This window comes from Streptomyces sp. NPDC057743, from assembly GCF_042798755.1.
Lineage (GTDB): Bacteria > Actinomycetota > Actinomycetes > Streptomycetales > Streptomycetaceae > Streptomyces.
Genome location: NZ_JBHVJX010000004.1, coordinates 57672 through 115342 on the forward strand (window position 1 = coordinate 57672; position 57671 = coordinate 115342).

At 72.6% G+C, this 57671-nt stretch carries 47 protein-coding genes (1 of these 47 only partly in view); 30 read left to right on the plus strand and 17 right to left on the minus strand.

Annotation, left to right across the window (positions count from 1 at the left end):
- From treS to glgB, 3 genes are all read left to right on the plus strand, one after another.
- Positions 1–871, plus strand: partial view of a maltose alpha-D-glucosyltransferase gene (gene treS, locus ACFVFQ_RS05535; RefSeq protein WP_383409132.1) — the 3' portion only. 857 nt of this gene lie to the left of the window's left edge; only the last 871 of its 1728 coding nucleotides appear in the window; the start codon falls outside the window, past its left edge; its stop codon occupies positions 869–871.
- A gap of 336 nt (positions 872–1207) precedes the next feature.
- Entirely contained in the window at positions 1208–2662 is a 1455-nt protein-coding gene (locus ACFVFQ_RS05540) for a phosphotransferase (protein ID WP_383409135.1), read from the plus strand.
- Positions 2663–2738: 76 nt separating this feature from the next.
- Positions 2739–5063 carry a 1,4-alpha-glucan branching enzyme gene (gene glgB, locus ACFVFQ_RS05545; protein WP_383409138.1) on the plus strand — a complete coding sequence of 775 codons (2325 nt, stop codon included), beginning with the start codon at positions 2739–2741 and terminating at the stop codon, positions 5061–5063.
- A gap of 120 nt (positions 5064–5183) precedes the next feature.
- Here the strand turns inward: glgB and ACFVFQ_RS05550 are convergent, their stop codons facing one another.
- Positions 5184–6584 carry a cation:dicarboxylate symporter family transporter gene (locus tag ACFVFQ_RS05550; RefSeq protein WP_383409141.1) on the minus strand — a complete coding sequence of 467 codons (1401 nt, stop codon included), beginning with the start codon at positions 6582–6584 and terminating at the stop codon, positions 5184–5186.
- Positions 6585–6737: 153 nt separating this feature from the next.
- Here ACFVFQ_RS05550 and ACFVFQ_RS05555 point away from each other — a divergent pair, with 153 nt between their 5' ends.
- The 8 genes from ACFVFQ_RS05555 (at position 6738) to ACFVFQ_RS05590 (ending at position 16965) form a co-directional block, all read left to right on the plus strand.
- The gene (locus tag ACFVFQ_RS05555; protein ID WP_383409143.1) at positions 6738–8405 is read left to right on the plus strand and encodes an ATP-binding protein; all 1668 of its coding nucleotides are present in this window, start codon (positions 6738–6740) and stop codon (positions 8403–8405) included.
- Entirely contained in the window at positions 8402–9106 is a 705-nt protein-coding gene (locus ACFVFQ_RS05560) for a response regulator (RefSeq protein ID WP_383409146.1), read from the plus strand. Before ACFVFQ_RS05555 ends, ACFVFQ_RS05560 begins: the two co-directional genes overlap by 4 nt.
- 106 nt (positions 9107–9212) lie before the next feature.
- Positions 9213–10586: an extracellular solute-binding protein gene (locus tag ACFVFQ_RS05565; protein ID WP_383409147.1), complete on the plus strand. Its 1374-nt coding sequence runs from the start codon at positions 9213–9215 to the stop codon at positions 10584–10586.
- Positions 10583–11440, plus strand: coding sequence for a carbohydrate ABC transporter permease (locus ACFVFQ_RS05570; RefSeq protein WP_383409150.1), 858 nt, complete (start codon positions 10583–10585; stop codon positions 11438–11440). The genes ACFVFQ_RS05565 and ACFVFQ_RS05570 overlap by 4 nt, the downstream gene beginning before the upstream one ends.
- Complete coding sequence (locus ACFVFQ_RS05575; protein ID WP_383409153.1) at positions 11440–12294, plus strand: carbohydrate ABC transporter permease; 855 nt, start codon at positions 11440–11442, stop codon at positions 12292–12294. The genes ACFVFQ_RS05570 and ACFVFQ_RS05575 overlap by 1 nt, the downstream gene beginning before the upstream one ends.
- A 150-nt stretch (positions 12295–12444) precedes the next feature.
- Complete coding sequence (locus ACFVFQ_RS05580) at positions 12445–13206, plus strand: helix-turn-helix domain-containing protein (protein WP_383409156.1); 762 nt, start codon at positions 12445–12447, stop codon at positions 13204–13206.
- 194 nt (positions 13207–13400) lie between these two features.
- Positions 13401–14192 (plus strand): ABC transporter ATP-binding protein, encoded by a 792-nt coding sequence (locus ACFVFQ_RS05585; RefSeq protein WP_383409159.1) that lies wholly within the window; start codon positions 13401–13403, stop codon positions 14190–14192.
- 199 nt (positions 14193–14391) lie between these two features.
- Positions 14392–16965, plus strand: coding sequence for an ABC transporter permease (locus ACFVFQ_RS05590; protein ID WP_383409161.1), 2574 nt, complete (start codon positions 14392–14394; stop codon positions 16963–16965).
- Between the two features lie 89 nt (positions 16966–17054).
- On the opposite strand, the gene ACFVFQ_RS05595 is transcribed toward ACFVFQ_RS05590, so the two are convergent.
- On the minus strand, positions 17055–18080 hold the full coding sequence (locus tag ACFVFQ_RS05595) for an ATP-dependent 6-phosphofructokinase (RefSeq protein WP_383409164.1): 1026 nt from the start codon (positions 18078–18080) through the stop codon (positions 17055–17057).
- A 264-nt stretch (positions 18081–18344) separates the two neighbouring features.
- Between ACFVFQ_RS05595 and pta the strand changes: the two genes are divergently transcribed.
- The 3 genes from pta to pyk all read left to right on the plus strand — a co-directional run bounded on the left by pta (position 18345) and on the right by pyk (position 23220).
- Positions 18345–20438: a phosphate acetyltransferase gene (pta, locus tag ACFVFQ_RS05600; RefSeq protein ID WP_383409167.1), complete on the plus strand. Its 2094-nt coding sequence runs from the start codon at positions 18345–18347 to the stop codon at positions 20436–20438.
- A gap of 25 nt (positions 20439–20463) precedes the next feature.
- On the plus strand, positions 20464–21675 hold the full coding sequence (locus ACFVFQ_RS05605) for an acetate kinase (protein ID WP_383409170.1): 1212 nt from the start codon (positions 20464–20466) through the stop codon (positions 21673–21675).
- Positions 21676–21792: 117 nt separating this feature from the next.
- Entirely contained in the window at positions 21793–23220 is a 1428-nt protein-coding gene (pyk, locus tag ACFVFQ_RS05610) for a pyruvate kinase (protein ID WP_383409173.1), read from the plus strand.
- A 134-nt stretch (positions 23221–23354) separates the two neighbouring features.
- On the opposite strand, the gene ACFVFQ_RS05615 is transcribed toward pyk, so the two are convergent.
- The 4 genes from ACFVFQ_RS05615 to ACFVFQ_RS05630 all read right to left on the minus strand — a co-directional run bounded on the left by ACFVFQ_RS05615 (position 23355) and on the right by ACFVFQ_RS05630 (position 27755).
- Complete coding sequence (locus ACFVFQ_RS05615) at positions 23355–24575, minus strand: hypothetical protein (RefSeq protein WP_383409176.1); 1221 nt, start codon at positions 24573–24575, stop codon at positions 23355–23357.
- 124 nt (positions 24576–24699) lie between these two features.
- Entirely contained in the window at positions 24700–25263 is a 564-nt protein-coding gene (locus tag ACFVFQ_RS05620; RefSeq protein ID WP_383409179.1) for a DUF6114 domain-containing protein, read from the minus strand.
- Between the two features lie 257 nt (positions 25264–25520).
- Complete coding sequence (locus ACFVFQ_RS05625; protein ID WP_383409182.1) at positions 25521–26141, minus strand: DUF6230 family protein; 621 nt, start codon at positions 26139–26141, stop codon at positions 25521–25523.
- A gap of 639 nt (positions 26142–26780) precedes the next feature.
- Positions 26781–27755 (minus strand): tetratricopeptide repeat protein, encoded by a 975-nt coding sequence (locus ACFVFQ_RS05630; RefSeq protein WP_383409185.1) that lies wholly within the window; start codon positions 27753–27755, stop codon positions 26781–26783.
- Between the two features lie 307 nt (positions 27756–28062).
- On the opposite strand from ACFVFQ_RS05630, the gene ACFVFQ_RS05635 reads away from it, so the two are divergent.
- A complete protein-coding gene (locus tag ACFVFQ_RS05635) occupies positions 28063–28701 on the plus strand; it encodes a TetR/AcrR family transcriptional regulator (RefSeq protein ID WP_383409187.1) in 639 nt (212 codons plus the stop codon).
- Positions 28702–28734: 33 nt separating this feature from the next.
- Here ACFVFQ_RS05635 and ACFVFQ_RS05640 read toward each other — a convergent pair whose 3' ends face one another.
- Complete coding sequence (locus ACFVFQ_RS05640) at positions 28735–29748, minus strand: GDP-mannose 4,6-dehydratase (protein WP_383409190.1); 1014 nt, start codon at positions 29746–29748, stop codon at positions 28735–28737.
- On the minus strand, positions 29745–30905 hold the full coding sequence (locus ACFVFQ_RS05645; RefSeq protein ID WP_383409193.1) for a glycosyltransferase: 1161 nt from the start codon (positions 30903–30905) through the stop codon (positions 29745–29747). The genes ACFVFQ_RS05640 and ACFVFQ_RS05645 overlap by 4 nt, the downstream gene beginning before the upstream one ends.
- A gap of 62 nt (positions 30906–30967) precedes the next feature.
- Here ACFVFQ_RS05645 and ACFVFQ_RS05650 point away from each other — a divergent pair, with 62 nt between their 5' ends.
- The gene (locus ACFVFQ_RS05650) at positions 30968–31708 is read left to right on the plus strand and encodes a response regulator transcription factor (protein ID WP_383409196.1); all 741 of its coding nucleotides are present in this window, start codon (positions 30968–30970) and stop codon (positions 31706–31708) included.
- 55 nt (positions 31709–31763) lie between these two features.
- Entirely contained in the window at positions 31764–33185 is a 1422-nt protein-coding gene (locus ACFVFQ_RS05655; RefSeq protein ID WP_383409199.1) for a sensor histidine kinase, read from the plus strand.
- Between the two features lie 366 nt (positions 33186–33551).
- Here ACFVFQ_RS05655 and ACFVFQ_RS05660 read toward each other — a convergent pair whose 3' ends face one another.
- The 4 genes from ACFVFQ_RS05660 to ACFVFQ_RS05675 all read right to left on the minus strand — a co-directional run bounded on the left by ACFVFQ_RS05660 (position 33552) and on the right by ACFVFQ_RS05675 (position 38123).
- On the minus strand, positions 33552–35291 hold the full coding sequence (locus ACFVFQ_RS05660) for a methylmalonyl-CoA mutase (RefSeq protein WP_383409202.1): 1740 nt from the start codon (positions 35289–35291) through the stop codon (positions 33552–33554).
- 373 nt (positions 35292–35664) lie between these two features.
- Entirely contained in the window at positions 35665–35997 is a 333-nt protein-coding gene (locus ACFVFQ_RS05665; RefSeq protein WP_383409205.1) for a DUF3817 domain-containing protein, read from the minus strand.
- A gap of 151 nt (positions 35998–36148) precedes the next feature.
- Positions 36149–36661: a MarR family winged helix-turn-helix transcriptional regulator gene (locus ACFVFQ_RS05670; RefSeq protein ID WP_383409208.1), complete on the minus strand. Its 513-nt coding sequence runs from the start codon at positions 36659–36661 to the stop codon at positions 36149–36151.
- A 121-nt stretch (positions 36662–36782) separates the two neighbouring features.
- Positions 36783–38123: an MFS transporter gene (locus ACFVFQ_RS05675; RefSeq protein WP_383409210.1), complete on the minus strand. Its 1341-nt coding sequence runs from the start codon at positions 38121–38123 to the stop codon at positions 36783–36785.
- A gap of 78 nt (positions 38124–38201) precedes the next feature.
- Between ACFVFQ_RS05675 and ACFVFQ_RS05680 the strand changes: the two genes are divergently transcribed.
- Positions 38202–39191, plus strand: a complete 990-nt coding sequence (locus ACFVFQ_RS05680; protein WP_383409212.1) for a DUF5937 family protein — start codon at positions 38202–38204, stop codon at positions 39189–39191.
- Between the two features lie 12 nt (positions 39192–39203).
- Here the strand turns inward: ACFVFQ_RS05680 and ACFVFQ_RS05685 are convergent, their stop codons facing one another.
- Both ACFVFQ_RS05685 and ACFVFQ_RS05690 read right to left on the minus strand, forming a co-directional pair.
- The gene (locus ACFVFQ_RS05685; RefSeq protein ID WP_383409215.1) at positions 39204–39512 is read right to left on the minus strand and encodes an MTH1187 family thiamine-binding protein; all 309 of its coding nucleotides are present in this window, start codon (positions 39510–39512) and stop codon (positions 39204–39206) included.
- Positions 39509–39859 (minus strand): DUF3817 domain-containing protein, encoded by a 351-nt coding sequence (locus ACFVFQ_RS05690; protein WP_274913225.1) that lies wholly within the window; start codon positions 39857–39859, stop codon positions 39509–39511. Before ACFVFQ_RS05690 ends, ACFVFQ_RS05685 begins: the two co-directional genes overlap by 4 nt.
- A 218-nt stretch (positions 39860–40077) precedes the next feature.
- Here ACFVFQ_RS05690 and ACFVFQ_RS05695 point away from each other — a divergent pair, with 218 nt between their 5' ends.
- From ACFVFQ_RS05695 to ACFVFQ_RS05710, 4 genes are all read left to right on the plus strand, one after another.
- Complete coding sequence (locus ACFVFQ_RS05695; RefSeq protein ID WP_383409218.1) at positions 40078–40716, plus strand: AIM24 family protein; 639 nt, start codon at positions 40078–40080, stop codon at positions 40714–40716.
- Positions 40716–41366, plus strand: a complete 651-nt coding sequence (locus ACFVFQ_RS05700; protein WP_383409221.1) for an AIM24 family protein — start codon at positions 40716–40718, stop codon at positions 41364–41366. Before ACFVFQ_RS05695 ends, ACFVFQ_RS05700 begins: the two co-directional genes overlap by 1 nt.
- Positions 41363–42136 carry an AIM24 family protein gene (locus tag ACFVFQ_RS05705; RefSeq protein ID WP_383409224.1) on the plus strand — a complete coding sequence of 258 codons (774 nt, stop codon included), beginning with the start codon at positions 41363–41365 and terminating at the stop codon, positions 42134–42136. Before ACFVFQ_RS05700 ends, ACFVFQ_RS05705 begins: the two co-directional genes overlap by 4 nt.
- Before the next feature lie 122 nt (positions 42137–42258).
- A complete protein-coding gene (locus ACFVFQ_RS05710; RefSeq protein WP_383409227.1) occupies positions 42259–42735 on the plus strand; it encodes a MarR family winged helix-turn-helix transcriptional regulator in 477 nt (158 codons plus the stop codon).
- A 336-nt stretch (positions 42736–43071) separates the two neighbouring features.
- Here the strand turns inward: ACFVFQ_RS05710 and meaB are convergent, their stop codons facing one another.
- Both meaB and ACFVFQ_RS05720 read right to left on the minus strand, forming a co-directional pair.
- Positions 43072–44031 (minus strand): methylmalonyl Co-A mutase-associated GTPase MeaB, encoded by a 960-nt coding sequence (gene meaB / locus ACFVFQ_RS05715; protein WP_383409229.1) that lies wholly within the window; start codon positions 44029–44031, stop codon positions 43072–43074.
- Between the two features lie 132 nt (positions 44032–44163).
- Positions 44164–45339, minus strand: coding sequence for an acetyl-CoA C-acetyltransferase (locus ACFVFQ_RS05720; protein WP_383409852.1), 1176 nt, complete (start codon positions 45337–45339; stop codon positions 44164–44166).
- A gap of 164 nt (positions 45340–45503) precedes the next feature.
- Between ACFVFQ_RS05720 and mce the strand changes: the two genes are divergently transcribed.
- The 7 genes from mce to ACFVFQ_RS05755 all read left to right on the plus strand — a co-directional run bounded on the left by mce (position 45504) and on the right by ACFVFQ_RS05755 (position 56018).
- Positions 45504–45944, plus strand: a complete 441-nt coding sequence (mce, locus tag ACFVFQ_RS05725; protein ID WP_383409232.1) for a methylmalonyl-CoA epimerase — start codon at positions 45504–45506, stop codon at positions 45942–45944.
- Positions 45945–46154: 210 nt separating this feature from the next.
- On the plus strand, positions 46155–50450 hold the full coding sequence (gene scy / locus ACFVFQ_RS05730; protein WP_383409237.1) for a polarized growth protein Scy: 4296 nt from the start codon (positions 46155–46157) through the stop codon (positions 50448–50450).
- A 114-nt stretch (positions 50451–50564) separates the two neighbouring features.
- Entirely contained in the window at positions 50565–51503 is a 939-nt protein-coding gene (locus ACFVFQ_RS05735) for a cellulose-binding protein (RefSeq protein ID WP_383409240.1), read from the plus strand.
- 154 nt (positions 51504–51657) lie between these two features.
- Entirely contained in the window at positions 51658–52689 is a 1032-nt protein-coding gene (locus tag ACFVFQ_RS05740; protein ID WP_383409242.1) for an ABC transporter ATP-binding protein, read from the plus strand.
- A gap of 3 nt (positions 52690–52692) precedes the next feature.
- A complete protein-coding gene (locus ACFVFQ_RS05745) occupies positions 52693–53466 on the plus strand; it encodes an ABC transporter permease (protein WP_383409244.1) in 774 nt (257 codons plus the stop codon).
- A gap of 123 nt (positions 53467–53589) precedes the next feature.
- Complete coding sequence (locus ACFVFQ_RS05750) at positions 53590–54798, plus strand: ABC transporter ATP-binding protein (protein WP_383409247.1); 1209 nt, start codon at positions 53590–53592, stop codon at positions 54796–54798.
- Positions 54795–56018 (plus strand): ABC transporter permease subunit, encoded by a 1224-nt coding sequence (locus ACFVFQ_RS05755; RefSeq protein ID WP_383409249.1) that lies wholly within the window; start codon positions 54795–54797, stop codon positions 56016–56018. Before ACFVFQ_RS05750 ends, ACFVFQ_RS05755 begins: the two co-directional genes overlap by 4 nt.
- Before the next feature lie 24 nt (positions 56019–56042).
- Here the strand turns inward: ACFVFQ_RS05755 and ACFVFQ_RS05760 are convergent, their stop codons facing one another.
- A complete protein-coding gene (locus ACFVFQ_RS05760; protein ID WP_383409251.1) occupies positions 56043–56366 on the minus strand; it encodes an ATP/GTP-binding protein in 324 nt (107 codons plus the stop codon).
- Between the two features lie 225 nt (positions 56367–56591).
- On the opposite strand from ACFVFQ_RS05760, the gene ACFVFQ_RS05765 reads away from it, so the two are divergent.
- Positions 56592–57641 (plus strand): LLM class flavin-dependent oxidoreductase, encoded by a 1050-nt coding sequence (locus ACFVFQ_RS05765; protein WP_383409257.1) that lies wholly within the window; start codon positions 56592–56594, stop codon positions 57639–57641.
- Positions 57642–57671 lie beyond the last annotated feature (30 nt).

Genomic DNA, 57671 nt, shown 5'->3' on the forward strand with positions numbered 1-57671 from the left:
CCACTTCCCGGTCATGCCGCGGATCTTCATGGCGGTGCGCCGAGAGTCCCGCTACCCGGTCTCGGAGATCCTCGCCAAGACCCCGGCGATCCCGTCCGGCTGCCAGTGGGGCATCTTCCTGCGCAACCACGACGAGCTGACGCTCGAAATGGTCACCGACGAAGAGCGCGACTACATGTACGCGGAGTACGCCAAGGACCCGCGGATGCGCGCCAACATCGGCATCCGCCGCCGGCTGGCCCCGCTGCTGGACAACGACCGCAACCAGATCGAGCTGTTCACCGCCCTGCTGCTGTCGCTGCCCGGTTCGCCGATCCTCTACTACGGCGACGAGATCGGCATGGGTGACAACATCTGGCTCGGCGACCGGGACGCGGTGCGCACCCCGATGCAGTGGACCCCGGACCGCAACGCCGGCTTCTCCTCCTGCGACCCGGGCCGGCTGTTCCTGCCGACCATCATGGACCCGGTCTACGGCTACCAGGTCACCAACGTCGAGGCCGCCATGAGCTCGCCCTCGTCGCTGCTGCACTGGACCCGCCGGATGATCGAGATCCGCAAGCAGAACCCGGCCTTCGGCCTCGGCAGTTACACCGAACTGCCGTCGTCCAACCCCGCGGTGCTGGCCTACCTCCGGGAGTCCCCGGGCAAGGACGGCACCGACGACGACCTGGTGCTGTGCGTGAACAACTTCTCCCGCTTCGCCCAACCCACGGAGCTGGACCTCCAGGCGTTCAGCGGTCGCCACCCGGTGGAACTCATCGGCGGCGTCCGCTTCCCGGCGATCGGCAAGCTGCCGTACCTGCTGACGCTGGCGGGCCACGGCTTCTACTGGTTCCGGCTCCGCAAGAGCGGGCACCACGCCGGCTAGTCACCCGTGCCCCCACCGGGCACGGGCCCCGTGAAGACCGGCGCCCGTACGCGAGCGAGCAGCGCGTACGGGCGTTTTTCGACCCTTCGCCCGGGCGCCCTCCCGGCACCGTATGGGCCGGGTGGGCCTAGGTCGGCCCCTCGGCCCGCACTGCGGGGCCGCTGCTCGTCGGAGCTCGGGGACGCCATCGGGCGGCGAAGCGAACGCCGAGAGACGCCGGGACCGCGCGCGTAAGGACGATCTCGCCCGACACGTCCCACACCACCGCACCGTAAAGGCCGCATTCCGGGACACTTTGCCCTGTCTGTCGTGTGCCCGGGGAAAGGACGCGACGCCATGTCGGACACCGCCTCGACCCGCGCCACCCGCCACGCCCCCGACCGCTCGCCGGTCGCCGCACCCGATCTGCTCTCCTCACTGGCGCCGCTGCTGGCCGAATGGGTGCCGCGACAGCGGTGGTTCGCCGGCAAGGGCCGGCTGCTCACCGGCTTCGCCCTGGTCTCGGCGACCGAACTGCTGCCGGGCACCGGCGAGGGCGGCGCGCCCGGCCTGCTCCACCTGCTGGTCCGCGCCCAGCAGAGCGCCCCGCCCAGCCGCACCCCGGCCGGCGGCGACTGCTACCAACTGCTGCTGGGCACCCACCCCGCGCCGCCACCACACCTGGCGCCCGCGGTACTCGGCCGCCCGGCCGGCGGCCCGCTACGCGGCCGCACTGTCTACGACGCGCTGCTGGACAACCGGCTGTGCGGGCTGCTGCTGGAGCGACTGCGGGTGCCCGGCCGGATCGGGGCACTGCGCTTCTGCCGCGAACCGGACGTGGACATCCCCTCCGGACTGACCGCCCGACCGATCGCCGTGGAGCAGTCCAACTCCTCGCTCGTCTATGGCGATACGTTCATCCTGAAGGTCTTCCGGCGGATCGAGCCGGGGATCAACCCGGATCTGGAGCTGCCGCGGGCGCTGGCGGCTGCCCGGTGCGCCCGGGTGCCGGCGCCCGCCGCGTGGTTCGAGTCGGTGCCCGCCGAGGGCGGCGAGGCGACCACCCTGGGTGTGCTCCAGCCGTTCCTCGCCGGCTCCACCGACGGCTGGCAACTGGCCCTCAACGCGCTCGCGGTGCGGGCCGACTTCACGCGCTCGGCGCGGGCGCTCGGCCACGCCACCGCCGAGGTGCACACCGCGCTCGCCCAGGCCCTGCCGACCACCGAGCTGCGCCGCCCGCAGTTGGACGCGATCGCCGCCCAGATGAACGAGCGGCTGGAGGCCACCGCCCGCGCGGTGCCGGTGCTCCAGCCCTACCGGGCGCCGCTGCGGGCCGCGTTCGACGCGCTCGCCGCGATGGGGCACGACGGCCGCAGTTGGGCCGCCCAGCGCATCCACGGCGATCTGCACCTGGGGCAGACGCTGCGCACCGCCGAGGGCGGCCGCTGGGCGCTGATCGACTTCGAGGGCGAACCGGCCCGGCCGCTGGCCGAGCGCCGTCGCCCGCAGCCGGCCGTCCGCGATGTCGCCGCGATGCTCCGCTCGTTCGACTACGCGGCCCGCAGCGGGCCGGCCGGCGGCGACCCGTGGGCGCTGGACTGGGCCCGGCGCACCCGCGCCGCGTACTGCCTGGGCTACGCCGAGGCCGGCGGCCTGGACCCGCGCTCGGCGCCCGAGTTGATGCGGGCCTACGAGACCGACAAGGCCGTCTACGAGGTGCTGTACGAGGCCCGGCACCGGCCGGAGTGGCTGGCGGTGCCGATGGCGGCGATCCGGCGGCTGGCGGCCCCCGGTGACCAGGGGGCCGGCTGAAGCCGCGCCCGCCCGCCCCGTACGCCGCCCGTCGACCGCACCGACCGACCGATCCCCGCCCGAGGAGGCCCCGCTCGTGACTGCCCGCCCGTCCCCTCCCCCATCCGCTCCGGACGGCGCCTCGCCCGCGTCGCCGCCGTCCCGCGTCAGCACACCCACGCCCGCGCCAGCCCCTGCGTCCGGTGCGAAGCCGGCCGGTGGCTCCGGGGTGCGCCGCGCCGAGCCGCTGTCCGCCGAGGACCGCGGGCGGCTGCTCGCCGGGGCGCACCACGACCCGCACGCCCTGCTCGGCGCCCATCCGGTGCCCGGCGGAGTGCTGCTGCGCGCCCTGCGGCCGCACGCCGAGTCCGTCACGGTCATGGCGCCGGGGCTGCGGGTGCCGCTGCGCTCCGAGGGCGACGGGCTGTTCGCGGGGGTGCTGCCGCTGCGCGAGATCCCCGACTACCGGCTGCGGGTGGACTACGGCGACACCGCGCTGACCGTGCGGGACCCGTACCGCTTCCTGCCCGCGCTCGGCGAGTTGGACCTGCACCTGTTCCGCGAGGGCCGACACGAGGAGCTGTGGCGGGCGCTCGGCGCGCGGGTGATGACGCACCAGGGGGCCACCGGCACCCGCTTCACCGTGTGGGCGCCCAACGCCCAAGGTGTGCGGGTGGTGGGGAACTTCAACTACTGGGACGGCACCGGATTCCCGATGCGGTCGCTGGGCTCGTCCGGGGTGTGGGAGCTGTTCCTGCCCGGCATCGGCGAGGGCGAGCTCTACAAGTTCGAGATCACCCGGCCGGACGGGACGAAGACGGTGCGGGCCGACCCGATGGCCCGGCGCACCGAGTGCCCGCCGGCCACCGCCTCGGTGGTGCACGACTCGCACTACGCCTGGCGGGACGAGGCGTGGCTGGCGCGACGCGGCGAACGGCCGGTGCACACCGCGCCGTTCTCCGTCTACGAGGTGCACCTGCCCTCCTGGCGCCCCGGACTGACCTATCGCCAACTGGCCGCGCAACTGCCCGGCTACGTCAAGGACCTGGGCTTCACCCACGTCGAGTTCATGCCGGTCGCCGAGCACCCCTTCGGCGGCTCCTGGGGCTATCAGGTGACCGGCTTCTACGCGCCGACGGCCCGGATGGGCACCCCGGACGACTTCAAGTTCCTGGTGGACGCGCTGCACCGGGCCGGGATCGGCGTCCTGATGGACTGGGTGCCGGCGCACTTCCCGCGGGACGACTGGGCGTTGGCCGAGTTCGACGGGCGGCCGCTGTACGAGCCCGGGGACCCGAACCGGGCCGCCCACCCGGACTGGGGGACGCTGGAGTTCGACTACGGCCGCACCGAGGTGCGCAACTTCCTCGTCGCCAACGCGGTGTACTGGTGCGAGGAGTTCCACATCGACGGGCTGCGGGTGGACGCGGTCGCCTCGATGCTCTACCTCGACTACTCGCGTGAGGAGGGCGGTTGGACGCCGAACGCGCACGGCGGGCGGGAGAACCTCGACGCGGTCGCGTTCCTCCAGGAGATGAACGCGACGGTATACCGTCGCTGCCCCGGCGTCGTCACCATCGCCGAGGAGTCCACCGCCTGGGACGGCGTCACCCGCGCCACCCACCACATCGGCCCCGGCGGCTTCGGCGGGTTGGGCTTCGGACTGAAGTGGAACATGGGGTGGATGCACGACTCGCTCGGCTACGTCGAGAAGGAGCCGGTGCACCGCAAGTACCACCACGGCGAGATGACCTTCTCGATGATCTACGCCTACTCCGAGAACTACGTGCTGCCGATCTCGCACGACGAGGTGGTGCACGGCAAGCGGGCGCTGGTGTCGAAGATGCCCGGCGACTGGTGGCGCCAGCGCGCCAACCACCGGGCGTACCTGGGCTTCATGTGGGCCCACCCGGGCAAGCAACTGCTCTTCATGGGGCAGGAGTTCGCCCAGGGCGCGGAGTGGGCCGAGCGGCACGGCCCGGACTGGTGGCTGCTGGACCCGTCCTACGAGGCGGAGCCGGACCACCGGGGCGTGCGCGACCTCGTCCGCGAGCTGAACCGCCGCTACGGTGCCACCCCCGCGCTGTGGGAACGGGACACCGACCCGGCGGGCTTCAGCTGGATCGACGCGGACGCGAGCGAGGACAACGTCTTCGCCTTCCTGCGGTTCGCCGAGGACGGGCGCCCGTTGATCGCGGTCAGCAACTTCTCGCCCGTGGTCCGGCACGGCTACCGGCTGGGGGTCCCCGGTGACGTGCCCGTCTGGCGGGAGGTCCTCAACACCGACGACCCGCGCTACGGCGGCAGCGGCGTCGCCAACCCCGAGCCGGTGAAGACCGAGCCGGTGGCCTGGCACGGCCGCCGCACCTCGATCCAGGTGGTGCTGCCGCCGCTGGCGACGCTCTGGTTGGCGCCGGCGTAAGACGGGCCCGCCGGGCGACCGCCCGGTGGTGCGCGGAAGGGGCGGGCGCGCGCGGCGCCCGCCCCCTCTCCCCTCCTGCGCCCCCGAGGGCGCCACCCGGCGCGCGGGCCGGGCGACGGGTCAGACCGCGGCGGACGCCTTGGTGGCGTCGGCCGGGGCGGCGGGGGCGTCGTCGGCCGGCGCGCCGTGGTCGTCGGCGGTCAGCGTCCGCTCGTCGAACGGCAGCCGGCCGGCGAGCACTTCGGTGACCCGCTCCTTGTCGATCTCCTTGGTCCAGGTGCCGATCAAGACGGTGGCCACCGCGTTGCCGGCGAAGTTGGTCATCGCCCGGGCCTCGCTCATGAAGCGGTCGATGCCGACGATCAGGCCGACGCCGTCGACGAGTTCGGGCCGGTGCGACTGGAGGCCGCCGGCCAGCGTCGCCAGGCCCGCGCCGGTGACCCCGGCCGCCCCCTTGGACGCGATGATCATGAAGACCAGGAGGGAGACCTGCTGGCCGAGGGAGAGCGGCTTGTCCATCGCCTCGGCGACGAACAGCGCGGCCATGGTCAGGTAGATGGCGGTGCCGTCGAGGTTGAAGCTGTAGCCGGTCGGCACGGTGATGCCGACGACCGGGCGGCTGACGCCCAGGTGCTCCATCTTCGCGATCAGCCGGGGCAGCGCCGACTCCGAGGAGGAGGTCGACAGGATCAGCAGGAACTCCCGGCCGAGGTACTTCAGCAGCGCGAGCACGTTCACCCCGGCGACCAGCCTCAGCAGCGTGCCCAGCACCACGACGACGAAGAGCAGGCAGGTCAGGTAGAAGCCGACCATGATGACGGCCAGCGACTTCAGCGCGGCCACGCCGGTGGCACCGACCACCGCGGCCATCGCGCCGAACGCCCCCACCGGCGCCGCCCACATGATCATCGACAGCACCCGGAAGACCAGCTTCTGGACGTGGCCGATGCCGCGCAGCACCGGCGCCCCGGCGGGGCCGAGCGCCTGGAGCCCGAAGCCGACCAGCAGCGCCACCAGCAGGGTCTGGAGCACCTCGCCCTGGGTGAGGGCGGAGACCAGGGAGGTCGGGATGATGCCGAGCAGGAAGTCGGTGGTGGTCTGGTGGGCTCCGGCGGTCTGGGCCTGGCCGGCGTGCCGGAGCGCGTCGGTCAGGTGCAGGCCGGAGCCGGGGTCGAGGAGGTTGCCGACGAGCAGGCCGATGGCGAGCGCGACGGTGGACATCACCATGAAGTAGCCGAGGGCCAGGCCGCCGACCGCACCGACCTTGGCCGCCTTCCGGACCGAGCCGATGCCCAGCACGATCGTGCAGAAGATGACGGGCGAGATCATCATCTTGATGAGGTTGACGAACCCGGTGCCGACCGGCTTGAGCTGCACCGCGAAGCCGGGCGCTGCCAGGCCCACGACGATGCCGAGCAGCACCGCGCCGATCACGGCGAGGTACAGGAAGTGGGTCCGGTCCCGCTTGGCCGGTGGGGCGTCCTCGGCGGCGCCCCGGGACGACGGGGTCTGTGCGGCCACGGCTGGCCTGCCTTTCTGACGGGGGCACGGTCCCGCGCCGCTACTGCGGCTCGCGGCGCGGAACGAGTCCCGGCGACTATGCACGGCGGTGTGGCGGCCGTCACCCTTGCGTACATTTCGTTCACGTAAAAGTGACCCGGCAGACTGTTCCGCATGAACCCGCCCCGTCCCCGCCGGCCGCGGCGGCTGCGCGGCCCGCGCAGCCTCGCCGGGCAACTCTTCGCCATGCAGGTGGTCCTGGTGGCGGCGGTGGTCCTGGGCTGCGTCGTCTTCGCCTACGTCAGTGCCGGCCGGCAGGCGGAGGAGACCGCGCGGCGGCAGGCGACCGCGGCGTCCACCGCCGTCGCCGACTCCCCGGCCGTGGTGGCGGCGGCCCGCACCAAGGACCCGACCGCCGCGCTCCAGCCGTACAGCGAGCGGCTGCGCCGGGACGCCGGGGTGGACTTCGTCGTGGTGATGGCGCCGGACGGGACGCGCTGGACGCACCCGGATCCGTCCGTGATCGGCGGGAAGTACCTCGGTCACATCGGGCCCGCTCTGCGCGGCGAGGTCTTCCCGGAGACCCACCAGGGGGTGCTCGGCCCGTCCGTGCGGGTGGTCGCCCCGGTCCGCGACCCCGAACGGGGCGGCCGGATCACCGCGCTGGTCAGCTCCGGGATCACCATCGCCACCATCGGCGAGCAACTGCGAGACCAGGTCCTCGCGCTGGTCGGGGTGGCCGCGGCGGCGCTGGCCCTGGGCGGCGCCGGCACCTACGTGATCAACGCCCGGCTGCGCCGGCACACCCACGGCATGAACACCGCCGAGCTGTCCCGGATGTACGACTACCACGAGGCAGCGCTGCACGCCGTCCGCGAGGGACTGTTGATGGTGGACGGCGACGACCAGGTGGCGCTGATCAACGACGGCGGACGGGAGCTGCTCGGGCTGACCGGGGACGCGGTGGGCCGACCGGTCGCCGAGCTGGGGCTGCCGGCAGCACTGACCGAGGCGCTGCGGGCGGCCGGCCCGCGCGTCGACGAGCTACACCTGACCGGCGAACGGGTGCTGGTCGTCAACTCCGCGCCGGTCTCCGGCGGGCAGCGGCGCGGCAGCGTCGTCACCCTGCGCGACCACACCGAACTCCAGGCGCTGTCCGGTGAGTTGGACTCCGTGCGGGGCTTCGCCGAGGCGCTGCGGTCGCAGGCGCACGAGGCGGCCAACCGGCTGCACACCGTGGTGTCGCTGATCGAACTGGGCCGGGCCGAGGAGGCGGTGGAATTCGCCACCGCCGAGCTGGAGTTGGCGCAGGCGCTGACCGACCGGGTGGTGGGCGCGGTCGCCGAACCGGTGCTGGCCGCGCTGCTGCTGGGCAAGGCCGCGCAGGCCAACGAGCGCGGTGTGGAGCTGGTGTTGACGCCGGACAGCCGGATCGACGACGGGGTGCTGCCGCCGGACCTGCCCGCCCGCGACCTGGTGACGGTGCTCGGCAACCTCGTCGACAACGCCCTGGACGCCGCCGCCCCGCCGCAGGGGGACGGCCCGCCGCCCCAGGTGCGGGTCACCGCCCGGGCCGACGCCGGCGAGCTGCTGCTGTGCGTCGTGGACAACGGCCCCGGGGTCGCCGCGGACGCCACCGAGGAGGTCTTCCGGCGCGGCTGGAGCACCAAGGACGGCAACCTCAAGAAGCCTGCCGGCGGCGGCCGCGGGTTGGGGCTGGCGCTGGTCCGGCAGGCGGTGCACCGGCACGGCGGCACGGTCCGGCTGGATCGGGGGCCGGAGGGCGGCGCGCGGTTCACCGTGCAGCTGCCGCTGCGGGCGACTCAGGGCGCGGACCGGTGAGCGGCCGGGGGCCCGGCGCGGCGGGCGACGAGGCGGTCCGCGTCCTGGTCGTCGAGGACGATCCGGTCGCGGCGGCGGCGCACGCCCTGTACGTGGGGCGGGTGCCGGGCTTCGCGGTGTCCGGCACCGTGCACTCGGGCACCGAGGCCCGCCGCCACCTCGAACACCACCCGGTCGACCTGCTGTTGCTGGACCTGTTCCTGCCGGACGGGCACGGGCTGACGCTGGTGCGGACGCTGCGCGCCGCCGGGCACGGCGCGGACATCATCGCGGTGACCTCGGCCCGCGATCTGGCGATGGTCCGCGAGGGCGTCTCGCTGGGCGTCGTCCAGTACGTGCTGAAACCGTTCACCTTCGCCACCCTGCGGGACCGGCTGCTGCGCTACGCCGAGTTCCGCGCCACCACCGGGGAGGCCAGCGGGCAGGACGAGGTGGACCGGGCGCTGGCGGCGCTCCGCGCGCCCCGCCCGGCCGCGCTGCCCAAGGGGTTGACCGCGGCCACCCTGCGGGCGGTGACGGACGTGCTGCGGGCCGCCGCCGACGGGCTGACCGCCACCGAGGCCGCCGCCGACGTGGGGATCTCCCGGATCACCGCCCGGCGCTATCTGGAGCACCTGGTGGAGGCCGGCCGGGCCGCCCGGGCGCCGCAGTACGGGCACGTCGGCCGCCCGGAGTTGCGCTACCGCTGGTCGGGCCATTGACCCGGTGTGACCGGTGGCTTACTTTCAGCAGGCAGTAGGCCGTGGGTAGTTGACCGTGCGCGGCCGGTCCGCGAGGGGTCGGCCGCGGTTCGTTGGAGGTCGTGCCGTGCGCTCCACCGCTCCGCCCGGAAAGGTCCCGCTCCTGTTCGCGGCCGCCGCGTTGGCCGCCGGCACGCTCACCGGCTGCGGCGCCACCGGCGGCGACCCGAACACCGTCAAGGTCGCCTTCATCAAGGACACCAACAGCCGGGTGAGGGTCCGGGACGACTATCTCGCCCTGGTGGCGCGGCAGTTCGAGCGGGCCAACCCCGGCAAGAAGGTCAGGCTGATCCCGGTCCAGGCATCGGAGAACGACTACTACACCAAGATCCAGCAGATGATGCGCTCCCCGAAGACCGCGCCCGACGTGGTCTACGAGGACACCTTCCTGATCAGCTCCGACATCAGGGCCGGGCTGCTGCGGCCGCTGGACGAACACCTCAACTCCTGGGCCGACTGGCGGCAGTTCGTGCCCACCGCGCGGGCCGCGGCCCGCGGGCAGGACGGGCGAACCTACGGCGTCCCGGACGGCACCGACACCCGCGGGCTGTGGTTCAACCGGAACGTCTTCGCCAGGGCCCACCTGCCCGCCGACTGGCACCCCCGCACCTGGGACGAGGTGCTGGACGCCGCCCGCACCATCAAGCGGAAGGTGCCCGGGGTGATCCCGCTGAACGTCTTCACCGGCAAGGGCGCGGGCGAGGCCGCCGTGATGCAGGGCTTCGAGATGCTGCTCTACGGCACCGGGCCGAACCCGCTCTACGACCCCGGCGCGAAGAAGTGGGTGGTCGGCTCCCGCGGCTTCACCGACAGCCTCCGCTTCCTCGACACGGTCTACAAGGAGAAGTTGGGCCCGGACGTCTCCGACGCGCTCAGCCCCAACATCCAGACCAACGTGGCCGCCGAGCTGCTGCCGCAACAGAAGCTGGCGATCGACCTCGACGGCTCCTGGCTCGGCCAGCAGTGGCAGCGCACCGGCGGCGGCAACCCCTGGCCACAGTGGTCCCGCACGCTCGGCCAGGCGCCGTTCCCCACCCGCTCCGGCGCCCCGCCCGGCCGGGTCAGCCTGGCCGGCGGCTGGGCCTGGTCGGTGCCGTCCAGGGCGCAACACCCCGAGCTGGGCTGGAAGGTGATCGCCACCCTCCAGTCGCGGGCCAATGCGCTGGAGTGGTGCGTGCGCGGCGCCCAGATCGCCGTCCGCCGGGACGTGGCGGCCGAGCCGCGGTACCGCACGGCGGTGCCGGGCATCGGCTTCTTCACCAAGCTGGTCGAGGTGAGCCGGTACCGGCCGGCGCTGCCGGAGTACCCGCAGGTCGCCGCGGCGATCGGGGAGGCGACCGAGTCCGTCACCGCCGGCGACGCCACCCCGGCGCAGGCCGGGGCCCGCTACGACCAGACGGTGCGCTCCCTGGTGGGCGGCGCGGTCGTCAACAAGCCGTGAGGCGGCGCCTGGTGCGCTGGTCGCCGCTGGCCCCGGCCACCGCGCTGCTGCTGCTCTTCCTGGCCGGCCCGGTCGGCTACTGCGGCTACCTCGCCTTCACCGACACCCAACTCACCGGCCAGGGCGCGGCGTCGTTCGTCGGGCTGGCCAACTTCCGCCGCGCGGTGGGCGATCCGGAGTTCCGCAACGCCGTCGTGCTGACCGTGGTGTTCACCCTGATCTCGGCGGTGCTCGGGCAGAACACCCTGGGGCTGGCGCTGGCCGGGCTGCTGCGGCGCGCCTCGCGGCCGGTGCGGGCGGTGACCGGCACGGTGGTGATCACCGCCTGGGTGCTCCCGGAGATCGTCGCCGGCTTCCTGCTCTACACCTTCTTCGAGCGCCGCGGCACCCTCAACGCCCTGCTCGCCTGGCTCCATCTGCCCGCCCAGGACTGGCTGTTCACCCTGCCCATCCTGGCGGTGTCGTTCGCCAACGTCTGGCGCGGCACCGCGTTCTCGATGCTGGTGTACTCGGCGGCGCTGGACGGCATCCCGCAGGAGGTCGCCGAGTCGGCGGAGGTGGACGGCGCCCGCGGGCTGCGCCGACTGTGGCACATCACCCTGCCGATGATCCGCCGCTCGGTCGGCACCAATCTGATGCTCAACACCCTCCAGACGCTGTCGGTGTTCGGGCTGATCTGGGCGCTCACCCGGGGCGGCCCCGGCAACCGCAGCCAGACCCTCCCGGTGTTCATGTACGACCAGGCGTTCGTGAAGTCGCTGATCGGCTACGGCACGGCGGTGGCACTGCTGTTGCTCGTGGTGGGCGCGCTGTTCTCGGCGGTGTATCTGCGGCTGCTGCGGGAGGAGGTCTGATGCGGGCCGGACGACGGCGGTGGGCGCCGGTGCGCGCGGCGGTTCGGCGGCGCCTGGCGGCCGACGCCGCGCTGTTGGTCGTCGCGGTGGCGTTCGCGGTGCCGCTGGCGTGGCTGGTGCTGGCGTCGCTGGACGAGCGGGCGACGCTGCGGGTACACCTGCCCGCCTCCCCCACGCTGCACAACTTCTCGGCGGTGCTCACCGACGAGATCACCTTCACGCCGATGCTCAACAGCCTGCTGATCTGCGGCGGGGCCACGCTGCTCACGGTTGCCTGCGCGGCGCTGGCCGCCTACCCACTGTCCCGCTTCCGGTCCCGCTTCGCCCGCCCGTACCTGCTCACCGTGCTCTTCTCCGCCTGTCTGCCGGTGACCGCGGTGATGGTCCCGGTCTACGCGCTGTTCGTCCGGGTGAACCTGATCGACACCCGCTATGGGACGGCGCTCTTCCTGGCCGCCGCCCAACTGCCGTTCGCGATCTGGCTCATGAGGAACTTCATGGACGGGGTGCCCGCCGTGCTGGAGGAGGCGGCGTGGACCGACGGCGCCTCCCGGCCGCAGGGGCTGTTGCGGATCGTGCTGCCGCTCATGGCCCCGGGCGTCGGCGTGGTCGCGGTCTATACCTTCATCATGATGTGGGGGAATTTCTTCGTCCCGTTCATGCTGCTGCTCTCCCCGGAGCAACTCCCGGCGTCGGTCAGCATTTTCACTTTCTTCGGGAATTACGGCGCCATCGCCTTCGGCGAACTCGCCGCATTCTCGATCCTGTACTCGACACCGGTGCTCCTGCTGTACATCCTTATTTCCCGGCGGTTGGGCGGCGGATTCGCCCTGGGCGGCGCCGTGAAGGGGTGATCGTCCCCCGTAGACTCCCTGGTCGGCGAGGACACCGCGCGGATCTGGTCGCGAAATCCGGCCCGCGGTCGGGCGCCTCTCGTACGTTCCCCCAACCGCCAACCTTGGATATCCGCACGATAGGTCCGCGGCATCGCCCTCACCTACCGTGTGCCGGTGAGCACGGACGACGAGGAAGCCCGCAGGCCCCCTTTCAATGCCGCCGCCGCCCGCCGGCTGCGGGAGGCCCTCGGCATGACCCACGCCCACGTCGCCTACGGAATCTGGGCCGCCTACGGAAAACGCCTGGAACCGGCGGCGGTGGCGTCCTGGGAATTGGGCGAGAGCTCCCCCACCGAGGCGGAGTTGGCCGCGCTGGCCGGCGCCCTGTGGTGCGCCCCCGCCGAACTGCTCGGCGCCCCCGAGACCCTCCGCGAGTACCGGCTGGCGCTCGGCCTCGCCCCTGCCGATCTGGCGCACCGGATCGGCATGGACGTGGCCGGGTACGAGCACCTGGAGGCCGGCGGGCGGTGGCGGGGCACCGACCGGCAGGCGGCGGCGCTGGCCGAGGCGTTGGCGCTGCCACTGCCCGCGCTGATCCGCTTCACCGACCAGGAGGACCGCCTGGTCGAGCTGTTGACCAGCGCCGCCACCACCCGCTGGCAGGGCTACGTCCGACCGGTCGGCAGGCTGGCACCGTTGCCCAAGGAGCGACTGGCAACGGCCCTCCAGGAACTGCACGAGGAGTACCACGCGACGATGACCGCCTCGCTGAGCTGGACCGGCGGCCGGGCCCCGGACGAGGCGGGCAGGGCGGGCCGGGACTTCCTCGACGGGATACTGGCGGAGTTCTGGCGACGGGTCGGCGGGGCCGACACCCTGCCACCCGCGCCGCGCGACGAGGACGGGGCCGGGGCCGGGGCGTTGTCCTAAGGGGCGCGCGTCAGTCTGCGGGTGGACCGCCGTCCGTCCAGAGGTGGACGCCGGCGCCGGGCGTGGCACTTGCGACCGGTGCGGCTTTCGGTCCCTGCGGGCGAAGCCGAAGGCGGGGTGCGGCATCGAGGATGGGAACACGGCGTTTCCGCCGACTTTTTTCCCATCCCTTCACCCCTTCCTGGGAGTTCGTGGTGTCGCACGCCGCCGTCCCCCGTCCCGTTTCCCCGCTCCGCCCGGCCACCCCGGCCGTCGCCGCCCGCGCCACCGACCTGAGCAAGGTCTACGGCCAGGGCGAGACCCGGGTGGTGGCGCTGGACTCCGTCTCGGTGGAGTTCGGCCGGGCCCGCTTCACCGCGATCATGGGTCCCTCCGGCTCGGGCAAGTCCACCCTGATGCACTGCATGGCGGGGCTGGACTCGATCTCCTCCGGCTCGGCCCGGATCGGCGACCTGGAGCTGGCCTCGCTGGGCGACAAGGAGCTGACCCGGCTGCGCCGGGACAAGATCGGCTTCATCTTCCAGGCGTTCAACCTGCTGCCGACGCTCACCGCGTTGGAGAACATCACGCTGCCGATGGACATCGCGGGCCGCCGCCCGGACCGGGAGTGGGTCGGCCGGGTCGTGGACACCGTGGGGCTCTCGGAGCGGCTGGGGCACCGGCCGTCCCAGCTCTCCGGCGGCCAGCAGCAGCGGGTCGCGGTGGCGCGGGCGCTGGCCGCCCAGCCGGAGATCATCTTCGCGGACGAGCCGACCGGCAACCTCGACTCCCGCTCCGGCGCGGAAGTCCTGGGCTTCCTGCGGGAGTCGGTGCGGGCGATGGACCAGACCGTGGTGATGGTGACCCACGACCCGGTCGCCGCCGGCTATGCGGACCGGGTGGTCTTCCTCGCCGACGGCCGGATCGTCGACGAGCTCCACGAGCCCACCGCGGACGCCGTACTGGACCGGATGCGCCGCTTCGAGGCCGCAGGCCGAACCAACTAGCCGCAGGCCGGACCAACTAGCCGCGGGCCGGACGAGCTAGGGCCTTCCCGATAGCGGCGCCCCGGACACACCGGCCGCCGACCGCCGAGCGCCGACCACGCCAACTGACCGGTCTTTCCAGCGAGTTGGTCGCGCCCGGCCACCGCCGCCCTCCCCCAGCCCCCGCCCAGGCCCCGTACCCAGGATTGACACCACCACCATGTTCAGAACCGCCCTGCGCAACGTCCTCGCGCACAAGGCCCGCCTGTTGATGACCGCGCTCGCGGTCCTGCTCGGCGTCGCCTTCGTCGCGGGCACCCTGATCTTCAGCGATTCCGTCGGCGAGGCCGTCAAGAACGCCTCCGCCAAGAACCTCAAGGACGTCGCCGTCTCCGTCCAGGCCACCGCGGACCCCGACACCGGCCCCGGGCCGGGGAAGGACGGCAAGCGGGCCACCGCCCTGGATACGCGCCTGGCCGACCGGATCCGGGCGCTGCCCGGCGTGACCGGCGTCCGCGCCGACGTCACCGGCGAGGCGACCCTGGCCGGCAAGGACGGCGAGCCGATCGGCAACGGCTGGCAGAACCGCGCCGTCAACTACCAACCGGGCAAGGACGGCAAGGACCCCCGCTACCCGCTGGTGCAGGGCCGCGGCCCGGCCGCCGACGGGGAGTTGGCGCTGGCCGAGACCACCGCGAAGGCGGCCGGCGTCCGCGTCGGCGACACCGTGCGGTTCGCCACCGACGGCCCGGTACTGACCAAGAAGCTGGTCGGCATCGTGGCGACCGACGACCCGGCGGTGACCGCGGGCGGCAGCCTGGCGCTGTTCGACACCGCCACCGCGCAGAAGCTGTATCTGCACCCGGGCCAGTTCGACGAGTTGGTGGTGGCGGCCGCCCCCGGCACCGATCAGCGGGCGCTGACCACCAAGGTCCGCGCGCTGCTGCCGGCCGAGCGTGCGGAGGCGACAAGCGGGCACGACCTGGCCGCCGAGCAGGCCCGGCGGATCGCCGCACAGAACAGCGCGCTCAGCAAGACCCTGCTCACCTTCGCCGGGATCGCCCTGTTCGTCGGCGTCTTCATCATCGCCAACACCTTCACCATGCTGATCTCCCAGCGCAGCCGCGAGATCGCGCTGCTGCGCGCGGTGGGCGCCTCCCGTCGGCAGGTGGTGCGCTCGGTGCTCGCCGAGGCCGGCCTGTTGGGCCTGCTCTCCTCGGTGGTGGGCTTCGCGCTGGGCGCCGGGATCGCGGTCGGGCTGCGGGCCGTGCTGGACGCCAACGGCGCGGGCTTCCCGGACGGCCCGGTGGTGATCAGCCCGTCCGCGGTGCTCGCCTCGTTGGGCGTGGGCGTCGTGGTGACCGTCCTGGCCGCCTGGCTGCCGTCCCGCAAGGCGGCGCGGATCGCCCCGGTGGAGGCGCTGAGCGCCGTCGAGGCGCCGCCGGCCCCGCGCGGCCTCGTGGTCCGCAACACCATCGGCGCGCTGATCACCGGCGCCGGCGTCGCGGTGATGCTGTGGGTGTCCACCCTCACCTCCGGCGACGACCTGCCGATCGCCATGGCGGGGTCGGCGCTGACCCTGACCGGCGTGATCATCCTGGCCCCGCTGCTGTCCCGCCCGCTGGTCTCGCTGGCCGGCGCGGTCACCACCCGCCTCTTCGGCGTCACCGGCAAGCTGGCCAAGGAGAACGCGCTGCGCAACCCGCGGCGGACGGCGGCGACCGGCTCGGCGCTGATGATCGGCCTGACCCTGATCACCGGGATGACCGTGGTGGGCCACTCCGCCCAGGTGGCCATGGACAAGATGGTCGGCAGCGGCCTGACCGCCGACTACCAGGTCAAGACCTCCACCTACGTCGGCCTGGACCCGAAGCTGTCGCCGAAGGTGGGCCAGGTCCCCGGCGTCGAGGCGGTGGCCCCGATCCGCGGCGCGGGCTTCTCCACCGACCCCGGCCCCGGCCGCGACAGCAACTTCGGCTACCTCCGCGGCACCGACCTCGACCAGATCGGCAAGGTCACCCAACTCGACGTCACCCAGGGCTCGTTGGCCGCCGTGAAGGCCGGCGGCATCGCCGTCTCGCAGAGCGGCGCCAAGGAGCACGGCTGGCGCGTCGGCGACCTGGTCAAGGTCGAGTTCTACGACAAGAAGAAGGCCCAGCTGAAGGTCGCCGCGGTCTACGCCGACAACGAGACCCTCGGCTCCTCCTTCGCCGCGACCGCCCTGGTCGATCCGCACCTGGACCGGTTCCGCGACGACGAGCTCCTGGTCAAGACGGCGAACGGCGGCTCCCCCGCGCTGGCCAAGGACATCCGCCGGGCGCTCGGCGACAGCCCGCTGCTGAAGGTGCAGAGCCGCGATGACCTGCGCAAGGAGAACGCCGGTCAGATCGACACCATCGTGAACATGGTCTACGGGCTGCTGGGCATGGCCGTGATCATCGCGGTGGTCGGCGTGGTCAACACCCTGGCCATGTCGGTCTTCGAGCGCACCCGCGAGATCGGGATGCTGCGCGCCATCGGCCTGGCCCGCAGCGGCATCAAGCAGATGGTCCGGCTGGAGTCGGTGGTCATCTCGCTCTTCGGCGCGGTGCTCGGCATCGGCCTCGGCATCTTCCTGGCCTGGGCCGGCGGCAGCCTGGTCGGCTCGTCCTTCCCGACCTACGCGATGGTGCTGCCCTGGGGCCGGCTCGGCCTGTTCCTGCTGATCGCCCTGGTCGTCGGCGTGCTGGCGGCGCTGTGGCCGGCCCGCCGGGCGGCCCGGCTGAACATGCTGGAGGCCGTCGCCTCCCAGTGAGGCACCGGCCGCACGCAAAGCCGCCGGCGACGCACCCAACGGTGCGTCGCCGGCGGCTCGTTGATGTCACATGACGAGCGGACGCCGGCTCAGAAGACCGACTCGGCCTCGTCCATCCGGTCCTCCGGGACCCGCTTGAGCTCGGTGATCGCCTCGGCCAGCGGGGTCATCACGATGTCGGTGCCGCGCAGCGCGGTCATCTGGCCGAAGTCGCCGCGGTGCGCGGCCTCGACGGCGTGCCAGCCGAAGCGGGTGGCCAGCACCCGGTCGTAGGCGGTGGGGGTACCGCCGCGCTGGACGTGGCCGAGGATGACCGGGCGGGCCTCCTTGCCCAGGCGGTGCTCCAGTTCGCGGGCGAGCGCGGTGCCGATGCCGGAGAACCGCTCGTGCCCGTACTGGTCGATGGCGCCCTTCTTGTAGTCCATGGTGCCGGGCCGCGGGTGGGCCCCCTCGGCGACGCAGACCACGGCGAACTTCTTGCCACGGGCGAACCGCTCCTCGACCATCTTCACCAGGTCGTTGACGTCGAACTCGCGCTCCGGCAGGCAGATGCCGTGGGCGCCGCCGGCCATCCCGGACTCCAGCGCGATCCAGCCCGCGTGCCGGCCCATGACCTCGACGACCATCACCCGCTGATGCGACTCGGCGGTGGTCTTCAGGCGGTCGATGGCCTCGGTGGCCACGCCGACGGCGGTGTCGAAGCCGAAGGTGCGGTCGGTGGAGGAGATGTCGTTGTCGATGGTCTTGGGGACGCCGACGACCGGCATCCCGGCGTCGGCGAGCATCCGCGCGGCGGTCAGCGTGCCCTCGCCACCGATCGGGATCAGGACGTCTATCCCGTACTCGCGGGAGAAGTCCTTGGCGCTCTCGCACGCCTCGCGCAGCCGGGCACGCTCCAGGCGGGCGGAGCCGAGGATGGTGCCGCCGCGGGCCAGGATGCCGCTGACCGCGTCCAGGTCCAGCTTGCGAAAGCGCCCGTCGAGCAGGCCCTTGAAGCCGTCCTCGAAGCCGATGACCTCGTCGCCGTGGCCGGTCAGGGCGCGGTGGACGACGGACCGGATCACAGCATTCAGTCCGGGGCAGTCGCCGCCCGCGGTGAGGACTCCGATACGCATCGTGCTGTGTCTCCTGTGCTCGCTGTCGGTTCGTGTGAGCCGGTCCGATTCTTTCATGCGTGGCGCACCCGCACCCCGGCGCGGGCGGCCACCCCCACTGTCCCCCGGCCCGCACCCGCAGGGAAACTGGGAGAGCGACTTATCGATCCGCGCAGGTATTGTCAAGAGGGTCAAGCCCACCATAACGGGTAATTTTGACCTTGTGACCAGGGAAAATCCGCAGGCCGGGCGCCTCGCGGCCATCGGAATGGACGGAGAGACCGCGTGACGCGCAGCGTGTACGTGACCGGTATCGACCGCGGCGACGGCCGCCAGGTCGTCGAGCTGGGAGTCATGGAGCTCCTGACCCGCCACGTCGATCGGGTGGGGGTCTTCCGGCCCCTGGTGCACGACGGGCCGGACCGGCTCTACGAACTGCTGCGGGCCCGCTACCGCCTCACCCAGCCCGCCGAGTCCGTCTACGGCATCAGCTACCCCGAGGCCGCCGCCCTCCAGGCCGAGCGCGGCACCGACGAGCTGGTCTCCCGGCTCGTCGACCGCTTCCACGCCGTCGCCCGCGACTTCGAGTACGTGCTGGTCCTCGGCTCGGACTACGCCGACACCAGCCTCCCCGACGAGCTGGCGCTCAACGCCCGGCTGGCCAACGAGTTCGGCGCCGCGGTGATACCCGTCGTCGGCGGCCAGGGTCAGGAGGCCGAGTCCGTCCGCGCCGAGGCCCGCAACGCCTACCGCGTCTACACCTCGCTGGGCTGCGACGTGGTCGCCCTCGTCGTCAACCGCGTCGCCCCCGAGCAGCGCACGGCCGTCGTCGAGCGGCTCGCCGCCCGGCTGCCGGTGCCCTGCTACGCGCTCCCCGAGGACGGCTCGCTCTCCGCGCCGACGGTCGGCCAGATCGTGCAGGCGCTCGGCGCCGAGGTGCTGTTGGGCGACGACTCCGGCCTCGCCCGGGACGCGAGGGACTTCGTCTTCGGCGGCGCGATGCTGCCGACCTTCCTCCAGGCGCTCACCCCCGGCTGCATGGTGATCACCCCCGGGGACCGTGCCGACCTCGTCATCGGCTCGCTCGCCGCGCACAGCGCCGGCGCCCCGCCGATCGCCGGCGTGGTGCTCACCCTCGACGAGCGCCCCGGCCCGGACATCATGGCGTTGGCCGCCCGCCTCGCGCCCGGCACCCCGGTGGTCTCCGTCCCCGGCGGTTCCTTCCCCACCGCCGCCGAACTGTTCGCCATCGAGGGCAAGTTGAACGCCGCCTCGCCGCGCAAGGCGGAGACCGCGCTCGGCCTCTTCGAGCGGCACGTGGACACCGCCGAGCTCACCGACCGGATCTCGGTCGCCCGCTCCGAGCGGGTCACCCCGATGATGTTCGAGCACGAGCTGATCGAGCGGTCCCGCGCCGGCCGCCGCCGGGTCGTCCTGCCCGAGGGCTCCGAGGAGCGGGTGCTGCGCGCCGCCGATGTGCTGCTGCGCCGCGACGTCTGCGACCTGACGCTGCTCGGCGAGGAGGAGACGATCCGCAAGCGCGCCGCCGACCTCGCCATCGACCTGGCCGACGCGCAGATCATCGATCCGCAGACCTCGCCGCTGCGCGAGCGGTTCGCCGACCTCTACGCCACCCTCCGCGCCCACAAGGGCGTCAGCTACGAGCTGGCCTTCGACATGGTCGCCGACGTCTCCTACTTCGGGACCCTGATGGTGCAGGAGGGCCTGGCCGACGGCATGGTCTCCGGCGCGGTGCACTCCACCGCCGCCACCATCCGCCCGGCCTTCGAGATCATCAAGACCAAGCCGGGCGCGGGGATCGTCTCCTCGGTCTTCTTCATGTGCCTGGCCGACCGCGTCCTGGTCTACGGCGACTGCGCGGTCAACCCGGACCCGAACGCCGAGCAGTTGGCCGACATCGCCATCCAATCCGCCACCACCGCCGCCCAGTTCGGCGTGGAGCCGCGGATCGCGATGCTCTCGTACTCCACCGGCACCTCCGGCTCCGGCGCCGACGTCGACAAGGTCCGCAAGGCCACCGAGCTGGTCCGCGAGCGGCGCCCGGACCTGCTGGTCGAGGGCCCGATCCAGTACGACGCGGCGGTGGACGCGGCGGTCGCCGCGACCAAGCTGCCGGACTCCGACGTGGCCGGCAAGGCCACCGTGCTGATCTTCCCGGACCTCAACACCGGCAACAACACCTACAAGGCCGTCCAGCGCTCCGCCGGCGCGGTCGCGGTCGGCCCGGTCCTCCAGGGCCTGCGCAAGCCGGTCAACGACCTCTCCCGCGGCGCCCTCGTCCAGGACATCGTCAACACCGTCGCGATCACCGCGATCCAGGCCCAGGGCGCCGAGCCCGGCACCGGCCACACCCGCTGACCCCACCCCCCACGGAAAGCCCTTCATGACTGCCAACGCCACCCGCGTCCTCGTCCTCAACTCCGGCTCCTCGTCGGTGAAGTACCAACTGCTCGACATGAGCGATGGCTCGCGGCTCGCCGTCGGCCTGGTCGAGCGGATCGGTGAGACGACCTCGCGCCTGGTCCACACCCCGCTGGCCGCCGACGGGGAGACCCGCGAGATCACCGGCCCGATAGCCGACCACGACGCCGCGCTGAAGGCGGTGGCCGACGAACTGGCCGCCGACGGGCTCGGCCTGGACTCCCCCGAACTGGCCGCGATCGGGCACCGGGTGGTGCACGGCGGACTGAAGTTCACCGCGCCGACCGTCATCGACGACCCGGTGCTCAAGGAGATCGAGCGGCTGGTGCCGGTCGCCCCGCTGCACAACCCAGCCAACATCACCGGCATCAAGACCGCCCAGGCCCTGCGCCCCGACCTCCCGCAGGTCGCGGTCTTCGACACCGCCTTCCACACCACGATGCCGGAGCACGCGGCCCGTTACGCCATCGACGTGGAGACCGCCGACGCGCACCGCATCCGCCGCTACGGCTTCCACGGCACCTCGCACGCCTACGTCTCCCGCCGCACCGCCGAACTGCTCGGCAAGGCGCCCGAGGACGCCAACGTGATCGTGCTGCACCTGGGCAACGGCGCCTCCGCCTCCGCCGTCCAGGGCGGCCGCTGCGTGGACACCTCCATGGGGTTGACCCCGCTGGAGGGCCTGGTCATGGGCACCCGCTCCGGCGACATCGACCCGGCGGTGACCTTCCACCTCAAGCGGGTCGCCGGGATGTCCGTCGACGAGATCGACGAGCTGCTCAACAAGAAGAGCGGCCTGATCGGGCTGTGCGGCGACAACGACATGCGGGAGATCCGCCGCCGGATCGACGAGGGCGACCAGCGGGCCGCGCTCGCCTTCGACATCTACATCCACCGGCTGAAGAAGTACATCGGCGCCTACAGCGCGGTGCTCGGCAAGGTCGACGCGGTGGCCTTCACCGCGGGCGTCGGCGAGAACGCCGCCCCGGTCCGCGCCGCCGCCATCGCCGGCCTGGAGGAGCTGGGCCTGGCGGTGGACGCCGCGCTGAACGACGTCCGGTCCGACGAGCCGCGGCTGATCTCGCCCGAGTACGCCCGGGTCGCGGTCGCGGTGGTCCCCACCGACGAGGAACTGGAGATCGCCCGGCAGACGTACGCCCTGGTCACCGCCTAGATCAGCGCTGGGCCCCACGGGGGCGGGCCCACCGGCCGGGCGGGCCCGCCCCCGGCTGAAGAGTCTGTGAAGCAGAGCGAAATATTCCGCTCCGAAACAAACCGATAGGATCGAGACATGCGCCGTTCCAAAATCGTCTGCACCCTGGGCCCCGCCGTCGACTCCTACGAGAAGCTGAAGACGCTGATCGAGGCCGGCATGAACGTGGCCCGCTTCAACATGAGCCACGGGACCCACTCGGAGCACGAGGAGCGGTACCACCGCCTCCGCAAGGCCGCCGAGGAGACCGGCCGCGCCGTCGGCGTGCTGGCCGACCTCCAGGGCCCCAAGATCCGCCTGGAGACCTTCGCCGAGGGCCCCGTCGAGCTGGTGCGCGGTGACGAGTTCGTCATCACCACCGAGGACGTCCCCGGTGACAAGCACATCTGCGGCACCACCTACAAGGGCCTGCCCGGCGACGTCTCCAAGGGCGACCCGGTCCTGATCAACGACGGCAACGTCGCCCTCCAGGTCGTCGAGGTCGACGGCCCGCGGGTGCGCACCATCGTCATCGAGGGCGGGGTCATCTCCGACCACAAGGGCATCAACCTGCCCGGCGCGGCGGTCAACGTCCCGGCCTTGTCCGAGAAGGACATCGAGGACCTGAAGTTCGCGCTGCACATGGGCTGCGACATGGTCGCGCTCTCCTTCGTGCGGGACGCCAAGGACGTCCAGGACGTGCACCGCGTCATGGACGAGGTGGGCCGCCGGGTCCCGGTCGTCGCCAAGGTGGAGAAGCCGCAGGCGGTCGCCAACATGCACGAGGTCGTGATGGCCTTCGACGCCGTCATGGTGGCCCGTGGCGACCTGGCGGTGGAGTACCCGCTGGAGAAGGTCCCGATGGTGCAGAAGCGCCTGGTGGAGATGTGCCGGCGGAACGCCAAGCCGGTGATCGTGGCGACCCAGATGATGGAGTCGATGATCACCAACTCCCGGCCCACCCGCGCCGAGGCGTCCGACGTCGCCAACGCCATCCTGGACGGCGCCGACGCGGTCATGCTCTCCGCGGAGTCCTCGGTCGGGCAGTACCCGATCGAGACCGTCAAGACCATGTCGAAGATCGTCGAGGCGGCCGAGGAGGAGCTGCTCTCCAAGGGCCTCCAGCCGCTGGTGCCGGGCAAGAAGCCGCGCACGCAGGGCGGTGCGGTGGCCCGCGCGGCCTGCGAGATGGCGGACTTCCTCGACGGCAAGGCCCTGGTGGCGTTCACCAAGTCCGGTGACACCGCCCGCCGGCTGTCCCGTTACCGCGCCGCCCAGCCGATCCTGGCCTTCACCACCGACCTCGCCACCCGCAACCAGCTCACCCTGAGCTGGGGCGTGGACTCCTTCGTCGTCCCGCACGTGGACAACACCGACGCGATGGTCGACCTGGTCGACGCCGAGCTGCTCAAGCTCAAGCGCTACAACGAGGGCGACACCATGATCATCACCGCCGGTTCGCCCCCCGGCGTCCCCGGCACCACCAACATGGTCCGGGTGCACCACCTCGGCGGCGAGCGCGTCTGACGCGCCGCCCGGCGGGCACAACTACGGCGGTGGGCCGCCCCCTTGGTCGAAGGGGGCGGCCCACCGCCGTTTCTCCGCGGCTCCCGGAGTTCTCGTCGGCGCCGGCCGGCTGCCGCTCTAGCCCTCGATGGGGCTCAGTCCTCGATGGACAGGTGCATGCCCGGCACGTGCAGGTTGCCGCCGAACTGGCCGGCCTGGTCCAGCTTCACCTTGCTGAAGTAGGCGTACGGGACGTTCAGCGGCGGCGGGTGCTCGGGGTCGAAGACGATCGGGATCAGCCCGAAGAGGTTGCCCTGCAACCGCTCGCTGTAGAGCGTTACCTTGCCGCCGCGGATGGTGGACGTGGAGCCCGGCGTGGACCGCACGTGGTAGTGCTTGCCCGACGCCGGGTCGTCCACGATCTGGTGCAGGTCGGCGATGTCGATGCTGTCCGCGGTGAACTTCAGCACCTGCTTGGCGTGGCCGCTCTGCGTCGTGACGTTGACCACGCCCTCGTAGTTCAGGCCGCGCAGGGTCAGCCCGGTGGACTCCAGGTGCCAGGGGAGGTCCGGGAGGGTGGCCGGGGTCTGCTCGTCCTTGCCCTTCTGCTTGTTCTCCACGACGCAGGGGAACGCGGGCTTGCCGTTCTTGTCCTTGCCGTCCAACCCGCCGCCGGGCAGCGCGTTGTCAGCCGTGCCGACGGCGCCGTGCACGGTGTCGTTGACCGCCTTCGACGGGTTCTTCACCGCATCGCCGACCGGCTTGGTGACCTCGTCCAGGCCGGGGCCGGAGCCCGACGAGCCCGACGCGTCCTTGGCCGACGACTCCTTGCCCGACGAACCCGCCGACGGCGTCGGGGACTTGGTGGCGGACGCGGACGGCGAGGGGGTCGGCGACGCCGACGGCTGGTCGGACTTCTTGTGCACGCCGAAGAGGCCGCCGAGCGCGTCGCCGATCCCGCCCAACAGGCCACCGTCGTCCTTCGTCGGCGAGGCCGACGGGGACGGGGTCGCCGAGGCGGACGGGCCGGGCGCCGCGCCGCCGCTCGCGTCCTTGCCGGCCGAGGGCGACGGCGAGGCGGACGGCGACGGTGAGGCCGACGGCCCCGCGGACGGCTTGCCGCCCTCCTTCCCGGCGTCCTTGCCGTCCTTCTTCTGGTCCTTCTGGTCCTTCTGGTTCTTGGCGTCGTCCTTCGCCTTGGCGTCCTGGCCGGACGTGTCCGGGACGGTGACGCAGGGGCCGTCCCGGAAGGGGCTCTCGGGCGGCACCGGTTTGGCGATCGCCATCTGGGGCGTGAGCCCCATGCCCATGAGGACGGCGGACGGCATCGCCGCGATGGCGATCGCCTTGCCCGCCGGCACGTGCAGGCGGGTCAACAGCGGCTTCTTGGGCGCCGCGTGTCTGGGTCCGCTCCCCGCGCCCGGGCGGTGCGGGGGGACCCCCTTCGCCTGGGAGGCCGCGCCCTCGCCCTCCGGCGGGGGTGCCCCCACGTGCAGTTGGTCACCCGGCACGGTGCCTCCCGTTCGTTCCGTTGGTCGGGCTGCTCGTTCCTGACAGATCGTCCAGTCCGTTGCCCAACCCGGGACCACCGGCCGCCGGAGCGGGGTGGGTGGCGACCACCGGCCCGACGACGCGGTCCCCCGCGCCGGGCTCGTCCTCGCTGCGCACCGCCTTGCCCGGCGCCCACGAGACGCCGAGCGCGCCGCCGATCAGCCCCAGCAGGAAGCCGATCAGGAAGGCGCCGAAGTTCGAGACGACCAGGGAGACGAGGGCCAGCAGGATCGCCGCGACGCCGGCGAAGACCCGCGAGACCGGCTGGAACCACATGGTGAGGCCGAGCACCACCAGCAGCACGCCGATGATCAGCGAACCGGCGCCGGCCGTGGTCGCCATCCGGACGGTGAGGGACCCGATGGTGAGGTTCGCGTAGGGGATGTACATGATCGGGATGCCCGCGAGGAGGGTCAACAGGCCGCCCCAGAAGGGGCGTTGACCGCGCCAGTGGCGGAACGCCTGCCGCTTTTGGCCGAGGGCCTGCTTCAGCTGTGGTCGTTCTGCGCTCATGCGCCAGCCTCCCTGCGGTCGGCGGGCCCGCATCCGCGCCGCACGTACCTGTCGATGACTCTTCCCCCGGGGGCACCGCCCGGCGTTGGCCGGGGAACTCCGGCCGGGGAGTCCCCCATGCTCCAGTCGCTCATGTCCGGCTCCTCGGGACTGGCAATTCGGTGGTTCTGTGGGCACTTCCAGCGCTACCCGGCGTACGGGCACGGGGAACGGCACGACGCCGTACAGCTCCACCCCGCGCCCGCACGCTCAGTGCGTCAGTAGCACTCGCTCGCGCCCTTGGCGACGCTCATCTTGAGGCCGCTGAGCTTGAACGTGCCGGCCGTGGTGGCCCAGGCACGCTGGTGAACGCCGGTCAGCGTGGCCGTGTCGGCCTCCTGGGCGAAGGAGCCGGGGTCGGCCTTGTCGCCCTTCTTCATGCCGGGTCCCTTGGACGTGGACCCCGCCGCAACACCGATGTTGATGTTCTTGAAGGTCGCGTCCGCGCTCAGCTGGTCGAGGTCGATGTAGAGGTTCTTGGCCTCCACCGGCTGGCTACCAGCGCCGCCCGCCTGGAGTTTCATCGACACATCGCCGAACACCGGGACCGGCACGACGACGGACTGGCACAGGTTGCGGATCTTGGCGTTGGAGAACGCCGAGACCGCGACCGGGACGTTCTTGCCGTTCTTCTGGGCGTCAACCGCGCCGTACTGGACGAAGCCGGTGCCGTCCAGCCGGTCCGTGCTGACCTTGAACTGCTGGCCGGACACGCTGAACGACGCCGCCAGGGCACCCTGCGAGAGGGCGACACCGATCGCGGCGGTTGCCGCGACGCTCGGCACCATGACGACGGCGAACCGCTTCCATCTGGTCCCGCCACGAGTCAAGGACTCCATGACTTTCCTCCTTCTCGGACGTACATCTCCGGTGCGTACCGCCTCGGTTGAGGCCGGTCGTACCTGGGATGGGAGAAGTGCTACGTCCTCGGGAAGGAGAGCGCCCGTCTCGAAAGGCCACAGCAGTGTTCTTCGAATACCGGCGATCACCCCCGAGCGACAACCACTGGCCACGCTCTCGCGCAACCTCACCGGACAGGCCCTGCCACGGACGGCAGAGACCCCCCTGTCCAGGGCCGGCGCCACTGCCGCCGACCCACTCGGTGGGGACCCAAATGCCCCGCGGCGCCGGCCGGATGCCGGGCTGCGGGAATGGACCGAGCGTCGCCGATCGTCGTGCATTCCCGGCCGCCGCACAAGGCCCTCGTTACTTACGGGTAACGACCCGATAACCCTGCCGGGACACAGAGAGATCATCTAGGCACGCAGCGTCGCCGCTCACAGCGACCAAACAACGGGTAATTCAGGGCAAAACTGGGCCAGTTGACCGCTTCGACTTACTCCAAGTAACAGCGGCCACCTTTACCAAGTTTCGGTAAAGCGTGGCCGCCGTGTCGTTTGCCGGACCCTTGTGTGGGAGTCGTGAGGGAGCGGATCCGGACGGGCCGGAAATGTGCCCGGAAACCGCCGAAGTGTGGCTCAGAACAGGACGCGGGCCAACGCCGTGCGCGCCTTCGTCACCCGCGGGTCCTCCGCGCCGATCACCTCGAAGAGCTCCAACAGCCGCACCCGCGCGGCCTCCCGGTCCTCACCCGCGGTCCGCTTCACGGTCTCGATCAGCCGGCCGAAGGCGTCCTCGACGTGCCCGCCGACCAGGTCCAGGTCCGCGGCCTTGATCTGCGCCGCGGCGTCGCCCGGCTCCTCCGCGGCCTGCTTGCGGACCGCCTGCGGGTCCAGGTCCTGTACCCGCTTGAGGAGTTCGGCCTGGGCCAGGCCCAACTTGGCCTCGGGGTTGGCCGGGTCGTCGGAGAGCACGTTGCGGTAGGCGCGGATGGCGCCGTCGAGGTCGCCGGCGTCCAGCGCGTCGGCCGCCGCGGTCAGCGCCGCGTCGTACGGGCCGACCGGTGCGGGCGCCTCGGCCGCGGCGTCGCCCTGCTCGGCGGCCGCCGGGTCGACCGGCGCGCCCACGATGCCGAACTGCTGCTCGGCGACCTGCACCAACTGGTCCAGCACCTGGCGGAGCTGGCCCTCGGGGACCGCGCCCTGGAAGAGCGGGATCGGCTGGCCCGCGACCACCGCGAAGACCGCCGGGATGCCCTGCACCCCGAACTGCTGGAACAGCATCTGGTTGCTGTCGACGTCGATCTTGGCGAGGACGAACCTGCCGGCGTACTCCGCCGCGAGGCGCTCCAGCAGCGGGCCGAGCTGCTTGCACGGCTCGCACCACTCGGCCCAGAAGTCAATGACGACCGGGACCTCGTTGGACCGCTGGAGGACGTCCTGCTGGAACCCCGCCTCGTCGACGTCGAACACCAGGCGGGTGGCGCCGGCCGGCTGCGCACCGGTGCGGGCGGCCTCGGCGCGGGCCTGCTCGGCCTTCTGCTTCGCTTCCCCGGCCGCCTTCACCGCTGCGAGGTCGACGACTCCACTCATGGACATGTTGCGTGGCTGCATGTGTCCATCCTCCCCCCTGAGCGGCCGGTTCCGGAAAGCGATCCGGGAAGCGGGCCCGCTCGCGCCCGTACGCCCCGCTGGAATGCGGCCCGCGCCGGGGAACCGGTGCCCGTTGGCGGCCCCGTGCACGGGGCCGGTGTGCGCGGCCATGGGTCCCCACCCACGGCCAGTGGTGTCGCTCTTACGCTACGGGTCGTAGCGTAACTCGGGGCCGCCCCCGCCCGGCACCCACTTTTCGGACCGGCCCGCGTGATCTCCCTCACGGGCGGCGCCGCCCGCCGCACTACCGGCCGGTATGGTCGCCGGCATGCACCAGTCCGCCCGCCCGCCGAAGGGCCGCCCGGGCCGCCCCCGCAGCGTCGAGACCGACCACGCGATCCTCGACGCCACCCGCGCCGCGCTCGTCGACGTGGGCTGGGGCGGGCTCACCATGGGCGAGGTCGCCCAGCGCGCCGGGGTCGCCAAGACCACCCTCTACCGCCGCTGGGGCAGCAAGAGCGAACTGGTCGTGGACGCCGTCGCGGTCCTCTTCGACGAGCTCGAACTCCCCGACCGGGGCTGCCTCCAGGCCGACATCGAGGGCGTGGTGCTCCAGTTCGGCGCGCTGCTGGCCCGGCCCGAGACCAAGACCGCGCTGATGGCGGTGGTCGCCGAGTCCACCACCGACGACGCGCTGCGCGAGCGGATCCGGCAGGCCATCGTCGAGCGGCAGAAGCGGCTGGTGCTGCTCGGCCGCTCGCGGGCGCAGGCGCGCGGCGAACTCCCGCCGGACGCCGGCGGACCCGACGGCGAACGGGCCGCCGAGTGCACCGTGGGCCTGATCTTCGACGTGATCGCCGGGGCCGTCGTGCACCGCCTGCTGGTCAGCGCGGGCCCCGTCGACACCGGCTGGGCCCGGCAGTTCACCACGCTGCTGCTGGCGGGCCTGGCCGGACTGGAGCCGTAGGGTCTGTCCGGCCCGGCGCCGCCGGACCCGCCGTCAGACCTGGTAGCGGTCCGCCCGGAACAGGTGCAGATGCTCCGCCACCCACTGGGAGGTCCGCTCCAGCCCTTCCTTGAGGGAGACCTGCGGCTCCCACGAAGCCCACTGGCGCGCCCGGGAGTTGTCCGACAGCAGCCGCTCCACCTCGCTGCCCGAGGGCCGCAGCCGCTCGGCGTCCACCACCACCTCGGCGTCCCGCCCGGACGCCGCGATCAACGCCTCGGCCAGCGCCCCGATGGCGATCTCTTGACCGCTGCCGAGGTTGACGACCTGCCCCAGCGCCCGGTCGCAGTCGGCCAGCGCCAGGAACCCGGCCGCGGTGTCGGTGACGAACGTGAAGTCCCGGGTCGGAGTCAGTGAACCCAGCTTGATCTGCCGGGCGCCGGCGTGCAGTTGGGCCAGGATCGTCGGGATCACCGCGCGGGCGGACTGCCGGGGCCCGTAGGTGTTGAACGGTCGCACCACCGTCACCGGCAGCTCGAAGGCGTGCCAGTGCGACAGCGCCATCATGTCCGCGCCGATCTTCGAGGCGGAGTACGGCGACTGCGGCTGGAGCGGGTGCTCCTCACTGATCGGCGCGGTCAGCGCGGTCCCGTACACCTCGCTGGTGGAGGTGTGCACCATCCGCCGCACCCCGTGCCGACGGCACGCCTCCGCGACGTTCTCGGTACCCACCACGTTCGTCTGCACATACGCGCCCGGCGAGTCGTAGCTGTACGGGATGCCGATCAGCGCGGCCAGGTGGAAGACGGTGTCGCAGCCGGCGACCGCGTCCATCACCCGGCCGGCGTCCCGGACGTCGCCGGCAACCATCTCCACCGGGCCGCCCGGCACCAAGTACCGCGCCAGATTGCCCTTTTCCGCGTACGGCTTGTAGTGCACGAAGGCGCGCACCTCGGCGCCCGCGTCCACCAGCAGGTCGACCAGCGTCGACCCGATGAACCCCTCGGCCCCGGTGACCAGGACCTTCCGGCCGGCCCACGACGGGGACACGGTGCTGCGCGTGCTCATGCTGACTCCTTCAGGGTGGTGGTGAGGTGGTGGGGGTGGCCGGCCAGCGCCAGGGTCCGGGCGGCCAGCAGATCGGCGGCGTGCGCATGCGTGCCGGGGTCGGCCGCCGCGCCCATCGCGGCCAGCCGGTCCGGGTCCGCCAACAGCCCGGTGAGCTCCGCGTCCAGCCGCTCCTCGGTGACCTCGGCGTCGGGCAACAGCAGCGCGGCGCCGGCGTCCGAGAGCACCCGGGCGTTGTGCGTCTGGTGGTCGCCGGGCGCGTGCGGGTACGGCACGAGGACGGCCGGCATCCCGATCGTGGCGAGCTCGGCGACGGTCGCCGAACCGGCCCGGCACAGCACCAAGTCGGCCGCCGCGTACGCCAGATCCATCCGGTCCAGATACGGCACCGCCTCGGCGACCGCCGCCCCGCCGTTGGCCTCCAAGGCGGCCCGGGTGGCGTCCAGCGCCGCCGGCCCGGTCTTGATCAGCAGCCGCATCCGGGGCCGCGCCAGATAGCGGCCGGCGAGCCCGACGGCGGCCTCGGTGAGCCGGGCGGCGCCCAGGCTGCCGCCGTTGACCAGCAGCAGCCGCACGTCCTCCGGGACGCCCAACGCGCGCCGGGCCGCGCCCCGCAGCGCCGTCCGGTCCAGCCCGGCCAGCGGCCCGGACAGCGGCATCCCCACCGTCTCGGCCCGCTCGCCGCCCGCGAGGTGCGGCCGGCTGCGGTCGAAGGCCAGGGCGATGTGCGGGGTGAGCCGGGCGGCGAACTTGTTGGCCCGGCCGGGCACCGCGTTGGACTCGTGGATCAGGCTCGGCAGCCCGGCCATCTTGGCCCCGACGATCACCGGGGCGCTGGGGTAACCGCCCATGCCGACGGCGACCTGGGCACCCTGCTCCCGCAGGATCGCCCGACATTGGGCGCCGGACTTCAACAGGGCGGCCGGCAGCAGATAGCGCCGGGCGCCCAGCGAGGGGTCGAAGGGAATCATGTCGACGGTGTGCAGCCGGTAGCCGGCCTGCGGGATCAGCCGCGTCTCCAGGCCGCGGTCGGTCCCCACGAAGGAGATCACCGCGTCCGGCACGGCCCGGCGCAGCGCGTCGGCGAGGGCGAGTCCGGGATAGATGTGGCCGCCGGTGCCGCCCGCACCGATCACGACCGAGAGTGGTGTGCGCATGGCCGCCACGCTCGACCGCCGCTTTAAGAACGTTCTAAGACGCCGTTTGGCAGCCTTGGTCCATGACCGCACGCCCCGCACCCGCGCCCGCCCCCGGCACACCCCCGCCGGCCGCCCCCAGGATCCTGGTCGTCGACGACGAACCGGAGGTCCGCGCCGCCGTGGCGGACGGGCTCGCCGTGGAGGGCTACGCGGTCCGCGGCGCCGCCGACGGGCTCGCCGCGCTCTCCGAGGTCGCCGCCTGGCAACCGGACGCCCTCGTTCTCGACGTGATGATGCCGGTGCTGGACGGCCTGGCGGTCTGCCGCCGGCTGCGCGCCCTGGACGACCGCACCCCGATCCTCGTCCTGACCGCCCTGGACGCGGTCAGCGACCGGGTCGACGGCCTGGACGCCGGCGCCGACGACTACCTCGTCAAGCCGTTCGCCCTGGACGAGTTGATCGCCCGGGTCCGCGCCCTGCTGCGCCGGGCCGAGGCCGGCCGGGCCGACGCCTCCCACCTCGCCTTCGCCGACCTCGTCGTGGATCCCGCCACCCGCACCGGCCACCGCGGCCAGCGCCCGCTGGAGTTCAGCCGCACCGAGTACGCCCTGCTGGAACTGCTGCTGACCCACCCCGGCCAGGTGCTGCCGCGGGAGACGATCCTGGAGCGGGTCTGGGGCCGCGACTTCGGCCCGGACTCCAACTCGCTGGCCGTCTACATCGGTTATCTGCGCCGCAAGTTGGAGGCCGGCGGCGAGCCCCGGCTCGTCCACACCGTGCACGGCGTCGGCTACCGCCTGGACCGCCCGGAGGGCACATGACCCCGCGTCACTGCCACCCGACCGCGGCGGCGGCCGCGCCGAACGGGGCCGCGGCATGACCGGCCGGCGCCGCCTGGGCGGTCGCTGGGTCCGCCGCCGCCCGCTGCGCGCCCGGCTGGCGCTGGCCGCGTCCGCGGCGGTGGCGCTGGTCGCGGTGGGCGTCTGCGCGGCCGCGTTCGTCGTCCTCCGGGTCCAGATGACCCGTCAGCTCGACCTCAACGTGGCGCAGACCGCCACCCAGCGCCTCCAGCAGATGCGCAACTGGGGCCCGACCCCGGGCGACGCCTCCTGCCAGTACCCGGCCGCCCCCTGCGTCCAGATCATCCCCACCGACCCGGCCGAGGACGCCCGCGGCGGGTACGTCCTGCCGGTCCCCCCGGCCGCCCGCGAGGTGGCCGCAGGTCACCGCCGGCCGTACTACAGCGAGATCACCGTCGCCGGGCACCCCGTCCGGATGTTCACCACCCGCGTCCCCCACCGCAACGAGGCGCTCCAGGTGGCGTTGCGCTCCGACACCGTGGAGCGCGGGGTGCGCCAGGCCGCCTGGGCACTGGCCGCGGTCGGCGGCGCCGGCGTCCTGTTCGCCGCCGGCCTCGGCTACTGGGTCTCCCGCACCGGCCTGGCCCCGGTCGCCCGGCTGACCGCCACCGCGGAACGGATCGCCACCACCCGCGACCCCCGGCACCGCATCGACCTCCCGCCCGGCCCGCCCGCCCACGAGGACGAACTCACCCGGCTCGCCGCCAGTTTCAACACCATGCTCGGCGAGCTGGAGCAGTCCGTCACCGCCCAACGTCGCCTGGTCGCCGACGCCTCCCACGAACTGCGCACCCCGCTCACCGCGCTGCGCACCAACGCCGAACTCCTCGCCCGCGCCGACCGCTTGACGGACGAACAGCGGGACCGGGCCTCGGCCGCGCTGGGCCGCCAACTGCGCGAGGTCACCACCCTCGTCAACGACCTCATCGAGCTCGCCCGCGACGAGGAACCCCGCCCGCTGCTCGAACAGGTCCGCCCCGCCGCCCTGTTGGAGCACGCGGTCGCCGCGGCCCGCGAGCACTGGCCGGACCTCGCCTTCACCACCCGCATCGACCCCGGGACGGCCACCACCGCCCTGCCCGGCGTCCCCGCCCGACTGACCCGCCTGCTGTCCAACCTCCTGGACAACGCCGCCAAGTTCTCCCCGCCCGGCGGCCCCGTCGAGACCGAACTGGCGGACATCGCGGGCGAGTTGCACCTCACCGTCCGCGACCACGGCCCCGGCATCGCCGACGGCGACCTGCCGTACGTCTTCGACCGCTTCTACCGGGCCCAGGCCGCCCGGGCCCTGCCCGGCTCGGGCCTCGGCCTGGCCATGGCCCGCCAGATCGCCCGCGCCCACGGCGCCGAACTCACCGCAGAACAGGCCCCCGGCGGCGGCGCCCTCTTCCGCCTACGCATGCCCGCCACCCCACGGCCACCCGAGGGGGGCGGGTGACGGCCTGACGGGGACGGGGGCGGCTGATGGGGGCAGGTGACGCCTGATGGGGGCGGGGGGCAGCCCGGGCGCGGGCCGCGCTCTACGGCCGAAGCCCCGTCCGCCCCGCCCCACCCCGACAGCCCTGACACACCCCGACACATTCCGACTACAATCCGTAACGGAATGTGGAACTCCCCGCTACCCCGCGTTCGTTGCCGGATAAGAGGAGGCAGCGGCGGCGGCAGCGGCGGGAGGAGGCAGCAGCGGCGGCGAGCAAGGCGCGAGGCCAACTCCCAAGGCACGAGGGCAGCAAGGCACGAGGCCAGCCGCCGGTGCCGCACGGGCCAACTCCCGGTGTCTCCCGGCGCCTCCGGCGCCACCCGGTCAGAAGCCGGCCGGTTCGGTGTAGACCCCCCATTCGTCGCGCAGTGCATCGCAGATCTCCCCGAGGGTCGCCTCCTCGCGGACCGCGGCCAGCATCGGCTCGATCATGTTCCGCCCGCCGCGGGCGGCGGCCAGCAGGTCCGCGAGCGCGGCCCGCACCCGGGCGTCGTCGCGGGCCGCCTTGCGCTCCGCCAGGAGCCGCACCTGCTCCCGCTCGACCTCGTGGCTGACCCGCAGGATCTCCAGGTCCCCGGTGACCGACCCCTCGTGGCAGTTGACCCCGACGACCTTCTTCTCGCCCTTCTCCAGGGACTGTTGGTAGCGGAACGCGGACTCGGCGATCTCGCCGGTGAACCAGCCGTCCTCGATGCCCCGCAGAATGCCGGAGGTGATCGGGCCGATCAATGGGGTCTCCCCTGTTCGAGCGGAGCCGAGAGCTTGGGGACGCTGCCCGTCCGGCACCGCCCGCGCCCCGCGCTCCTTGATCTGCGCGAAGATCTTCTCCGCGTCCGCCTCGATCCGGTCGGTCAGCGCCTCGATGAACCACGAACCGCCCAGCGGATCCGCGACGTTGGCGACGCCGGTCTCCTCCATCAGCACCTGCTGGGTGCGCAGCGCGATCTCCGCGGCCTGCTCGCTGGGCAGCGCCAGCGTCTCGTCCAGGGCGTTGGTGTGCAGCGAGTTGGTGCCCCCGAGCACCGCCGCCAGCGCCTCCACTGCCGTGCGCACCACGTTGTTGTACGGCTGCTGGGCGGTCAGCGAGACGCCGGCGGTCTGGGTGTGGAACCGCAGCCACTGCGCCTTCTCGCTGCGCGCGCCGTAGACGTCGCGCATCCAACGGGCCCAGATCCGGCGCGCGGCGCGGAACTTGGCGATCTCCTCGAAGAAGTCCACGTGCGCGTCGAAGAAGAAGGACAGGCCGGGGGCGAAGGTGTCGACGTCCAGCCCGCGGGAGAGGCCGAGCTCGACGTAGCCGAAGCCGTCGGCGAGGGTGTAGGCGAGCTCCTGGGCGGCCGTCGCGCCGGCCTCCCGGATGTGGTAGCCGGAGACCGACAGCGGCTTGTAGGCGGGGATGCCCTGCGCGCAGTGCTCCATCAGGTCGCCGATCAGCCGCAGGTGCGGCTCGGGCGGGAAGAGCCACTCCTTCTGCGCGATGTACTCCTTGAAGATGTCGGTCTGGAGCGTGCCGTTGAGCACCGCCGGGTCGACGCCCTGGCGCTCGGCGGCGACCACGTACATGCAGAAGACCGGCACGGCGGGCCCGCTGATCGTCATGGAGGTCGTGACGTCACCCAGCGGGATGTCCTTGAAGAGGACCTCCATGTCGGCCGCCGAGTCGATGGCGACGCCGCAGTGTCCGACCTCGCCGAGGGAGCGGGGGTCGTCGGAGTCGCGCCCCATCAGTGTCGGCATGTCGAACGCCACCGAGAGGCCACCGCCGCCGGCCTTGAGGATCATCTTGTAACGCTCGTTGGTCTGCTCGGCATTGCCGAAGCCGGCGAACTGGCGGATCGTCCATGTCCGGCCGCGGTAGCCGGTCGGGTACAGGCCGCGCGTGAAGGGGTACTCCCCCGGCCATCCGATCCGCTCGAAGCCCTCCACGGAGTCGCCGGGGCGGGGCCCGTACGCCGGCTCGACGGGGTCGCCGGACAGGGTGGTGAAGTCCGCGTCGCGCTTCCGGGCGGAGTCGTACCGGGCCTGCCAGCGGCGGCGGCCCTCTTCGATCGCGTCAGCGTCCATGCCCCCGAATTTACTAGGACGTCCTACTACCTGTCGATGGGAAGCGCCCCGGATTCGCCTCGGGGGCCGCCCCCTAGGGGCCCCGCATCCCCCCACCGGGGGGCTGCCCACCGCCCCCGCACCGGAAACCGCCGCCCAGCGCCGACCCCACCACCACACCACCCACCACCCACCACCGACGAGCCACCCGCCGCGCACCGCCACCGCCACCCCACACCTGCCCCGCACGCCCCCCCGCACCGCGTACGGGACCCAACGGCGCGGACAACGCAAACGCGCCCCTCCCACATCGGGAGAGGCGCGCATCGGCCGTGGCCGTGCTACGGCAGCCAGCACCGCCGCGGCACGGGAGCCACGGCCGACCGGCCCGCCGTCAGACCTTGGCCAGGTCCGGCTTGGCGTCCGCCAGCAGCGGCTCGACCTCGCGGAGCACCTTGCGCTCCACGAAGAACGCGGCGGTCGGGATCGTTCCGGAGACCAGCACCCACAGCAGCTTGCCGAACGGCCAGCGCGCCTTGGAACCCAGGTCGAACGCGAAGACCAGGTAGATGATGTAGAGCACGCCGTGGACCTGGGCGACGACGAGGGTCAGGTCCTTGCCCATCCCGAAGCCGTACTTGAAAACCATGCAGGCGCAGAGCACGAGCAGCATCACGGCGGTGATGTAGGCCATCGCCCGGTAACGGGTCAGCACGCTGGATTTCATGGGTACGAGCGTAACCGCCCGGAAAATCCCCGTGGACGCGGGGACCGCGCAAGCGCCGAGCCGCAGGTGGGGGCCTTTCCGCCCCCCTCTCCGGGATGCGGGGCCGCTGCGCACCGGCTCGTGAGGACGCCTCTGCGCCTCCGTGCAGCCTTCAGTCCCGGTCTTCGAAGTCCCCGGCCGCCACCCGCAGCGGCCGCAGCAGCGCGAAGACCTCGGCGCACTCCTCCGCGTCGTACACCCCGAGCCCGAAATCCATGGCCATGAGGTCCCGGGTGGCCGCGTCGCACACCTCGCGCCCCTTCTCGGTGATGGACGCCAGGGTGCCGCGGCCGTCGTTCGGGTTGGGGCGCTTGGCGACCAGCCCGGACTTCACCAGCCGGTCCACGGTGTTCGTCACCGACGTGGGGTGCACCATCAGGCGCTCGCCGATCTTCGACATCGGCAGCTCGCCCGCCTTGGAGAAGGTCAGCAGCACCAGCGCCTCGTAGCGCGCGAAGGTCAGGCCGTACGGCTTGACCACCGCGTCCACCTCGGACAGCAGGATCTGCTGGGCCCGCATGATCGAGGTGATCGCGGCCATGGAGGGCACGGACCCCCATCGCTGCGCCCAGAGTTCGTCTGCGCGCGCGATGGGGTCAAAAGCAAGGCTGAGCGGCTTCGGCACGTCTCCGACCCTACCGGGCGGCCACATGCTGGTCAGCCCTGTCTCAACTTCCGGTCTCAGTCAGTGATCCGCGCCGCTTCGGGTCGCCCCGGGGCACGGAGGACCGCAGCCGCCCGAGGGCTCACGCGGTCACCGCCTCTCCCGTATTCCGGGCCCCCGAGCGCCGCACCTCGACGAGCACCGCCAGGACCGCGACCGCGCCCAGCGCTCCCCCGGCCGGCATCACCACCGGGAGCGGCGCGTACTCGGCCGCCACCCCGGCCAGCCCCATCGCCGCACCCATGATCGTCATCCGGCCCGCCTGCATCACCGTCATCGCCTGCCCCAACAGCTCCTCGGGCACCGCGGCCACGAACCACCGGTCGACGCCGAAGTTGTACGAGATGCTGGTGCCGGTCAGCACCAGCAGCACCAACGCCCAGCCCAGCGACGGCCGGAGGGCGAACCCCAGGGACGGCACCACCGCGAACGCCCCCAACGGGAACGTCAACCGCGTGCGGGCCCGCGGGCCGAGGAACGTCCCCACCAGGGTCTCGGCCACCACCGCCCCGATCGGCATCCCGCACATCAACAGCCCCTGCCCGGCCGGCCCCACCCCCAACAGGTCCCCGTACGGGACCAGCAGCGCCTCCGGGACGACCACGACGGCCGGCGGCACCCAGCCGAGCAGCAGCAGCGCCCGCACCCGCCGGTCGGCCAGCAGGTGCCGCGTCCCGGCCAACGAGGCGCGCAGCAGCGCCCCGCCGGGCCCTCCCGTCGCCCGACCTCCACCCCCAGAAGACGGCGCTCCGCGCCGGCTCGCCCCCCGGGCCGGGCGGGCGGCCGTCCCCAGCCGCAGCAGCAGCGCCGAGGCGGTGAACGTCCCGGCGGTGATGCCGAGCACCGTCCCCGGCGGGACGGCCGCCAACAGCAGCCCCCCGGCGGCGAATCCGACGAGTTGCGCCCCCTGGTTGACGATCCGGACCAGCGAGCGCCCCAGGACGAACAGGTCGCCGTCACCCAGGATTTCCCCGAGCGACCCGGCCCGGGTACCGGCGAAGACCGGCGCCACCGCCGCGATCAGACAGCGCAGCCCCAGCAGGACCACCACCGGCGTCCCGGGCAGCACCATGGCCGCGGCCGCCGCGGCGCACACCGCGTCGCAGCAGACCAGGACCCGACGGGCCGGGTGCCGGTCGGCGACGGCCGACAGCAGCGTGCCGCCGACGACGTACGGCAGCAGGCCGAGCGCGAAGGTCAGCGCGCTGAGCAACGGCGAGTCGGTCAGCCGGTAGACCAGGACGGACAGCGCGATCTCGCAGATCACCACGCCCAGGGAGGACAGCAGGTGGGCGGCGAAGACGTAGCGGAACTCGGGGACGGCGAAGACGGCGCGGTACCCCGTCCCGGGTGGCGCGGCGGCGGCCGGAGGACGGCAGGCGGGGGCGGGGCCCGGTCGTGCGGGCCCGGTGGGCGTCGGCATGGCGCCAGGCTGCCGGCGCCGCCCGGTGGGTCGTAGTGTTTCGGCTCGGGCCGAATGTTGCGGAGGGAGGGCCCGGCGGTGCCGCTGGAGCTGCATTTCGGGGCGGACGACCTGCTGCGGATCCGGTTCGCGATCTCGCCGCTGTGCGAGACCCACGAGGCGCTGCGCACCCTGCGCCGCACCGACCGGCACGGCTACCACCTGCCGTGGCTGCGGCGGATGCGGGAGCGGGTGGCGGGGCTGGACCTGGCCCCGCTGTGGCTGTTCATGCCGGCCCAACGGCCGGGCTACACCCCCGACTTCCTGGGGCGCCCGCCGGACGTCCCGTTGGCCGACTTCGCCGCGGAGCTGGCCCGCCTACGGGCCACCGATCCGGCGCTGGCCCGCGCCGAGATGGCCAAGTCGCTGGCCTGCGTCCCGGGGGCGGCCCACTCGCCAGAGGGGCGGGCGGCGCTGGCCGATCCCGAACGGGCCGTGCAGCGGCTGGCGGACCTCACCGAGCGCGCCTGGGAGGCCCTGCTCGCACCCGACTGGCCACGGCTGCGCGCCTTGTTGGAGGCCGAAATCGCCTACCGCTCGCGCCAGTTGGCCAGCGGCGGGCTGCGCCGCCTGTTTACCGATCTGCATCCCCGGCTGTCCTGGTCGGACGACGGCACGCTGACCGTCCGCACCCGTACGGACTTCGCGCAGCTCCAAGACCTGGCGGGGCGGGGGGTGTTGCTGCTGCCCAGCGTCTTCGTCTGGCCGGACGTGATCAGCGGGTTCGATCCGCCGTGGCAGCCGACGGTGATCTACCCGGCGCGCGGCATCGGCGGGTTGTGGCAGCGGCCGGCGGGCGGCCCGGCGCTGGCGCGGCTGCTGGGCACCAACCGGGCCGCGGTGCTGACGGCCCTGGACGCGCCGGCGACCACGTCGGCGCTGGCCCACCGGTTGGGGCTGGCCGCCTCGTCGGTCTCGGCGCACCTGGCCGTGCTGCGCGACGCCGGGTTGCTGACCTCGCGCCGGCACGGCCACCAAGTGCTCTACGAGCGGACGCCGTTGGGCATCGCCCTGGCGGCCGGCGACTGACGGCCGCTCCCGTCAGGCGCCCGGCTCGCCGCTGGCCAGGTGGCGCTCGACGGTCTCCACCTTGGAGGTGAGGCCGTCGGTGACGCCCGGCCGGATGTCGGCCTTGAGGACCAGCGAGACCCGGCCGGCGCGCGCCTCGACGGCGGCCACGGCGCGCTTGACGACGTCCATGACCTCGTCCCACTCGCCCTCGATGGAGGTGAACATGGCGTCGGTGCGGTTGGGCAGCCCGGATTCGCGGACGACCCGGACGGCGTCGGCGACGTACTCGCCGACGTCCTCGCCCACGCCCAACGGGCTCACGGAGAAGGCGACGATCATGCGTTCACGGTTCCTTCCCGGCGCGCCCGGGCGGCGATCACCTTGGCCGCCTCCTCGCGCTTGAGCACCTTGTCCGCGTACAGGCCGCCGAACGGCAGCACCGCGAGGAGGAAGAAGAAGGCCACGCGCTTGAAGGGCCACTTGGTGCGGTTCCAGGCGTCCAGCAGCAGCACCACGAAGATCGTGAACAGGATGCCGTGCAGCAGGCCGAGGGGCATGACCAGCTTGTCGTAGCCGAGGAAGATCCGAAAGCCCGTGCCGAATATCAGCAGCGCCGGGAAGGAGAGCGCCTCCGGGATGGATGCCAGGCGCAGTCGGTGCAGGGCAGCGGCGGTCTTGATGTCCACGGGAACCTCGTTCGGGCGGAGGGGAGGCGTCACAGGCTTGTGCAAGAGTTCACAAGCATCCGCCCCATTGTTACAGCCGTCCCGACGATCACCGCGCCGGGGGCCGCCGCGCGGCGGCGGGACGCCGCGACGTCCGGGACGGGCTCGGGGAAAGGTCAGGGTCGTCTCCGGGCCGAAAGCCCTGCCCAGCGCGGCCGCCGCCGACTACCGTCTGACGCGTGGCTCAGTTTCGGCTCCAGGGGAGCAAGGTCCTCGCCGTCGACCTCGCCGGCGACGCCGTCAAGGCGAAGAACGGCGCGATGGTCGCCTACGACGGCGACATGACCTTCAAGAAGATGACCGGCGGCGGCGAGGGGCTGCGCGGCATGGTCACCCGCCGGCTGACGGGTGAGCAGATGACGGTGATGCAGGTGAAGGGCAAGGGCACCTGCTACTTCGCCGACCGCGCCAGCGAGATCAACCTCGTCCGCCTCCAGGGCGAGAAGCTCTACGTGGAGGCCAGCAACCTGCTGTGCACCGAGGCGGCGTTGCACACCGGCACCACGTTCACCGGGCTGCGCGGTGCCTCGCAGGGCAACGGCCTGTTCACCACCACCGTCGAGGGCCACGGGCAGGCCGCGCTCACCTCCGACGGCCCGGCCGTGGTGCTGCGGGTCACCCCGCAGTTCCCGCTCCAGGTCGACCCGGGCGCCTACATCGCGCACACCGGGAAGCTGAAGCAGCACTTCCAGTCCGGGGTGAACTTCCGCACGTTCATCGGCGAGGGCTCCGGCGAGGCGTTCCAGATCCGTTTCGAGGGCGAGGGACTGGTCTACGTGCAGCCCAGCGAGCGCAACACCGTGGGCGGTGAGGTCTGATGCCGTTCACGGCCCTCAACTCCCGCATGGTGGAGGCCCGGATCGCCCCGGGGCAGCGGATGTTCAGCCAGCGCGGCGCGATGCTCGCCTACCGCGGCGAGGTCACCTTCACCCCGAACATCCAGGGTGGCCAGGGCGGTCTGGGCTCCATGATCGGCCGTCGGGTCGCCGGCGAGGCGACGCCCCTCATGACTGTGGAGGGCAGCGGCACAGTCATGTTTGGTCACGGCGGCCATCACGTCCACCTCGTCGACCTGACCGGCGACACCCTCTACGTGGAGGCCGACCGACTGCTGGCCTTCGACGGCTCGCTGACCCAGGGCACCATGTTCCTCGGCTCACAGGGCGGGGTGATGGGCATGGTCCGCGGACAGGCCACCGGCCAGGGCCTGTTCACCACCACGCTCCAGGGGCACGGCTCGGCCGCGGTGATGGCCCACGGCGGCGTCGTCGAGCTGCCGATCACCCCGCAGCGCCCGGTCCACGTCGACCCGCAGGCGTACGTCGCGCACCGCGGCGAGGTGCGCAACCGCCTCTCCACCGCCATCGGTTGGCGCGAGCTGATCGGCCGCGGCTCGGGCGAGGCGTTCCAACTGGAGCTGTCCGGCCAGGGCACCGTCTACGTCCAGGCGTCCGAGGAGAAACTGTGACCGGTCCCGTCATCCACGACGTCCACACCCTCCCCGTCGACGACAACGTCAACGACTACGCCTTCAGCGTCGCCCTGGACGGCCAATGGTTCCTCCAGAAAGGGAAGATGATCGCCTACTACGGGCAGATCGACTTCCACGGCATCGGGTACGGCGGCCTCGACCGCCTCATCGCCGGGAGTTTCCATTCGCCACTGCACGCCGCGGACTGGGTGGTCGCCGAGGGCCGGGGCAAGATGCTCCTGGCCGACCGGTCCTTCGACGTGAACTCCTTCGACCTGGATGAGGGCAACCTCACTATTCGCTCCGGCAACTTGCTCGCCTTTCAGCCATCTCTCGCCCTAAAGCAATCGATCATCCCCGGCTTCCTCACCTTGATCGGCACCGGCAAGTTCGTCGCCGCCTCCAACGGCCCGGTGGTCTTCGTCGAACCACCGATCCGGGTCGACCCGCAGGCCCTGGTGGGCTGGGCCGACTGCCCCTCCCCCTGCCACCACTACGACCACCAGTACCTGCGCGGATTCCTCGGCGGGGTGCGCGCCCACACCGGCATCGGCGGCGCCTCCGGCGAGGAGCACCAATTCGAGTTCACCGGCGCCGGGACGGTGCTGCTCCAGTCCACGGAACAACTGCTTCCGGAGCGCGCGACCGGCGCCCTACCGGCAGCGGACGGCGTCCCGGGAGGCGGCGCCCCCGCGCCGGAAAGTGGCTCACATGTGCCGCAGCCGTCCGGCGCCCTCGGGGGGCTCCAGCGCCGCTTCGGGCTGTGAACGGTAGTCTGCGGACGGTGACCTCGAACGTCTGACCCACCACGGATCCCGGCCAGCCGAGTTCCGCAATGTCACACGCCATGACTAATTCATTATTCAACTTTCACGGGTAGAATTCATCCATGACGACCGACAGTGACACTCCCTGGCTGACCAACCAGGAGCAGCGTGCCTGGCGCACCCACCTGGACGTCAGCAGACTGCTGATGCACCAACTGGAGCGCGATCTCCAGCCGTTCGGCCTGACGAACAACGACTACGAGATCCTGGTCAACCTCTCCGAGGCCGAGGACCACCGGCTACGGATGAGCGACCTGGCCGCCAGCACGCTGCAGTCCAAGAGCCGCCTCTCGCACCAGATCACGCGCATGGAGAACGCGGGCCTGGTACGCCGCGAAAGCTGCGAGTCGGACCGCCGTGGCCTCTACGCCGTCCTCACCGACGCCGGCTGGGACACGATGCGCCGGGTCGCCCCGCACCATGTCGCCTCGGTCCGCCGCCACTTCATCGACCTCTTCACCCCCGAGACCCTGGAGTCCCTCCACGACTCCCTCGCCCCGGTCGCCGAACACCTCCGCCAGCATCGCGGCAATCCGTAACGGATCGCCACCAACGCACCCCAGCTCACGAGTTGGACTGGTGACGAGCAGTCCCAGCGCCGGAGAGCCAGCAACGGCGCGGGCCGAAAACCAGCAACCCGGCCGGGCCCACCGTCGGAAAGTCGGCAACGGCGCGGGCCGGAGGGGATGTCCCGGGGTGCGCCCGCAGGATCTGGAGCAAAGCCCCGGGTATTCCTCAACTGACTGACCAGAGGCGCCCGCACCGAGGACGTACCCCGGGACAGCCCCTCCGGCCCCCACCCACGGCGAGAAGCCGCAAAGCGCCCGCCCCCACCGGGCGGACCCACCAGGCACAAGCCCCACAAGGCAAACGCGCTACGCGCCCTCCGTAAGCCCCGCAACAAGCTCATCCGCCGCGCGATACGGATCGCTCTCGCCGGCGACGATGCGTTCGGCGAGCGCGTCGAGGTGCCGGTCACCGGAGAGATCGCCGATGCGGGAGCGCAGCGTGGTGACGGCGATCGTCTCGACCTCACGCGCGGCGCGGGCCAGCCGACGCTGGGCCAGCACGCCGCGCTCCTCCATCCAGGCCCGGTGCTTGTCCAGCGCCACCACGACCTCGTCGACGCCCTCGCCCCGGGCCGCAACGGTCTTGACGATCGGCGGCCGCCAGTCACCGGCCGCCCGGGCCTCGCCCAGGCCCAGCATGTGGTTCAGCTCGCGCGCGGTGGCGTCGGCGCCGTCCCGGTCGGCCTTGTTGACGACGTAGACGTCGCCGATCTCCAGGATGCCGGCCTTGGCGGCCTGGATGCCGTCGCCCATCCCGGGGGCCAGCAGCACCACGCTGGTGTCGGCCTGCGAGGCGATCTCGACCTCGGACTGGCCGACGCCGACGGTCTCGACGAGGACCACGTCGCAGCCGGCGGCGTCCAACACCCGGATCGCCTGCGGCGCGGCCCAGGCCAGCCCGCCGAGGTGGCCGCGAGTGGCCATGGACCGGATGTAGACACCGGGGTCGGAGGCGTGTTCCGACATCCGGACGCGGTCGCCGAGGAGCGCGCCGCCGGAGAACGGCGAGGACGGGTCGACGGCCAGCACGCCGACTCGCTTGCCCGCCTTGCGGTACGCGGTGACCAGGGCGGAGGTGGTGGTGGACTTGCCGACGCCGGGCGAGCCGGTGAGACCGACGACATAGGCGTTGCCGGTCAGCGGCGCCAGCGCCGCCATCACCTCGCGCAGCTCCGGCGCCGCCCCCTCGACGAGGGAGATCAGCCGGGCCACCGCCCTCGGCCGGCCCTGCCGGGCCTGCTCCACCAGCTGGGGGACGTCCACCATCGCGCTCGGCTCCTTCGACCTCGACTCACTGGCTGGTACGCGCCGTTCCGCGCCACGCACCATTTCCCGCACCGCGCACCGGTCCCGTCCGGCCCGCGGCCGACGGTCACTTGCCCGGTACGCGGCCGGCGGTCACTTGCCCGGTACGCGCAGGATCAGCGCATCGCCCTGGCCGCCACCACCGCACAGCGCCGCCGCGCCGGTGCCGCCGCCCCGTCGCCGCAGTTCCAGCGCGAGGTGCAGCACGATACGGGCGCCGGACATGCCGATCGGGTGGCCGAGCGCGATGGCGCCACCGTTGACATTCACCTTTTCCGGGGAAACCCCGAGGTCCTTCATTGACTGCACGGCGACCGCCGCGAACGCCTCGTTGATCTCGATCAGGTCGAGGTCGTCGACGGTGAGGCCGTCCTTGGCGAGGGCGTGGTTGATGGCGTTGGAGGGCTGCGACTGAAGGGAGTTGTCGGGGCCGGCGACGTTGCCGTGCGCGCCGATCTCGGCGATCCACGTAAGGCCCAGTTCCTCGGCCCTGGTCTTGCTCATGACGACGACGGCGGCGGCGCCGTCGGAGATCTGCGAGGAGGTGCCGGCGGTGATGGTGCCGTCCTTGGAGAAGGCCGGCCGGAGCTTGCCGAGGCTCTGGGCGGTGGTCTCGGGGCGGATGCCCTCGTCCTTGCTGAAGAGCACCGGGTCGCCCTTGCGCTGCGGGATCTCGACGGGGGTGATCTCCGCCTCGAAGAGGCCGTTCTTCTGGGCGGCGGCGGCCCGTTGGTGGGAGCGCGCGGCGACCTCGTCCTGTTCGGGGCGGCCGATGCCGAGGCGGGTGTTGTGCTTCTCGGTGGACTCGCCCATGGCGATGCCCTCGAAGGCGTCGGTGAGGCCGTCGTGCGCCATGGCGTCGAGCAGTTCCACCGCGCCGTACTTGTAGCCCTCGCGGGACTTGGGCAGCAGGTGCGGGGCGTTGCTCATGGACTCCTGGCCGCCGGCGACGATGACGTCGAACTCGCCGGCGCGGATGAGCTGGTCGGCCAGGGCGATGGCGTCCAGGCCGGAGAGGCAGACCTTGTTGACGGTCAGCGCGGGGACGTTCATGGGGATGCCGGCCTTGACGGCGGCCTGGCGGGCCGGGATCTGGCCGGCGCCGGCCTGGAGCACCTGACCCATGATCACGTACTGCACCTGGTCGCCGCCGATCCCCGCGCGGTCCAGCGCCGCCTTGATGGCCGCTCCGCCCAGGTCGGCCCCGGAGAAGCTGCGCAGCGAGCCGAGGAGGCGGCCCATGGGGGTGCGCGCCCCGGCCACGATCACGGAGGTGGTGCCGTTCGTTGCAGACATACGATGCGGCCTTCCTGTGCAGGGAAGTTAACGAGGGTTCCCGTCAATGTACTGAGGGGTAGTCGCCGGGTCACCGGGAAGAGGGTGTGATCGCGCGCACGTTGCGTAACCAGCCGTGCGGGCGGTGCACTGGAGCCATGCTGACGCGAATCGACCACATCGGGATCGCCTGTTTCGACCTCGACCGAACCGTCGAGTTCTACCGTGCCACGTATGGCTTCGAGGTGTTCCACACCGAGGTCAACGAGGAACAGGGCGTGCGCGAGGCGATGTTGAAGATCAATGAGACCTCGGACGGCGGGGCGTCCTATCTCCAGTTGCTGGAGCCGATCCGGGAGGATTCCGCGGTCGGCAAGTGGCTGGCCAAGAACGGCGAGGGCGTGCATCACATCGCGTTCGGGACGCCAGACGTTGACGGAGCAGCCGGGGACATCCGGGACAAGGGCGTGCGGGTGCTCTACGACGAGCCACGGCGGGGCTCGATGGGGTCACGGATCACGTTCCTGCACCCCAAGGACTGCCACGGTGTGCTGACCGAACTCGTCACCGCAGCGCCCCCGGAGGCGACTGACCACTGACCTTCCGCTTCCCCGGCCGGTAGAGTGCAGCTTCGGCCGGGGTACGGGAGTGGGGCTTGCGTCCATACTCTGCCGATGATCTGACACCATTTCTTCGGAAGGGTCAGCTCCGAGGGGCGCGAGTCCTGGTGCGCGGTGACGTGTACGGGATCAGCGCCGCAGGGCCGGAGCCGGCCGCCGCCATGACCAGGGGACGGATGGGACCGCGCAGTGCGGGGCAACGAGCGCCAGGAGCGTCAGTGGGCTGAGGCCGACCACCTCTCGCAGTTCGAAGCCGAGATGGAGCGGCTGAAGACTGAGCGGGACAAGGCGGTCCAGCACGCCGACGACCTCGGGTACCAGGTCGAGGTGTTGCGCGCCAAGCTCCACGAGGCGCGCCGCAACCTCGCTTCCCGGCCTGCCTACGACAACCTCAGCCACCAGGCCGAGCAGTTGCTGCGCAATGCGCAGATCCAGGCCGATCAGCTGCGTTCGGACGCCGAGCGGGAGCTGCGGGAGGCGCGGGCGCAGACGCAGCGGCTGCTGCAGGAGGCGGCCGAGCGGCAGTCCCGTATGGAGGCCGAGCTGCACGCCGAGGCGGTCAGCCGTCGGCAGCGGTTGGACGAGGAACTCAACGAGCGCCGGCAGACGGTCGAGTCGCACGTCAACGAGAACGTGGCGTGGGCCGAGCAGTTGCGGGCCCGTACGGAGTCGCAGGCGCGCCGCCTGATGGAGGAGTCCCGGGCGGAGGCCGAGCAGGTACGGGCGGCCGCGCGGGACGAGGCGCAGCGGCTGGCGGACCGGGCCCGGGAGCGGCTGGGGACGGCCGCCGAAGAGGCGCGGGCGGAAGCGGAATCCATCCTGCGGCGGGCGCGGGCCGATGCCGAGCGGTTGTTGAACGCGGCGTCGAGTCAGGCGCAGGAGGCGACGGACCAGGCCGAGCAGCTGCGTTCGTCGGCGGATGCGGAGTCGGAGGAGGCGCGCCGGCAGGCGGCGGAGCTGACGCGGACCGCGAAGGAGCGGGCACAGGAGGCGGACGCCGCGCTGCGGGAGGCGCGGGCCGAGGCAGAGAAGCTGGTCGAGGAGGCGCAGGCGTCGGCCGCCAAGCGGCTGTCGTCGGCGGAGTCGGAGACCGAGCAGCGGACGCGGACGGCGAAGGCGGAGGTCGCCCGGCTGGTGGCCGAGGCGACGAAGGAGGCCGAGGCGCTCACGTCGGAGGCCGAGTCGCTGCGGGCGGATGCCCGGGCGGAGGCGGACCGGCTGGTCGCCGAGGCGCAGGAGACGGCGCGGTCGAAGGTCGCGGAGGATTCCGCGGCGCAGTTGGCGAAGGCGGCGCGGGCCGCCGAGGAGATGCTGACCAAGGCGTCCGAGGATGCCAAGGCGACGACGAAGGCGGCCGCCGAGGAGGCGGAGCGGCTGCGCCGGGAGGCGGAGGCGGAGGCGGATCGGCTGCGCGAGCAGGCGCACGACACCGCCGAGCAGCTGAAGGGCGCGGCGAAGAACGACACCAAGGAGTACCGGGCCAAGACCGCCGAACTCCAGGAGGAGGCGCGGCGGCTGCGCGGTGAGGCGGAGCAGCTGCGGGCGGATGCGGTCGCGGAGGGCGAGCGGATCCGGGGCGAGGCGCGCCGGGAGGCGGTTCAGCAGATCGAGGAGGCGGCGGGGACCGCCGAGGAGCTGCTGGCCAAGGCCAAGTCGGATGCGGAGGAGTCCCGTTCGAGCGCGGTCGCGGAGAGCGAGCGGGTGCGGACGGAGGCGATCGAGCGGGCTTCGGCGCTGCGTCGGCAGGCCGAGGAGGCGCTGGAGCGGGCCCGTGCGGAGGCCGAGCAGCTGCTGTTGGAGGGCGCGCAGGCCGCCGAGGAGCTGACGGACGAGGCGGAGAAGAGCGCCGCGAAGCTGCGGGCGGAGGCCGAGCAGGCCGCCGAGGAGCGGCGCGCGGAGGCCCAGGCGGAGCTGGATCGGCTCCAGGGCGAGGCCGAGGAGAAGCTGGCGGCGGCCGAGGAGTCGTTGCGCGAAGCGCGTTCCGGGGCCGAGCAGTTGCGGCGCGAGACGCAGGAGGAGGCGGCCCGGCTCAAGGCGGAGGCCGCGGAGCGGCGGCGGGCGCTCCAGCAGCAGGCCGAGGAGGAGGCCGAGCGGCTGCGGTCGGAGGCGGCCGGGGACGCGTCGACGGCGCGGGCCGAGGCGGAGTCGGCGGCGGCGGCGCTGCGCAGCGAGGCGGCGGCGGAGGCCGAGCGGCTGAAGGCCCAGGCGCAGGAGACCGCGGACCGGGTGCGTGCGGAGGCGGCGGCGGCCGCTGAGCGTACGGGCGCGGAGGCCGCGGAGGCGTTGGCCGAGGCGCAGGAGGAGGCGGCGCGGCGGCGTCGGGAGGCCGAGCAGCTGCTGGGTGAGGCGCGCGAGGAGGCGCACCAGGAGCGGACGGCGGCGCGGGAGCAGAGCGAGGAGTTGCTGGCGTCGGCCCGTACGCGGGTCAGTGAGGCGCAGGCGGAGGCCGAGCAGCTGGTCGAGGAGGCGGACCGGCGGGCCGCGGAGTTGGTGTCGGCGGCCGAGCAGACCGCGCAGCAGGTGCGGGATGCGGTCGCGGGGCTGCACGAGCAGGCCAACGAGGAGATCGCGGGGCTGCGTTCGGCGGCGGAGCATGTCGCGGAGCAGACGAAGTCCCAGGCGCAGGAGGAGGCCGACCGGGTCCGGGCGGATGCGCATGCCGAGCGTGAGCGGGCCGCGGAGGACGCGGCGCGGGTGCGTCAGGAGGCGCAGGAGGCCGCCCAGGCTGCCACGTCGCTTGCGGAGCGGACGGTTTCGGAGGCTTCCGAGGAGGCCGAGGAGCTGCGGTCCAAGGCGGCCGAGGTCCTCGACGAGGCACGCCGCGACGCCAACACCACCCGCACCGAGGCCGCCGAGCAGGCCGACCAACTGGTCTCCGAAGCCACCGCGCAGGCCGAGGAGTTGGTCGCCGAGGCGACCGCGAAGGCCAGCAAGGCGGTGGCGGATGCCACCGCGCGGGCGCAGCAGTTGCGGACCGATGCGTCGGACGCGTTGGCGTCGGCGGAGCAGGACGCGGCGCGGGCCCGTGCGGAGGCGCGGAACGATGCGAACCGGATGCGGTCGGAGGCGGCCGAGCAGACCGACCGGCTGGTGACCGAGGCCCGTGCGGAGGCCGAACGGATCGTCAACGAGGCGACGGAGCTGACGTCTTCGGCGCAGGACGACGCGGACCGCGCGATCCGGGAGGGTCAGGAGGCCGCGGAGCGGCTGCGCGCGGAGGGCGAGCAGGCCGCGCAGCGGATGGTCGCGGAGGCGACGGAGGCCGCCGAGCGGCTGCGGGCGGACGCGGCCGAGGTGCTGGAGGCCGCCCGGGCGGACGCGGAGCGGACCGGCGACGAGGCGCGTGCGGCGGCGAACGCGACGCGGGCGGAAGCGGCGGCGCAGGCCGACGAGTTGGTGGCGGAGGCCGCCAGCGAGGCGGAGCGGCTGCGCGCGGAGGCGGCGGAGCGGCTCGCTACGGCCGAGCGGGAGGCGGATCGCACCCGGGCGGATGCGCGGGAGCAGGCCGACCGGATGGTGGCGACGGCCACGGCGGAGGCGGACCGGTTGCGCGCCGAGGCGGCGGAGACGGTCACGTCGGCGCAGGAGCACGCCACGCGGACGCGGGCGGAGTCGGCGAAGGTCCGTGAGGAGGCCGAGGCGGCCGCGGAGCGGACGCGCACTCAGGCGCAGGACGAGGCGGACCGGTTGCTCGACGAGGCCCGTAAGGATGCCGCGAAGCGTCGTGCGGATGCGGCCGAGCAGGCCGACCAGTTGATCGCCAAGGCGCAGGAGGAGGGGCTGAAGACGGCGACCGCCGCCGAGGAGCAGGCCGATGCGATGGTCGGGGCGGCCCGCAAGGAGGCCGAGCGGCTCGTGCGGGAGGGCACCGCGGAGGGCAACTCCCTGGTGGAGAAGGCCCGTACGGATGCCGATACGTTGCTGGGCGAGGCGCGGCGGGATGCGACGGCCATAAGGGAGCGGTCCGAGGAGCTGCGGGCCCGGGTGGAGTCCGAGGTCGAGGAGTTGCACGAGCGGGCCCGTCGGGAGTCGTCGGAGGCGATGAAGAACGCCGGGGAGCGCGTCGACAAGTTGATCGCGCAGGCCACGGAGCAGCAGGTGGCGGCCGAGGCGAAGGCCGACAAGCTGATGGCGGACGCGAACAGCGAGGCGAGCAAGGTCCGGATCGCCGCGGTGAAGAAGGCCGAGGGTCTGATCAAGGAGGCCGAGAACAAGAAGGCCGCGGCGGTGCGGGACGCGGAGAAGATGCGTGCCGAGGCGAAGCAGGAGGCCGCGCAGATCGTGGCGGAGGGCAAGCGCGAGTTGGAGGTGCTGGCGCGTCGTCAAGCGGACATCAACACCGAGATCTCCCGCGTCCAGAACGTCCTGGAGGCGTTGGAGTCGTTCGAGGTGCCGACGCAGGGCGGGGACGGCAAGGGCGGCGCGGTGAAGGCCGCCGCGGGAGCCGGGACAACTCGTTCGAGTGGCAAGCAGTCTGAGGGGTAGCCACTCAAATGAGGGGTCATTCTCCACTTCAAACGCGCAATGACTCGATGACACGCCGTTAAGGCCCCTAGGATTCTCCTTATCACCTCACCGGTCTCTTTCGACAGGAACCCCATGAGCGACACTTCCTCCCCCTTCGGCTTCGAGCTCGTGCGGCGTGGGTACGACCGCGGTCAGGTGGATGACCGCATTACGAAACTGGTCGCGGACCGCGACAGTGCGCTGGCCCGTATCACCTCGCTGGAGAAGCGCATCGAGGAGCTGCACCTCGAAACGCAGAACGCCCAGGCTCAGGTCACCGACGCCGAACCCTCCTACGCGGGCCTCGGGGCGCGCGTCGAGAAGATCCTCCGCCTCGCGGAGGAAGAGGCCAAGGAGCTGCGCGAGGAGGCCCGTCGGGCCGCCGAGCAGCACCGCGAGCTGGCCGAGTCGGCCGCCCAGCAGGTCCGTAACGACGCGGAGCAGTTCGCCGTCGAGCGCAAGGCGAAGGCCGAGGACGAGGGCGCGCGGATCGTCGAGAAGGCCAAGGGCGAGGCGGCCTCGATGCGGGCCGAGGCGCAGAAGGACGCCCAGTCCAAGCGTGAGGAGGCGGACGCCCTCTTCGAGGAGACCCGGGCCAAGGCCGCGCAGGCGGCGGCGGACTTCGAGACCAACCTCGCCAAGCGGCGGGAGCAGTCCGAGCGTGATCTGGCGTCGCGTCAGGCGAAGGCCGAGAAGCGGCTGGCGGAGATCGAGCACCGGGCGGAGCAGCTGCGCCTGGAGGCGGAGAAGCTGCGGACGGACGCGGAGCGTCGGGCCCGTCAGACGGTGGAGACCGCGCAGCGTCAGGCCGAGGACATCGTGGCGGACGCCAACGCCAAGGCCGACCGGATCCGCAGCGAATCGGAGCGCGAGCTGGCGGCGCTCACCAACCGCCGCGACTCGATCAACGCGCAGCTGACCAACGTCCGCGAGATGCTGGCGACGCTGACGGGTGCCGCGGTCGCCGCGGCCGGCGCGCCGGGCGACGAGGAGTCGGTGACCCGCGGGGTGCCGGCCCAGCAGAGCCGCTGAGGCCCGCTGCCGGAAGGTTTCGAGAGTCGGTCCGCGCCCCCGTTCCACCGCCGTGGTGGTACGGGGGCGCGGTCGTGTCCGGCCTTACGTGGTGGTCCTCCGGGCGGCGCCGCCCCGGTGGCGGGGCGGTCGGGGCGCGCCTAGCGTGCAGTGCATGATCGAGCTCAAGGGGCTGACCAAGCATTACGGTGACACGGTCGCGGTGGACCAGCTGACGTTCACCGTGCGGCCGGGAATCGTCACCGGCTTCCTCGGCCCCAACGGGGCGGGGAAGTCCACGACCATGCGGATGGTGCTCGGTCTGGACGTGCCGACGGCGGGCACGGTGCGGATCGATGGGAAGCACTACCGGCAGTTGAAGGACCCGTTGACGTATGTCGGGGCGTTGTTGGACGCGAAGGCGATGCACGGGGGGCGCAGCGCCACCAACCATCTGTTGTGCCTGGCGCAGAGCAACGGCATTCCGCGGGCGCGGGTCGACGAGGTGCTGGATCTGGTCGGGTTGACGTCGGTGGCGCGGAAGCGGTCGAAGGGCTTCTCGCTGGGGATGGGGCAACGGCTGGGGATCGCGGGGGCGTTGTTGGGCGATCCGCGGATCCTGATGTTCGACGAACCGGTCAACGGGCTGGATCCGGAGGGCATCCACTGGATCCGCAATCTGATGAAGAACCTGGCGTCCCAGGGGCGGACGGTGTTTGTGTCGTCCCATTTGATGAGCGAAATGGCGCTGACCGCGGAGCACTTGGTGGTGATCGGGCAGGGCCGGTTGTTGGCGGACACGTCGATGGCGGAGTTCATCCGGGAGAACTCGCGGTCGTATGTGCGGCTGCGGTGTCCGGAGCGGGAGCGGTTGTTGGATGTGTTGCACCGGGAGGGGATCCGGTCGTCGGCGGGGCGGGGCGGGGCGTTGGAGGTCGACGGGGTGCCGGCGGAGCGGTTGGGGGAGTTGGCGGCCGCGCACCGGTTGGTGTTGCACGAGCTCAGTCCGCAACAGGCGTCGTTGGAGGAGGCGTTCATGCAGCTGACGGCGGGTGCGGTGGAGTATCACGCGCGCGACGCCCGGCCGACCGGGCCGGGCGGTGGGGCGCCGGTACGGCCGGCGGTGCCGCAGGGGGCGGCGTTGTCGGGCCGGGCCGCGCCGGGCGGCGGGTGGGGTACGGACTGGCAGCAACGGAAGAGGAGTTGAGGGATGGCTGTCGTGGGGCAGGTGTTGCGGTCGGAGTGGACCAAGATCCGGTCGGTGCGGTCGACGGTGTGGACCCTGGGGACCGCGGTGCTGGTGACCGTCGCGCTGGGCGTGCTGATCTGCACGCTGGCGCGCAAGGACTTCGACTCGATGCCGGTGGAGCGGCGGCTGGCCTTCGACCCGACCAACGTCAGCTTCGCGGGCATGGGGTTGGGGCAGCTGGCGATGATCGTCTTCGGGGTGCTGGTGGTGACGAACGAGTACAGCACCGGGATGATCCGCACGTCGTTGGCGGCGGTGCCGCGGCGCGGGGTGTTCCTGTTCTGCAAGCTGCTGGTGGCGACGGCGTTGGTCTTCGTGGTCGGGTTGGTGACCAGCTTCGTGGCGTTCTTCGCGGGGCAGGCGGCGCTCGGCGGTCATCGGGCGCACCTCGGCGATCCGGGGGTGCTGCGGGCGGTGATCGGCGGCGGGCTGTACATGACGATGATCGCGCTGTTCTCGATGGCGGTGGCGACGATGTTGCGCAGCCCGATGTTGTCGCTGGGGACGCTGATGCCGTTCTTCTTCCTGATCTCCAACATCCTGGGGAACGTGTCGGCGACCCGGAAGGTCGGCCGGTACCTCCCGGACCAGGCCGGCTCGAAGGTCATGCAGGTGGTCGCGCCGGTCAACGACCAGACGCCGTACGGCCCGTGGGGCGGATTCGCGATCATGGCGGCGTGGACGGTGGCGGCGCTGATCGCCGGCTATGTGCTGCTGGCGCGGCGGGACGCCTGACGGCGGAGGCCGCACCGACCGGTTGTGCGGTTTTGGCGGGAACCGTCAACGTGCCGATAGCCTCGTACCTCTCACGGGGGCACGAGGGCGCCTCTGCCCCGACCATCTCGCGAGGGGCGGAGAATGATCGAGGCAGTCGGCCTAACGAAGCGCTATGGGCCCAAGACGGCCGTACAGAACCTGACGTTCCAGGTGCGTCCGGGCACCGTGACCGGCTTTCTGGGGCCCAACGGCTCGGGCAAGTCGACGACGATGCGGATGATCCTGGGCCTCGACTCCCCGACGTCGGGTCACGCCACGATCGGCGGCCGACCGTTCCGCCGGACCCCCAACGCGGCGCGCCAGGTGGGCGCGTTGTTGGACGCGAAGGCGGTGCACGGGGGGCGCAGTGCGCGGGCGCATCTGCTGTCGTTGGCGCAGTTGTCGGGCATTCCGGCGCGGCGGGTCGACGAGGTGCTGGGGGTGGTCGGTCTGCAGGACGTCGCCCACCGGCGGTCGAAGGGGTTCTCGCTGGGGATGGGGCAGCGGCTGGGGATCGCGGCGGCGCTGCTCGGCGACCCGCAGGTGCTGCTCTTCGACGAGCCGGTCAACGGCCTGGACCCGGAGGGCATCCTGTGGGTGCGCAACCTCATGAAGCAGTTGGCGGCCGAGGGGCGCACGGTGTTCGTCTCCTCGCACCTGATGAGTGAGATGGCGCTGACCGCGGAGCATCTGATCGTGATCGGCCGGGGGCAGTTGCTGGCGGACATGCCCGTTACGGAGTTCATCTCGACGCACTCCGCGGACTTCGCGCGGGTGCGGACGCCGGGCGACGCGCCGGAGCAGCGCGAGAAGTTGGTCGCGGCCCTCGCCGAGGCGGGCGGCGCGGCGGTGCCGGAGCCGGACGGTGCGCTGCGGGTGACCGGGCTGCCGCTGCCGCGGATCAGCGATCTGGCGCACGCGGCACAGGTGCGGCTGTGGGAACTCTCCCCGCACCAGGCGTCGTTGGAGGAGGCGTACATGCGGATGACGCAGGGCGCCGTGGACTACCGCTCCGCCGCCGGTCAGCCGGGCGGTGTCCCGCCGGCCCCGGCCGGTTTCCCGCCGCCGGGCGCCGCGCCCGGCGCGCACGCGCCGGGGCAGCCGCCGCTTGGCATGCCCGCGCCGCCACCGAATCCGTACGCGCAGCCGGACCCGTACGCGCAGCCCCCGGGCGCCGCCCCGGTGCCGCCGCCTCAGGGTCACCCGTACGGGGCGCCCGGTCCGTACGGCGCGCCCCACCCGTACGGGCAACAGCCGCCAGCGCCCCCTTCCGTCGACCACTCCATGACGCACCCCCAGGACGCCCGATGACCAGCCCTCAGCAGCCGCAGCCCCAGCCGGAGTCAGGTGCGCAGCCGATGTCGCCGGCCGCCGCGCCCACCGCCGGACCGATGCCGCCCGCCGCGCCCCCGGCCGCCCCGGAGCAGCCCGCGCCGCAACAGCAGTCGGAGCAGCCCGCGCCCGCCCAGGAGGCGGGGACGATGATGCTCCAGGCGCAGTCCGCCCCCGCCCCTGCCCCCGCGCAGGAGGGCGGCACGATGATGCTCCAGGCGCAGCCGCTCCCGCAGGCGCAGCCGCCGGCCGGCGGTCACCCCGAGCCGCGGCCGCTGTCGGCGCACGGGCCGGGCAAGGACGCCGGCACGATGCTGCTCAAGGCCGCCGCACCGCCGCAGGCCCCGCAGCCGCAGCCAGCACAACCACCCCAGCCGCCCCACCCCTCCCCCAACTACCAGGCCCCGCACGGCGGTTACGTCTCCCCCATCCCCGTCCGCCCGACGCATCTGGGCCATGCCCTGGCCGCCGAGTGGACCAAGATCCGCTCGGTGCGGTCGACGGTGTGGACGCTGGGCGTGCTGGTCGTGCTGATCCTCGGCATCGGCCTGCTCACCGCCACCGCCCTGTCGGGCCACGACGTCAACCCCCGCATCGCCTTCGGCTTCTTCGGCGTGATGCTGGGGACGCTGTGCATCATCCCGCTCGGCGTCCTGGTCATCTCCGCCGAGTACGGGACGGGGATGATCCGGACCACCATGACCGCCTGCCCCAGCCGGGCCCGGGTGTTGGCCGCCAAGGCGATCGTCTTCTTCCTGCTCGCCTTCGTGATCACCACGCTCGCCGCCACGCTGGTGGCGCTCGCCATGTCCGGCATGGTCGGCGGCCGGGAGCCGACGGTCGACGAATGGCTGCGGGCCACCGTCGGCACCGGCCTGTACGTCTCCCTGCTCGGCCTGCTGGCGCTGGCGGTCGGCTCCCTGCTGCGGCACTCCGCCGGCGCCATCAGCGCGATGTTCGGGGTGGTCCTGCTGCCGATGCTGCTCGCGGTCTTCATGCTCGGCGCGTCGAGCCTGCAGTGGCTCACGAAGGGCCTGATCAACTACTCGGTGCCCAACTCCCTGGCGACCCTGTACGGCATCCCGTTCCTCCCGGACCACTCCGGTCCGCAGGGGTGGACCCCGCTGTGGATCCTGACCGCGGTCGCCGGCGTCGCCCTGGGCGCCGCCTTCCTCGTCCAGGAGCGGCGCGACGTGTGAGGCCGCGGCAGGACGCCTGACACCTCAGTAACGGGGTGCGTTCCGGGACCGCTGGAGCCGTGCGCTCCGGCGGTCCCGTGCGTTCCAGCAGGCCCGGTGCCAGTGCCGGCGGTCGTCGACGTCGCCGTGTTGGGGCCAGGTGACGACGTGCGGGACGCCGGGCGGGATCTCCTGGTCGCAGCCGGGGCAGCGGTAGTGCTTGACCGCGCCGGTGCCGCCGACGTGGCGGACCACCCACTCCTCCCCGCGCCACTCCTCGGTGGCTTCCAGGCCGTAACGGCCGGCCCCCGTGCGCTCCGTGCGGTCGGCGGGTTTCGCACCGCGTTGGCGGTTTCGGCGCGGAGACACAGCACTCCTCGACAGGTCGCGGGGGTCGGGGGCCCTCCGGTCGAACGAGGTGGAGAGCTCGGGGGAGGGCTGTCACCAGCGTACGCGGCGCGGTCAGGGGCAAAAGTCCGCCGTCACGTTTCTGCGATGATCTGGAAATTTCGCGTCAGGCCGTGCCCTGGGCAGATGTCACACGTTGTTGCCGGGTGAGGAGGGGTCGCGTCGGCTGCAAGGAGGCAGAGAGCGATGCGTGTTGGGGCCTTCATCCTGGCCGCCCAGTTCCCCGGCCAGGGGCAGGGGGAAGCACTGCACCGCGCGGTGCGGTCCGCGGAGCTCGCGGAACAGGCCGGGCTCGACGAAGTCTGGCTCGCCGAACACCACTTCGTCCCGTACGGGGTGTGTCCACAGGCGACGACGCTGGCCGCGCTGTTGCTGGGGCGGACGCGGCGGATCGGGGTGGGGACGGCGGTCAGCGTGCTGCCGACCCAGCATCCGGTGGCGCTCGGCGAGCAGGCGGCGCTGTTACACCTGACGTCCGAGGGCCGGTTCACGCTCGGCGTCGGGCGGGGCGGTCCCTGGGTGGACCTGGAGGTCTTCGGCGCCGGCCTGGACGCGTACGACCGCGGCTTCCCCGAGTCGCTGGATCTGCTGCTGCGTTGGCTGCGCGAGCCGCGGGTGGGGGCGTCCGGCGAGCGCTATGCGTTTCGGGAGGTGGCGGTGGTGCCGCGGCCGTCCGAGGCGCTGACCGACCCGGACGATCCGGACGGGTTGACGGCCGGGCCGCCGGTGGTGGTGGCGTGCACCTCGCCGTCGTCGGTGAAGCTGGCCGCGGCCCGCGGGTTGCCGATGCTGCTCGGGATGCACTGCGGCGACGAGGAGAAGGCGGAGATGGTCGCGCTGTGGCGGGCGTCGGCGCTGGGGGCCGGGCGGGACCCGGTCGAGGTGGCCGCGGCCGAGCACGTCTCGGCGGGCGTGGTGCAGATCGCCGACGACCGGGCGGCCGCGGTGGAGTCGTTGACCAAGGCGATGCCGGGCTGGCTGCGGCAGGGCCTGGGCGCGCATGTGACGGTCGACGGCCGGTATCGGGCGATGCGCGACCCGCTGGCGTACACGGAGTTGCTGTGCGCGCTGCATCCGGTCGGCCCGCCGGAGCGGTGCGCGGACCGGCTGGCGCAGACCGCGGAGCGCACCGGGATCCGGCGGTTCGCGCTGCTGGTGGAGGGCTCCGGGGACCTCGCCGCCACCGAGGAGAACGTGCGGCGGCTGGGCGCCGAGGTGTTGCCGCAGCTGGCGTGACCCCGCCGGGGTGGGAGGCGGGGTCACGGA

Coding starts and splice junctions, on each gene's coding strand:
- ACFVFQ_RS05625 (WP_383409182.1), bottom strand. CDS start 26,141: ATGGAGTCCTTGACTCGTGGCGGGACCAGATGGAAGCGGTTCGCCGTC.
- ACFVFQ_RS05750 (WP_383409247.1), top strand. CDS start 53,590: ATGATCGAGGCAGTCGGCCTAACGAAGCGCTATGGGCCCAAGACGGCC.
- ACFVFQ_RS05665 (WP_383409205.1), bottom strand. CDS start 35,997: ATGAAATCCAGCGTGCTGACCCGTTACCGGGCGATGGCCTACATCACC.
- ACFVFQ_RS05630 (WP_383409185.1), bottom strand. CDS start 27,755: ATGCAGCCACGCAACATGTCCATGAGTGGAGTCGTCGACCTCGCAGCG.
- mce (WP_383409232.1), top strand. CDS start 45,504: ATGCTGACGCGAATCGACCACATCGGGATCGCCTGTTTCGACCTCGAC.
- ACFVFQ_RS05590 (WP_383409161.1), top strand. CDS start 14,392: ATGTTCAGAACCGCCCTGCGCAACGTCCTCGCGCACAAGGCCCGCCTG.
- ACFVFQ_RS05745 (WP_383409244.1), top strand. CDS start 52,693: ATGGCTGTCGTGGGGCAGGTGTTGCGGTCGGAGTGGACCAAGATCCGG.
- ACFVFQ_RS05675 (WP_383409210.1), bottom strand. CDS start 38,123: ATGCCGACGCCCACCGGGCCCGCACGACCGGGCCCCGCCCCCGCCTGC.
- ACFVFQ_RS05620 (WP_383409179.1), bottom strand. CDS start 25,263: ATGAGCGCAGAACGACCACAGCTGAAGCAGGCCCTCGGCCAAAAGCGG.
- ACFVFQ_RS05635 (WP_383409187.1), top strand. CDS start 28,063: ATGCACCAGTCCGCCCGCCCGCCGAAGGGCCGCCCGGGCCGCCCCCGC.
- ACFVFQ_RS05640 (WP_383409190.1), bottom strand. CDS start 29,748: ATGAGCACGCGCAGCACCGTGTCCCCGTCGTGGGCCGGCCGGAAGGTC.
- ACFVFQ_RS05710 (WP_383409227.1), top strand. CDS start 42,259: ATGACGACCGACAGTGACACTCCCTGGCTGACCAACCAGGAGCAGCGT.
- ACFVFQ_RS05575 (WP_383409153.1), top strand. CDS start 11,440: ATGCGGGCCGGACGACGGCGGTGGGCGCCGGTGCGCGCGGCGGTTCGG.
- pyk (WP_383409173.1), top strand. CDS start 21,793: ATGCGCCGTTCCAAAATCGTCTGCACCCTGGGCCCCGCCGTCGACTCC.
- ACFVFQ_RS05650 (WP_383409196.1), top strand. CDS start 30,968: ATGACCGCACGCCCCGCACCCGCGCCCGCCCCCGGCACACCCCCGCCG.
- ACFVFQ_RS05740 (WP_383409242.1), top strand. CDS start 51,658: ATGATCGAGCTCAAGGGGCTGACCAAGCATTACGGTGACACGGTCGCG.
- ACFVFQ_RS05765 (WP_383409257.1), top strand. CDS start 56,592: ATGCGTGTTGGGGCCTTCATCCTGGCCGCCCAGTTCCCCGGCCAGGGG.
- ACFVFQ_RS05645 (WP_383409193.1), bottom strand. CDS start 30,905: ATGCGCACACCACTCTCGGTCGTGATCGGTGCGGGCGGCACCGGCGGC.
- ACFVFQ_RS05660 (WP_383409202.1), bottom strand. CDS start 35,291: ATGGACGCTGACGCGATCGAAGAGGGCCGCCGCCGCTGGCAGGCCCGG.
- ACFVFQ_RS05595 (WP_383409164.1), bottom strand. CDS start 18,080: ATGCGTATCGGAGTCCTCACCGCGGGCGGCGACTGCCCCGGACTGAAT.
- ACFVFQ_RS05555 (WP_383409143.1), top strand. CDS start 6,738: ATGAACCCGCCCCGTCCCCGCCGGCCGCGGCGGCTGCGCGGCCCGCGC.
- ACFVFQ_RS05755 (WP_383409249.1), top strand. CDS start 54,795: ATGACCAGCCCTCAGCAGCCGCAGCCCCAGCCGGAGTCAGGTGCGCAG.
- ACFVFQ_RS05655 (WP_383409199.1), top strand. CDS start 31,764: ATGACCGGCCGGCGCCGCCTGGGCGGTCGCTGGGTCCGCCGCCGCCCG.
- ACFVFQ_RS05685 (WP_383409215.1), bottom strand. CDS start 39,512: ATGATCGTCGCCTTCTCCGTGAGCCCGTTGGGCGTGGGCGAGGACGTC.
- ACFVFQ_RS05735 (WP_383409240.1), top strand. CDS start 50,565: ATGAGCGACACTTCCTCCCCCTTCGGCTTCGAGCTCGTGCGGCGTGGG.
- ACFVFQ_RS05605 (WP_383409170.1), top strand. CDS start 20,464: ATGACTGCCAACGCCACCCGCGTCCTCGTCCTCAACTCCGGCTCCTCG.
- ACFVFQ_RS05540 (WP_383409135.1), top strand. CDS start 1,208: ATGTCGGACACCGCCTCGACCCGCGCCACCCGCCACGCCCCCGACCGC.
- meaB (WP_383409229.1), bottom strand. CDS start 44,031: ATGGTGGACGTCCCCCAGCTGGTGGAGCAGGCCCGGCAGGGCCGGCCG.
- ACFVFQ_RS05700 (WP_383409221.1), top strand. CDS start 40,716: ATGCCGTTCACGGCCCTCAACTCCCGCATGGTGGAGGCCCGGATCGCC.